Raw genomic sequence first — 57,671 nt, forward strand, 5'->3', positions numbered from 1 at the left:
GTTTTTTCATTGACCACAGTAAGCAGCGTATTTAGGATCGCAGGACCGGCTTTCCAGATTTCATCAAGAAATACAACTTGTGCTGTTGGCAAATACCCCTCAGTTAGCCTTACATAGCGACCATTATCTTTTAATTCTTGGATACTTAGCGGACCAAATACTTCCTCTGGCGTAGAGAAACGCGTCATCAAATATTCAAAGTAACTACTGTTATCAAAAGCCTGAATTAAACGCTTAGCGATAAGACTTTTTGCAATACCCGGAGGACCGAGTAGAAATACGCTTTCACCCGCTAAAGCAGCCAGTAAACAAAGCTTAATCGTATCTTCTCGTTCATAGACTCCATCAGAGAGTGCCTGTGCGAGTTTATTAATTCTTTCAGAGAGTAGCGCCTTATCAGCATGTGAGGAAATAGAAGGGGTCATGCGTTACTCCGAAAATCTTTAGACAGTTGAGTGTGTAAATATATTTCATACATTTATGGGTGCCTCATTACAAGGTCGTTACATTATTGTTTTACATTGGTATAGGAAGGTAATGTTCGTCTTCTTTGTGTCATCATAAATTCCAAGTCAAAAGCGGACTTTAAAAAATTATAACTAAACCCATCGCTATACCTAAATTTTCTTTTGTTTTCGACATCATAGACGTTAAGGTGGTGCATGTCTTCCGTAATCCTGACAAATTAACAAGGAATGTGGCCAAACTGCATGAGTAAAATTATCCATCAATGGAAAAGCATTTCTCTTATCGAAGAGAGCGTAACGTTACCGACAAACATCACCGTAAAACATACCAAAATACAACACCCAGGCGCTGCTGTTATTCTTCCCATCACTTCGTCGGGAAATATAATCCTCATTAACCAGTTTCGACCTTCTCTTAAAAAATGGCTTTTAGAGTTACCCGCGGGCACAATAGAAGTTGGCGAGACACCGCTTCAATGTGCTGAGAGAGAACTTGAAGAAGAGACCGGTTACAGTGCAGCGTCTTTTCATAGTTTAGGGCAAGTTACGCCTTTAGCCGGCTTCTGTGATGAAATTCAGCATCTGTTCATCGCTCGAAATCTAAGCCTCACTACCCGCTTTGAATGCGATGAAGATGAAGTCATAGAAGTGATCGAACTGAGCTTAGAAGCGCTGCACGACAAAATACGACACGATCAAATCACCGATACCAAAACTATCGCTTGTTTAAGCAAAGCCCAACTGCGTGGCTATCTATAGAACTCTAGGAGAGAAACATGGACTTTCGTTCTGATACCGTAACTAAACCATCACAAGCTATGCGCGATGCAATGGCCAATGCTGAAGTCGGTGATGATGTTTATGGCGATGACCCAACCGTCAACGAACTTGAACACTGGATTGCCAATGAAACAGGTTTTGAAGCGGCAATGTTTACCTCTTCAGGCACACAAGCAAACCTACTTGGTTTGATGGCGCACTGTGAGCGTGGCGACGAATACCTTTGTGGGCAACAAGCGCACAACTACAAGTACGAAGCCGGTGGCGCTGCAGTACTGGGGTCGATTCAACCTCAACCCATTGAGAATAACCCAGACGGCACGCTGGATTTTAAAAAGCTTGCTGCTGCAATTAAGCCAGATGACAGTCACTTCGCTCGCACTAAACTGCTGAGCCTAGAAAACACCATCAATGGTAAAGTGTTGCCAATGTCTTACCTAGCGCAAGCGCGAGAATTCGTGAACCAACACGGCTTGCAAATGCACCTTGATGGCGCACGTGTCTTTAACGCAGCTGTAGCATTAGATGTTCACATCAAAGAGATTGCACAACACTTTGACTCAATGACCATTTGCTTATCAAAGGGCTTAGGCGCACCAATTGGTTCGCTACTTCTTGGCAACAAAGAGTACATCGCCAAAGCGCGTCGCTTGCGCAAAATGGTCGGGGGCGGCATGCGCCAAGCCGGCATTCTTGCGGCGGCTGGTAAGATGGCATTAACAGAGAATGTCGCTCAACTGAAAACAGACCATGCAAATGCCAAAGCGTTAGCGATTGGCTTAAGCAAGTTAGAGGGATTTTCTGTAAATCCTGATTTCATTCAAACAAACATTGTGTTTGCTAAGTTAGACGAGTCGGTGGATATTAACCGCATCGCACGGGAGTTAGCGGAACAAGGCATTACGATGTCACCAAGCAACCCTGTTCGCTTTGTGACCCACCGTGATATCAGTTCAGAAGACATAGCGACTTTCCTAACAACATTGGAAAAAATGCTTTATACCAATCACAGTAAGTAAGTGTTCAGAAATAGCGCAAGAAAAAAGCTTGAGAACAAGGCCGCTCTTTTCGACAAGCAGCTTCGATAAGTCGTTATTCTACAATCAAACATTCTAACGACGTTCTCGAGGCTTTTAACAAGCTAAGATGACCCGCGATTGACTACGATTGGTATTAAACCCTACTCAATGTTAATCGAGAACAGATATGACTTGAGCTTCCCCTTTGGGGAAGCTTTTTTATTTCATTTTCACTCGAGTAAAACGAAGTCACAAAACTGCCTTTTTTGTCCCCGACCACAAACCTAGCGACGAATAATGCTTATCCCCCTTTCAGGTCAGCAAACATCATCAAGTCGCCTATACTTCAAGCAAATTCTCTCAACTGATTGAAGGTCAGGATAGATATGCCTTTACACATATCATCCAACCCTTACAATGTGCAGCAAATATATTTATCAAGGTTTATCTCTATGTCTATTCAATGGTTTCCGGGTCACATGCATAAAGCCCGTAAAGAAATCGAAGAAGTTATCCCACAGGTTGATGTGATCATCGAAGTTCTGGACGCGCGTATCCCGTTCAGTAGTGAAAACCCAATGATCTCTTCGCTGCGTGGCGATAAGCCTTGTGTAAAAGTGTTAAACAAGCGTGATCTTGCCGACCCTGAGCTGACTCAACGTTGGATTGAGCACTTCGAGAAAGAGCAAGGTGTTAAGGCAATTGCGATTACCACGAGCGTTAAAGAAGAAGTCAACCACGTCATGGAACTGGTACGTAAATTAGCACCGCACCGAGAACAGATGGGTAAGAACATTCGTACGATGATCATGGGCATCCCAAACGTGGGTAAATCGACCATCATCAACTGTTTGGCAGGACGAACAATTGCGGTTACCGGCAACCAACCAGCGGTAACTCGTCGTCAACAACGTATCAACCTGCAAAACGGCGTGATCCTTTCAGATACGCCTGGAATCCTTTGGCCTAAAGTAGAAAACCCACACAGTGGTTTCCGCCTAGCCGCAACAGGTGCCGTGAAAGATACAGCAATGGAATACGATGAAGTGGCATTTTACACTGTCGAATACTTAGCTAAGCAGTACCCTCACCTTTTGCAAGAACGTTACCAAATTGAAGAACTGCCAGAGTCAGACATCGAGTTGATGGAAGCGATTGGTCGTAAGCGCGGCGCACTTCGTGCCGGTGGTCATATCGACATTCATAAATGCTCTGAAATCCTACTTCACGAACTGCGTAACGGGACTTTAGGTAAGGTAACTCTAGAGCTACCAGAAATGATCACACAGGAACTGATCGAAGTGGAAGAAGCGGCTGCGCTGAAAGCCGAACAACAGATCAAGAAGAAAGAAGAGCGCCGTAAGCGTTACTTGAAAAATAAACGTTAGTCACATTGGCTTCCAGTCATCTTCACGTTTTATTTCTGTAGAACGTGAAGGTTGCCCCTGAACGTTTGTTGATCTAGCTAACATACTGACAAATATATGGAAATCAACATTTACACTTAGCAACATTGTGACATACTACGCAAATTGTAGTGTAATAATTTTGGTTAGATTTTCTATGCTCTCTTATTCTCGGCTAAATAATCAGAGATTTAAAACCTATTTCAACAATGAAGTTTATTTGCCATACGTAAATTTCATCTACATGCCGATCTCAATATTCTTTGCTTTCATTATCACTGACTACATTCACTTTGGCACGCAGTGTCTTACACCAATGATTCTTCGATTTGTGCTTTGTTTGAGCATGATAATTGTTGCCAAATATTGCATCAAAAACAACCCTAGAATTTTTGAGCGCATCGAGAGCGTATTCCTTGTCGTTATCTCATTTTTCCTAGTTTATGTGGGTCGACTCGCTATCGAGTTGGACAATTTCCAATACCAAGGCGGTATCATTATCGTCATGATTTATATCGGTACATTTTCAAGGATGTCAGCCAAGTACGGCATTATAGCGCTATCCTTGGCATTTTCTGCATACCTCATCGGCCTTGCTCCCCTGATATATGACACTGCGCCTCAACATGAGATAGAGATGATATCGATTTATCTTTCTGCTTATGTATTAATCTCAGCTGCCTGTATAAGACGTGACTTGGAAACGCATAAACGTTTCGCACAATCAGAACAACTGCGCAAACAAGCAACCCAACTTCGCAAGCAATCCAAAATGTTTAAGGCGCTATCTTACCAAGACGCGCTAACGGGCTGCTACAACCGTTTATATCTTCATCAAGTGATTGAACCCAACATTAATCATGAGTTATCGATTACATCGATTATGATTGATATCGATCATTTCAAATCGATCAATGATACCTTCGGTCACCAAATGGGTGATATGGTGATCAAAGAACTGGCTAAAGAAATTCAAAAAAAATTACCTCACAATAGTCACTGCTTTCGATATGGTGGGGAAGAGTTCCTTGTGATAATTCAAGGAGAAACAGAGGCGTCAATCAAATCGTTAGTTCACACCCTTTTAGAGTCCCCATCTCGCCTGAGTTTAGAAGTAACGATTTCAATCGGTGTGAAACATACATTGCAAGCTCTTGGTTCTGTAGAGCAACTAATCGACGATGCTGATCAAGCACTCTATATTTCGAAGAAAAGCGGTCGAAATAAGATCACATGGCATGATTAGGCGCTCAACGTTTTAGGCCACCTAATCTATGACTGGAACAATCGCAACCATCATTAAAACGCCCCAAGCAATTTAATGCTCGGGGCTTTTATCTTTGTTCTTCTACTTTAAAGTGATTTAAGTGTATGAAGTGGCATTCAGAAAGAGACCACTATGAGTACACGACGCTCGCTGTCTTCTGTTCAAGCTCAATGGGAGAACGCCAAGAAATCACTTTCTCGTTCACTTGACTACCACATGGAGCATTCCAAACTTGCTCTAGCTCTTCTTTACCACCAATCGCCTTATAAAACGCGATCGCTTGGTGGTTCTCAGACATCACCTCTAGGTAAAGACCTGAATCAGAATAGTATTTCTGTAACCACTTAGATAACTCAGCCAATAAACGCTTACCCACGCCTCGACCACGATAATTGCTGTCGACATGCAACGCATCAATGAACGTTCCACGCTCAAAATTGTGATTACCAAACGCACAGACAAAACCAACCAGTAAACCGCCTTCCTCAAGCAATAAAACATGTTGATTAAAAGGAGAGTTAATCAAACGCGTCTGCCAAATAACAGATCTGTCCTCCAAAACCTCATTTTCTAAGTAATCATCCGCAAGAATGCCACGGTAATATAGCTTCCAGCTATCCGCATGCAATTGGGCAATCCGCTCATAATCTTTATATTCAGCTACCTTAATTTCCATTTATTAGCCCTTACTACTTCCATTTATGACTTGCTACTACATTTCACACTACCTTTATACAATACTTAAGCAAAACATACTAATACACGTTTACACTTTCAATATTGACTTACACGTGTACGCTGATAATCTAGCGTACAGATGTAAGCTCAAATGGAAATTTGCTAATGAATAGTGCCGACAAACCCACAACAAAAAAGCCGCCATTAATCTGGCTGAATATTTTTGTATTCTCTTTTAGTATGCTGCTTGCTGTTGTTGCAGCTCCTTTTTATGGCTACTTTTTTGGCTATGGCATGGAGCACTGGGTATGGCTAGCTATCTGCTTTACGTTCTGTAACCTTTCAATCACGACAGGCTATCATCGCTTATGGTCACATAAAGCGTTTGAAGCGCATTCAAGCCTCAGATTCCTATTTGCATTAGGTGGCGCATTTGCCCTGCAGAACAGCGCGCTTCACTGGTCTTCTGATCACCGTGTCCACCACAAGCATGTCGATAACAACGACAAAGACCCATACTCTGCAAAACGTGGCTTTTGGTACTCTCATATTGGCTGGATGATTCGTAACTACAGAACATCAATGTATGAAAATTATGAAAATTGTCGTGACCTTAAAAAGGATAAGATCGTGATGTGGCAACATAAGCACTACGTTCTGCTGGCATTGCTGATGAATTTTGGAGTGCCAATCGCATTAGGTGTCATTTACGGTGATGTGCTTGGTATGTTGTTGATCGTTGGTGCAGTTCGTTTGGTACTTAACCACCACACAACATTCTTCATTAACTCTCTTGCTCACATCTGGGGTAGCCAACCTTTTACCGACAAAAACACGGCCCGTGATAACGGTGTGCTAGCGGTACTCACTTTTGGCGAAGGCTATCACAACTTCCACCACATCTTTGAAAACGACTACCGTAACGGCATCTACTGGTGGCAATACGATCCAACAAAGTGGTTGATCAAAAGTGCTTCATTGATGGGACTGGCAAGTAAGCTTAAGACAACCCCTCAAGCTCGTATCGAGAAAGCCGAAGCGTCAATGTTACTTAAACGTACCCAGCAAAAAATCATGCATCGAGCCGACAAACAACAAATCGCAGAGAAGCTTCAACAAGAGTTTGATGCTCTAGTATCAAACATGAACGAGTATTACGAAGTTAAAAAGCAGCTACTTGAAAGCAAGCGCGAAGACGTTGTGAAGAAGTACGAACACTCAGTACTTAAGGTTCGTTATCAACAAATCAAGATGAATTTTGAACTACAGAAGAAGAATTGGGCGATGACAGTAGAACAATACGCTTAAGGTAAAACAATACGCTAACACACCAATAACAACACAGTTTGATTCTTATTCAGAGGCCCTCATATTGCTATGAGGGCTTTTTAATAAGCGTAACTGATTGTTAGCTACTTTATGCTTTCTAGTGTGGATTATGGATGTCAAGAACCATAGTTATTGGATTTCAGAACTCTTTCTTCAATCTGAATTTATACTTATATTACTTCAAGTTATCGAGTTTAAATCGAAGGAATTGAAAATGAGCAAACTAACTATTATTGCAACGATCGTCTCTAAAAAAGACAAAACTGAATTGGTTAAATCTGAGATGATTAAATTGATCGATAAAACCCGTGCTGAAGACGGCTGTATTAACTACGATCTACATCAAGATAACAGTAACCCAGCTCACTTCGTTTTTCATGAGAACTGGGAGTCTGAAACTCATCTAGAGAAACACTTAGCGAGCCAACACATCGCTGAGTACATGGCTGCTACTGAAGGTTGTATTGAAACCTTTATGCTTAACAAAATGACGCACATTGCTTAACCAGTCACTCATTACTGATTCAATAAAAAACCCTGCTCTTAACGCAGGGTTTGTCTTTTCTACGGGCCTATACTTGCTCATTCTAATCATGAAAAAACCCGCCAGAGTAGCGGGTATGGTCAATAATCATGACTGTCAAAGACAGGTAGGTAACAACCATCAATCCAATATTGAGTGCCACTTTACAATGGCACTCTGACATTTCTTTTGCTGATCGCTAGCACGGGGGCACTAGTTAAAAGCACGAGCCAAAATGCCATTCCCTTGATATTGGTAAACATTTGAATGACTACTTACAAAGACTGATTCTCCGGGCTTAAGAGAAACTGACCGTCCTTCTGAAGTGACGGTCGCCTCGCCTTCCACACAGAACAAGATCTCCGCGCTACGTAAATACTGTGACTTGCTCTCATCAGTCGCAGATAAGATATCAAAGCCAAAGTCATCCACCGGAATCGGATAGCTCATCTTGCCCTCTTTCAATACAGGCTTAAGACGAATATCTTCTGGCTTAATCGGCTCAAAGATCGTGTTGTCGATAAGCTCAGGAACGTCTATGTATTTAGGGGTGAGACCGGCACGCAGCACATTGTCTGAGTTTGCCATGATCTCCAAGCCTGTGCCTTGAACATAAGCATGGGGGGTTTCTGCGAATAGGAACATCGCTTCACCCGGCGCCAGTTCAACTGTGTTGAGCATCAATGGAGCAAACAAACCAATATCACCCGGATAGTACTGTTTGAATTCGATGCTGTATTGCAGAGCTTCACGCCCCATGGCCGTTTTGGCTGATCGCGTATGTGCGGCATAAAGCTCATTAAGCGCAGACGCTTTACGGTCACCTTCAAGTGACATAATTGCGCTAAAGAAAGACTTCAGAGAATCACTATCAGCATTGGCTTTAAGCATATTAAGCTCAATCGCTAACGAAGGGATATCTGCTTCCTCGAATAAGGCAATAATATCGTCGATTGGACGAAAACCATTCATCGCTTTGTAGAAGGTCAACGCATAAACCAACTCAGGCTTGTGGTTTGGATCTTTGTAGTTACGATGAGACGCATTCAAAGGGATACCAAGCGCATTCTCTCGCTCAAAACCTAGTTCAGATTTACGCTTGTTCGGGTGAACCTGAATCGACAACGGTGTTTCAGCGGCCAACACCTTAAATAGGAAAGGTAATTCACCGAAACGTGCCGCCGTGTACTCGCCTAAGACTTCGGTTTTGTTTTCATTAATCATATGTGAAAGCGGTTCGCCATTTTCTGCACTCTTTGAACAACCATTTGGGTGAGCCCCCATCCAAATTTCAGCTTGTGGCTCATTGTTTGGATTTTCGATACCAAATAGCTCATTCATCGCCACTTGACTGCCCCAAACATAGGAAACTTGGTTACCTGTTGCCCTATTCCCAGATCTCACTTATCAAGTGATGCAGACATCAAAGTACGACTTTATTGAGAACACTAAAGGCATGGTGATTGATAGAAGTGAGCAAGAGCTGGTGCCGATTCTGCCCCCAGAAGACGTTGCTAAACAGTTAGGTATTGACCCAGCTCAGCCTATCATTGAAAAACGTACTCGCGGTTACCTCGCCAATAACACGGTATTTGAATACAGCCGCAACTACTTCACATCTAACGACTACCGATTTACTTTAGTCGCTAGACGCCAAAGATAAAACTCTATCCATTATTGCTGTGACGAACACAGAGGACACACGTTCTCTGTGCAAACCCTCTTTTTTTAACCTATTCCCTCGTCAAGACAAATAACACCAACGCACCTCACCAGCCATTGAATCAACGAAATCTTTCACAAGGCCACTAAATTCGTAACTCTGTACGCAATTGAATAAATTTTAGTCGCGTGCAAGTAATGTTCATGATTTGCTGAACACTATTGTGTGGCAACAGCAGATTCACTTCGTAAGGTCTTGAATAAGTTCGATAGCATTAAGTAAAAATGCCTCTTTAAAGGTAGGAAATAACCCTTTCCCTGCAATTACTGGTAATAAACCAGAAAAACATCAATTTGTTTAGGCAAAATTTCTTATACAAGTCAACTATCCCTTCATGCTGAGAACGACATTTTGAGAAACGATATAGTTTTATATTAACATCTAAACAACAGTAGTTACTCATGCTGTAAAAACATAATTAACATCGAAAAAAATGTTTGTTTTAGATCACATCAACCTCAACTATACCTCGTGCCACAATGCAGTTTTCTGTACATTCATCGTCATATTCTGAAACAGTTTCTTGTATTTTTTTAAACTTTGTGGAGATTTCTATGTTAGAGCTCTTGATCGGATTGGTGATTACCATCGCTGTTGGCTACTTTATCGTAAAGGGCTATAAAGCAGCCGGTGTATTACTGACCGCAGGCATTACCCTACTTCTTATAACTGGCCTTATTGGTCATACCGTTTTACCTGCTAAAGTCGCTTCAACAGGTAACATGGTGACTGACGCATTAGAGTTCGTTAAGTACATGCTTCAGTACCGTGGAGGCGGCCTAGGCATGCAAATCATGCTTCTGTGTGGTTTTGCTTCTTATATGACGCACATTGGTGCGAACAACGTGGTAGTAAAACAGTTCTCTAAACCACTTGCTGCTATCAAATCTCCTTATGTACTTCTTGTCGCTGCCTACATCGTTGCGTGTCTAATGTCTCTAGCAGTAAGTTCTGCAACTGGCCTTGGTGTGCTACTAATGGCAACACTATTCCCAATGATGACGGCAATGGGTATTTCTCGCCCAGCGGCAGTTGCAGTTTGTGCGTCACCGGCAGCAATCATTCTTTCACCAACCTCTGGTGATGTGGTTATCGCAGCAGAGAAATCAGGAATGTCTCTTGATGTGTTCGCCGTTCAAACGGTACTGCCTGTTTCTATCTGTGCAATCATCGTAATGGCAGCTGCGGCTTTCTTCTGGAACAAGTATCTGGACAAGAAAGAGAACACGCCAATGGAAAGAATTGACGTATCTGAAATCGAAGCGGATGCACCAGCGTTTTACGCGGCTCTTCCTTTCTTACCAATCATCGGTGTATTCCTATTTAACGGTCGTACCATTCCTGGCATAAGCCTAGACATCTACACTATCGTGGTAGGCTCTATCTTCTTGGGTGCCGTAATTCACTACGTGGTGAACAAGTTTGATGGTAAAAAGTCGCTTGAAGACCTTGATTCTTGTTATGCAGGTATGGCGGATGCATTTAAAGGCGTTGTAATGCTATTGGTTGCAGCGGGCGTATTCGCACAAGGTCTAATGTCAATTGGTGCTATCGACAACCTTCTTCACCTGGCAGACAATGCCGGTGCAGGCGGCATTGCACTAATGCTGATTCTAACGGGTCTAACGGTTGCGGCTGCAATTGCAACAGGTTCTGGTAATGCGCCATTCTACGCATTCGTAGAGCTTGCTCCATCACTGGCTGCGAAAATGGGCTTAAACCCTGCGTTTCTTATCATCCCTATGCTACAAGCGTCGAACCTAGGCCGTACCATTTCACCGGTATCAGGCGTAATTGTGGCAACTTCTGGTATGGCTAAAATCAGCCCATTTGAAGTGGTAAAACGCACGTCAGTACCGGTTGTCTGTGGTCTTATTACGGTTATCTTTGGTACGCTAGTATTGGTTCCAATGGCGGCGTAAGCCTCTGGTTCCAAAGAACAAACGAGCATCAATACCGATATAAAATGCTTAAACAAAAAGGCGCTGAACTTAATAAGTTCAGCGCCTTTTTAGTGTTATTAGAAGGCAAAGCGTTGGAGATAAAGAGACGACAAAATTAAATCAGTTCTGTTTAAAATAGCGTTATCTTAAAAGAATATTACCCTACTTCATTTCCCCATAACGCTCTAAGTACAGGACTGTCGCAGCTGTACGAGAAGGGACTTGCAGCTTTTTAAGTAAGCTTTTCATATGTACCTTGACTGTCGATTCAGAAATAAACAGATGGTCGGCGATTTGCTTGTTACGGTAACCTTTTGCGACTTCTTGAAGGATCTGCATTTCGCGGTCTGTTAGTTGGTCGAAAATATCATTGCGGCTGTCAGTATCATTTAAATAACGAGCAACCACACTGCTGTAAGCTTTATCACCGCTATGTGCTTGCTTCAGTAACTCGATAAGTTCATCAGGTTCACTGTCTTTCAACAAGTAGCCATCAGCACCCGCTTTTACAATCGCTTCGATGTCTGCCGGGCTATCTGAAACCGTTAGAATAACGATGTTAGCGCTTGAACCATCAGTACGAAGTGCCTTCAGTGTATCCAGGCCAGACATGCCTTTCATATTAAGATCCAAAAGGATCAAATCAGGTTCTTCCTCGTGAGCCAAAGCAACAGCCTCAGTGCCATTGCGTGCTTCTGCAATCACTTCGAATTCATCTTCAAAGCTCAGTAATTGGCTTATACCTCTGCGCATCAATGGATGATCGTCAACCAACATTACTTTACAAATCGTCAAATTTCGCTCCCTTCAAACTTTTATATTTCAATGTGACGGTACAACCTTCACCTTGAGCGGCTTCAATCGTTAAGTCACCGTTCAACCTTACTGCACGCTCCTGCATAATACTCATTCCATAATGATCAATCTTTGAACTATTGGAATCAAAACCAGTACCATCATCTTTAATTACGATGCATACATCGCCAGACTCATCAATACAGCGTACATCTATCAACTGTGCATTGGCATGTTTTATTGCGTTGACTGTCGCTTCACGAATCAATTGAAGCAAGTGAACCTGACTGTGCGCATCAAGCTCAATCGATGACAGATTATTGGTCAGGTTAATTTTCGCTTCTGTCCTTTCGCTAAACTCCTCAAGCATCGCACTCAAAGCTTCACCAAAGTCGCCCTCTTTTATCGATAACCTAAACGTGGTCAGTAGCTCCCTCAATTGAGTATAGGCATCGTTTAAGCCTTTACTAAGTTCGGAAGCAATTTGCTCAGACTGCTCTCTATGCTGGTGTTCTGGTAGCTTGCTAATAACACGCTTCAATAGCGTGACTTGGATTTTCAAATAAGACAACGACTGAGCTAAGGAATCGTGGAGTTCACGTGCGATCGTCGCTCTTTCTTCCATAATAATCAGTTGTTCGGCATTTTTTTGCGCTCGATTGTAGTGTATAGCTCGTGACAACAGTTGAATAAAACTCTCAATAAGAGCCTTGGTCGAGTGACTCTGATCATAGGAGCAATAGAGGTATCCGAGTATGAGATCATTATCACCTAACTTCATTTCAAACTTTTCATAGCGATGATTCGCATCATACCCCTCATCCATAATCAATGAGCGATCTGAATTGTCTACAACCTCTAGCCGGATGGACTCGATTCCCTCAAGGCTAAGTAAATGACGTAAGATAGATCGAAAGTTATCTGGGGCAATGCGAGTTACCGTTAGCTCTTGAGATGAGTAATAGAGTGCCTGTAATGATTGGTTCGCATTCTGCAGTTCCGCGGTCTTGCTATTGACAGCCTCTTCAAGATTTCGATAAAGGACCCCCAAATCTTTAGCCATCGAGTTAAACATTTTCGTCAAAATACCTAACTCGTTACTGTTGCTCACCTCTAACTGAACACCAAAGTCACGATTCTTGATTCGTTGACTTGCTCCCACTAAGGCATGCAAAGGTTTAACCACTTGTTTACGTACAAAATGAACAACAAAAAGAGATATGAGGAGAATTCCACCTAAGCCAATACCACCAGCCCACGCCAACTTTATTAACTTATCTTCAGAAAACTTTTGTAATTTAAAGACGAAATGATCGATTTCGGTAACGAATTTTTCAACCAAAACAAGATAGTGCTTTCTGTCTTGACTGCTCAAAACTTGCTTCAATTCGTGCCAACGACCGATGATCAGATAATAGTCCTGAATTATGTCAGAAGGTACATTCCAACTGACCAACTTGGTCATTGATGGGGAGTAAAGAGACCTTTCGAACTCTTGAATATGAGAGTTGAAATCTATTGATTCTATCTGAATATCATGGGCTAAACGGTAGCTCTGCATACGCATTGAACCCGCCACGTTTACAACCTCAGCATCCTTCAAGCTCGAAGCCAGTGTAAAAACGGCAAAGCCTGTTGTCGCAACTGACAACAGCAATATAAAGAGCAACGATTTTGCTATTGTGCTCGTCACAGATGAAACCGGTCTTATAAGCAAAATAGTCTTCCTAGTGATAAATAAATAGCCAACTAATTTATATATTGTCACATATCAATATTCATAGCTCCATTCAATATGTGACCAGACACTCCATAATTTCTTGATCTAAGACAACGTACACCTTCAATTACCCCTTAGGAGGTATTTATACAATCATTTCAAAAACTACACTATTTATGAGAGCAAATGACAAAATATGAATAGAATCGCAACCTATAATTACAACATTTATTTAACATGCGGAATTTTGAGTGGTAGACCTAACAAAGCGACGCCTTTTTTCTAAACAGAAAGTTGATTCGAGCCAAATACGTTTGCCTTGGATAAACAACTCGAACAGCTTTACCGATGACTGTACTCGTTGCGGTAAATGTATTACGAGCTGTGAAAACGCGATTATTGTGGTTGGCGATGGTGGGTTCCCTACTGTCGATTTTTCTATTGATGAATGCACCTTCTGTTATCAATGTGCTGACGTTTGTCCTGAACCTATTTTTAAGCCAAAGCAAGAAGTCCCTTGGCAAGCAAAAGCGCAAATATCTGATAAGTGTTTAGCGCAACAAAATGTTGAATGCCGAAGTTGTGGCGACATGTGTGAACCGATGGCCATTCAATTTCAATTGAGAGTTGGCAGTGTTGCCTTACCTGAGGTCACGTTAGATGCGTGTAACGGCTGTGGCGCCTGTGTCGCGGTTTGTCCTACCGCCTCTATTCATGTGAGTTGTACATAAAACGAAAATTACGAGAGCCATTTATGTCGCGAAATGAAGTGCATATATCAAGTTTAGTTGTACACGTGAGCCCAGAGCACCTAACCGAGATTAAAGCTGAAATAGAGAAATTTGATAACGCTGAAATCTATGGAGACAGTCCTGAAGGCAAAATTATCGTGGTCTTAGAGACCGAGAATCAAGGTTTTGTAACAGAGACCATTGAAGCAATAAATAATATTAAGAACGTTTTAGGGACAGCTTTGGTTTATCACCAAATCGAAACGGAACCCCATGAAACGGACTTAGCCATTGAAAACAACAATTCTCAAGTTGAGGGTGAAGTATGAAAATGACAAGACGTGCGTTTGTGAAAGCAAACGCAGCAGCATCAGCGGCTGCCGTTGCAGGTGTCACATTACCGGCAAGCGCAACCAACCTGATTGCAAGCTCTGATCAAACAAAAATCACGTGGGATAAAGCGCCTTGTCGTTTTTGTGGTACTGGCTGTTCGGTACTTGTTGGCACTCAAAACGGCAAAGTGGTTGCCACTCAAGGCGACCCTGAAGCGCCGGTAAACAAAGGTCTTAACTGTATAAAAGGCTACTTCCTTTCAAAAATCATGTACGGCAAAGATCGTCTTGAGACCCCGCTTCTGCGCATGAAAGATGGCGAATTCCACAAGGACGGTGATTTCGCACCAGTTTCTTGGGACAAAGCGTTCGACGTAATGGCGGAGAAATGGAAAGCTGCGCTGAAGAAAAATGGGCCAACGGGTGTGGGGATGTTCGGTTCAGGTCAGTGGACGGTAATGGAAGGATATGCTGCGGTTAAGATGATGAAAGCCGGTTTCCGTTCAAACAACATCGATCCAAACGCTCGTCACTGTATGGCTTCTGCGGTAGGCGCATTCATGCGTACTTTCGGTATCGATGAGCCAATGGGTTGTTACGATGACTTTGAACACGCAGACGCATTCGTACTGTGGGGTTCAAACATGGCAGAAATGCACCCCGTTCTTTGGACTCGTATTACAGACCGTCGTCTAAGCCACCCACACGTTCAAGTAAACGTACTGTCTACTTATTACCACCGTTCTTTTGAGCTTGCTGACACGGGTTACATTTTCGAACCTCAATCTGATCTCGCGATTGCAAACTTCATTGCTAACTACATCATTCAAAACGATGCGGTTAACTGGGACTTCGTTAACAAGCACACGAACTTCAAACAAGCGACCACAGACATTGGTTACGGGCTTCGTGACGATGATCCACTGCAAAAAGCCGCAGCGAACCCTAACTCAGGCAAAATGACTGATATTAGCTTCGAAGACTACAAAGCATCTGTGGCGGAATACACAGTAGAAAAAGCCTCTGAAATATCAGGAGTCTCTCAAGATGACCTGATTAAGCTCGCTAAGCAATATGCCGATCCAAACATCAAAGTGATGTCACTTTGGACCATGGGTATGAATCAACATACTCGTGGCGTTTGGATGAATAGCCTTGTGTACAACATCCACCTGCTAACGGGCAAGATTTCAACGCCAGGTAACAGCCCATTCTCACTCACTGGCCAACCATCAGCGTGTGGTACGGCCCGTGAAGTTGGTACCTTCTCCCACCGTCTACCGGCAGATATGGTGGTTGCTAACCCTAAACACCGTAAGATTGCGGAAGGTATCTGGAAGCTTCCAGAAGGCACTATCCCACCTAAGCCAGGGGCTCATGCTGTTGCTCAAGACCGTATGCTAAAAGACGGTAAGATCAACGCTTACTGGGTAATGTGTAATAACAACATGCAAGCGGGTCCAAACATCAATACTGAGCGTCTACCTGGTTACCGTAACCCGGATAACTTCATTGTATGTTCTGACCCATACCCAACAGCAACTGCTCAAGCGGCTGACCTTGTTCTTCCTACAGCGATGTGGATCGAAAAAGAAGGGGCTTACGGTAATGCAGAGCGTCGTACACAAGCCTGGTACCAACAAGTTAAGACTGTAGGTGAAGCGAAGTCTGATCTATGGCAAATCATGGAGTTCTCAAAACGCTTCACTGTTGAAGAAGTTTGGGGCGAAGAACTTTTAGCAAAAGCACCTGAGCATCGTGGCAAAACCATGTATGACGTACTTTACAAAAACGGTAACGTTGATGCATTCCCATTATCTGAAGCCCAAGAGCTTAACGACGATGCACAAGCTCAAGGCTTCTATGTCCAAAAAGGTCTATTCGAAGAATATGCGTCCTTTGGTCGTGGCCACGGTCACGATTTAGCCCCATACGATCGTTACCACCAAGTACGCGGTCTACGTTGGCCTGTTGTTGACGGTAAAGAAACGCTTTGGCGCTTTAAAGAAGGTTCAGATCCATACGCTAAAAAAGGCTCAGACTGGGACTTCTACGGTAAACCAGATGGTAAAGCACTGATCATTAATGCTCCTTACGAAGCGCCACCCGAAGTACCAAGTGATGAATACGATATGTGGCTATGTACCGGGCGTGTTCTTGAGCACTGGCACACAGGAACAATGACTCGTCGCGTACCAGAACTTTACAAAGCCGTCCCGGATGCACTGTGTTATATCCATCCAGCCGACGCTAAAGCTCGAGGCCTTCGCCGTGGTGATGAAGTTCTTATCGAAAACAAACGCGGCGAAGTTCGCGTTCGCGTTGAAACTCGTGGCCGTAACCGCCCACCACAAGGGTTAGTGTTCGTACCATTCTTTGATGCAAGAATTCTGATCAATAAGTTGATCTTGGATGCTACGGATCCTCTGTCTAAGCAGACGGATTTCAAGAAGTGTCCAGTTAAGATCACTAAGGTCGCTTAGAGCAATATGTTCTAACCCCTTAGCTCGTAGATCTAACTTATTTAATATTGCGACTACTTTTTTCGTCACTTTTTTAAAAAGTAGTCCACTCAAAGAATTTGCCTTTAGGCGGAGAAATTAACCATGAAAAAACTGATTATTGCCCTACTATCAGCTGGTCTTTTATTAGCGAGTGCCGCTCAAGCAGAGCTGGACAATCCAGGCGGCATTGGTGGTCTAGAATCTCTGCGTGGTGCAAGTGAACTGGAAGCAACGCGCGCAGCCGATAGCTTCAAAAAGTTCCCTCGTGACCAAGTACTTGATAGTGACTACGTCTACCAGCCCCCTTTGATACCTCATACGATTCGTAACTATGAAGTCTCTCTTAACGCTAACAAGTGTCTTTCTTGCCACAGCTGGAAAAACGCAAAAGAAATGGGGGCGACCAAAGTGAGCGTAACTCACTACATGAACCGTGAAGATGCGGTACTTGCAGACGTCTCACCTCGTCGTTACTTCTGTCTACAGTGTCACGTACCTCAAGCTAATGCTAAACCATTAGTAGAGAATGAATTCAAACCTGTAGATTCACTGCGTTAATCGTAGCCAGAAGGTAAGAGAGGCTATATATGATAAAATTACTTAAAGCGTTTTGGAAAAGACTCGCGACACCCAGTAAAGCCGCGGTAGGGGTGGTGCTTTTCTTAGGATTCGCAGGCGGCCTTTTGTTCTGGGGGGCATTTAACACCGGTATGCAAGCAACCAACACAGAAGAGTTCTGTTCTGGCTGTCACGCGCCTATTGTTGCCGAAATCCAAGAAACCATTCACTACTCTAACCGCTCTGGTGTCCGTGCTATCTGTTCAGATTGCCATGTACCTCACGAGTGGACAGACAAAATTGTTCGTAAGGTTCAGGCATCTAAAGAGTTATACGCCCACTATATTGCGAAAACCATCAATACTGAAGAGAAGTTCAAAGCACGTCGTGCTCACCTTGCTGAACGAGAGTGGAAACGTATGAAAGATAATGATTCACTTGAGTGTCGAAACTGTCACCAGTTCGATTACATGGACTTCTCAGAACAGAGCCCTCGTAGTGCGAAACAGCACTCGACTGCGCTAGCTTCTGGTGACAAAACGTGCGTCGATTGTCACAAAGGTATCGCACATAAACTACCAGACATGCACGGTGTTGAAGGCTGGGAATAAGGAGCGATTGAATGAGTACTTTAGAAAGCATTATTTGGCACATCTTAGGTTACAGTGCGATGCCCGTAATCATTTTGGGTGGTTTCATCGGTGTTGCTGCCGTGTCCCTTTGGATATTATCTTTCGGTAAAGACAAAGAAATCAAATAGACATTCACAACTAAATGAGCCGAAACCTATTCTCTTGATACTAGAAAGCCACTTCAATCTCCAGTGGCTTTTTATTTCAGGAAGTGATGGTCTATTTGAGCAACCAAAACCATTCTTTAAACAAGAAATGGATCATTGTTGATACCAGATTCATGGCCTTACTCAGTAAAGGTTTTACCCGTGTTTACATCGAGATAAATTTTATTTTCCAGCGATAACCCATCGCAATAAATAAAATATACATCACGGTTACGGTATTTCAGCGATTTTACCCACCCTCCTAACTCGTCAAAATCACTGGGGGCGCAATCACCTTCAGAGATCAGCTTAGCCACCGTATTTCGAAACATCTCTCGATGAGCCTTCAAGTCGTCGGATTTAACCAAGTACGAATCCAAGATCTCTTTATTTTCTTTTTCCGTGATAACCACTTCGTTGCTAGACAAGCCCGACATCGAAACCCATTTAGCCGTTTGCGGTTCCCCCTCGCGTAAGACGATGTAATCTGAAATACGAACCCAATTCCCTTTTGTCTCAAGCACTGTCACCTTTTTACCTTTATAAAGGTAATCGGTTATCAGACCATCTTTTTTCGGCTCATTTAGCACTTTAAGTTTTCGGTCTGCCACGTAAAAGTCCTTGGGCTCTTGCTCTGCCTCTGGTTTAAGAGTCATGACAGGGTCCAGTTTAGATTCAGATTTTATTGCGGTTTCTGCAACCGGCGCTTTGTTTTTTTCTGGTGATATTGGGTCTTTTTTCATTACTAAGAAGTAATATGCAGCTCCACCACCGCCCCCCAATATTAACAACGCAAGTAACGCGATCAGCGCTTTTTTCATCAAATCTACCAACTTTCTGTTTTAGGTATTTGTCCAGTGTACATCAACTCATGCAGCCACTCATCTATACTCTCTACAACGAGCACTGTAAATGGAGGGAAATCATGCGAGTTTGGGCAACCGTTACAATGATAAGTCTCTCTTTAAATGCCACCGTCACACACGCAAGCCAATGCAACCATGACAACTGGCAAACACTTTTAGAGCGTCAACTCTCTACTGAAAAGCACTACAATCAATACACTCTGGAATTCAATCAAGCTTTGTTTCGTTATCAATCACAAACACTCCTCTCCACACATTTCACAGAAAAGCAGATCATTAAACTTTGGGACAAATACAAAGATAGATTTAACGTACAGCTCAATAATCATATGAATACCGCTTATCTTACTGCTGAAGTACTGTTAAAACGAGCGGATGCTGTCTCTGCTAAACAGGAAGACGCTCAATCTCTAAAGCGTGCGTGGCAATCCCTCGCTAAGCATTGTGAAGTATCAAGATTATTCCTCCAATATCAAAGTGCTTTGTTACACGTCCAAGGATCACAATCCCTAGTGAAAGATATCAACACACTCAGCGAAAAATTTCGTCAACTTTCATTAAGATACCGTAACGAAGCCACGATACTCGATGGCGTGCGTCAAGAAAAGCAACCAACTCAAGACGTATTGAACTAAAGCATCATCGACACCTCGGTATCTAGCTGACTATGTTCATCGCTAAACATTCCGATCAACCACCAATTAACGTTCTATCAATAATTTGTAAAAATATTGTTTCAATTACCAACAATCTCGCTCAGTTCCCGACCAACACCAACACTCAAGTGAGAGGCTTATCACAAAATAGATTTACAAAAGCCAGAAAATTGTTATCATGATTTTTCATATAACTTAATAACAAGAAACATTTTGGCTAGGTAATATGCAAAAAACTATGGCTTTCAACTGCTTGAGCAACACGGAAGGAACTGCAGAGGTAAGAGGTAAACTTTTATCTGTCGCGAAACACATGGAAGAATTCGGTTCCGTAAGTGAGCTCGAATTATGTAGGATTTTTGGAGAGACCATTTGGAATGATGGTGTGGATTATCATTCACATGCTTTTTCATTCAGAATTAATGCACAGACTGGAGATTGTTCAATCTCTCACTTTAAATATCACTAAATTTTTTGCCTATTATCTACGGAGTGTGCCTAACGGAGCGCTCCGTTATGGTTGAGGTATCGCTTAACTCCCTTCATCGACGAACACTAAGGCGATTTATGACTTCGGTAAGGAATCGCGATAGGTTAAGCCGACGTACCACCTTCTCAATATGATTTTATGGCTTAGACTGCTCAGACTGTCCTATTGCTGTAGGTCTGTCTAAAATCTGCTTTTGATAAGTTCGCTTCTCCATTAAACTGTCCAACCTTTTTGCCCATCCAAGAGAACACCATGCAACGCGACTACACATTAACTTGCTTAACCACTATGCCTCGTGAAGAACTCGAAGAATTTAGTTTAAGAATGATCCATCGTCTTGTTCCTGAGGAAGCCATGACGGAACTATTTACGTTCGAGCAAGAAGAAGTGGCCAGTGAAGAGCGTATGCAATCAGCCAAATTCGATGCGATGTTACGCATGACGGCGATCGCATTGAGTGAAGTTAATCTTGCGTTTAGTGAGTCGGAAAACTCTCAACAAAATATCGAACGAATGACTCGCTTATTGCTTTGGCACTTCTATGCAATATCGTTCAACCTCGAGCAAGCCATTAGCCTTAAAGTTCACTGTAATAAAGTCGAGAAAATTTTGTTGCAAGCACCAACAGAAGCATTTGGCTGGGTAAAAGAGCTGACAGAGTTGCTTCATTTTTATGCCAAGATAAATGACAATAACGGATTGAGTGAAAGTAACCAATCCAAATAATTTTACTCTCTAAATGAGCAAGGAAAGCGAGACAAGACACCTATCCCTACACTCTCTCTGTTGTTCTGTCGCTTCGTTATATCGACGTTAAGAGAGGTATGTTCAATCGCCTAACTTTGCCACGTAAAAAGGCCTGATCCATATAGCGATCAGGCCTCTATTGTGCCGTTGTCAGTCAAGCAAGACAACCGAATTAAGTCTGTGATGTAAACCAACAGCACAGCATAAATTTAGAACATGTAATTTGCGTCAATAAGCTCACTGACTTCAACGCTAGACACTTCTGGGCGAGCTTCAAGCCATTGTGCAACTTGCAGTTGTTCTGCTTCTGTTACTGAACGGTAGCGCTCAATTGAGCATAAGAAACCTTCAAACAACTCAAGGCCGCCACCACCAAAGCACAGACCGATGCTGTCGATGAAATCAATGAACTCGTCAATGAACACATCGTATTGGTCAAAATCAGCAATCGAAGTTTTGCAGCTTAGTTCAAAACCCAGAATCGCGAATTCACCTAGGTATAATTTTTTGCGTAGGCGGCGATTTTTGTTGTCGATTTTATCTAATTTCATAACTGTCTCTCTTTTCGTTTGATAAAGCATTTATACACAGTTCTACCCTAATCCCCAAGAGTTTTGTACTGCACGAGAGTGTTAAGGGCAAATTCGTGCTACAGAAACAAAACCTTAATCAAATCTATAAAAATCTGTCACTTAACTGCTTCACGATTAGTCACACATTGACCCAACTTATTAACTCATTAGTTAATAACCGAGTTGGTCATGAATAACGAATAATAAAGTCAGCCAATAGGAAGCAGTCAAGATGAGCAAGGAAACATTTGATAGCACTCGTTTTAACAAGAGTAACAACAAGCCATTCGAAGAAGTTCTAGATGCGAACCTTTCAAGAAGAAATGTTCTCAAAGGCGGTTTAGGCATCAGTGCAATGACCGCATTTGGTGCTTTTGGTTTAGCAGGCCACAGCACAGCGCACGCGGCGATAGCATCATCTAGCGCACCGCAAAAAAGCACTGCTACGCTTGCATTCGAATCGGTTAAAGGCTCATTGACAGACAGTGTCGTTGTGCCAAAAGGCTATACAGCACAAGTATTGGTTCCTTGGGGTACTCCACTTAACAAACAAGGAAAGGCGTGGTTAGAAGACGGCACCAACAACGCACAAGATCAAGCTAACTCATTGGGCATGCACCACGACGGCATGCACTTCTTCCCGCTTAATGGCAACAGCAACGATGGTTTGTTGGTGATTAACCACGAATACATCGACCAAAAAGCACTGCACGCTAATGGTCCGACATACGATGAAGGTAACCGCCCTAGCCTTGATGAAGTACGTAAAGAGATCAACGCGCACGGCGTCAGTGTGGTTCGTGTGAAATTGGAAGGCAACCAATGGGTGATGATCGATAACGATCCTCTGAACCGCCGCTACACGGGCGCGACCGTAATGGATCTGTCTGGTCCTGTTGCTCACAGTGAATTTACCAAAACCAAATTCTCACAAGACGGCAGCCAAGCTCGTGGTACGTTGAACAACTGTGGTAATGGCTACACGCCATGGGGCACTTACCTAACGTGTGAAGAAAACTGGCCTGGTTATTTCGTTAACAAAGGCGAGACAACGCCAGCGCAACAACGTATTGGTATCGCTACAGACAAAACACGTTACGGTTGGGATACGCTTTCAGGTAACAAACAAGAACGCTTAGACGAGTTTGCACGTTTTGACGTAACACCAACAGGCGAGTCAGCAATGGACGATTACCGTAACGAAGCACACGGTCACGGCTACATTGTTGAAATCGACCCATACACAGCAAACTCTCGCGCTAAAAAACGTTCTGCACTGGGTTGTTTCCGTCACGAAGGCTGTACGTTTGGTAAGTTGACCGAAGGCGAGCCGATTGTATTCTACTCTGGTCACGATTCTCGCTTTGAATACCTGTACAAATTCGTTTCTGAGGAGAAATGGGACCCACGTGACGCAGAGCCAAGCAATCGTCTAAGTGCCGGTGACAACTGTATGTGGCTAAGTTCAACGATGACGGTTCAGGTACTTGGCTACCACTAACGTTGGGCAGTAAGACGACAAACGGCGGCAAGCTAGGTGATTCATTTGATTCTCAAGCAGCGCTTATCATCAATACAGCAGGCGCTGCCGACCTTGTTGGTGCAACGCCAATGGATCGCCCTGAATGGTGCTCTGTTGACCCAATGACAGGTACGGCTTACCTAACGCTGACGAATAACAACAAGCGTAAAGAAGCGAACTCTGCGAACCCTCGCGTAGACAACAAGTTCGGTCATGTTATCCGTTGGGATGAAGGCAAGACGGCAGGCGAGTTCGATTGGGATATCTTCGTATTTGGCTCACCAGCAGTGGAAAACACGTCTATTAACCGTTCTGGTCTAACAGACATGAACCAATTCGCGAGCCCTGACGGCTTAGCGTTTGATGCTCGTGGCATTTTGTGGATTCAGACAGATAACGGCGCAGACGAAGTCACTGGCTACACCAATGACCAAATGCTCGCAGTGGTTCCATCTCAGCTAACGGATGACAACGGCAACAGCGCGGTGATTGATGCAAACAACCAAGCACAGCTTAAACGCTTCCTTGTGGGTCCAAACGGTTGTGAAGTAACTGGCTTTACTATTAGCTCAGATTTCAAGTCACTGTTTGTGAACATTCAACACCCTGCAAATTGGCCATCGTCTGAAGATGCAACGGCTCAGACTCAGGGCAACGTTCGTCCAAGAGCATCTACGGTTGTGATTCGTCGTGAAGACGGCGGTGAAATCGCGGTTTAATACGCAAATCTAGCTAAGCTCAGCAATCTTACTGTTATCTCGTTTCCGTTCGCTAGCTAAGTAAAATCAAAAAGAGCGATAAAGCCAAATGCCCTATCGCTCTTTTTATATTCTATGCATTCTTCGGTTTAAGTAAGAATCCGAATTTTCAAAACTCACCATAATCCTAAGTAGTCATCATCCCAAGTACGCGTCATCCTCGAGAAGGAGGAACGACTGAATCGGGGATCTCTAACCGTTATCGCTGATCGCAATACCGTTAATCACAGTTAACTCACGAACAACCACACACCAACGCCCATCATCAATGTACCAGCAATGCGGTTCATCAACTTGACGTTATCGGCTTTACCTAACATGTGTTTAAGGCTCTTACCACCCGTTGCATACAAGGTCATGCAGACAAATTCTGAAACCAGAATAATAGAAACGAGAATGAACAACTGCGGTGCTAAGTCTTTATTACTGTTAATGAAAGGAGGCAGTAACGAAATCATGAATGCCCACCCTTTCGGATTGGCGATTGCAGTGACGAAGCCTTGAACTACAAGATCCCAGTCGTTATTGATTTGAACCGCTTGATTGTCGGTACTGATTGCTAGCTTGCCTCTTGAGCGCCACATCTGAACGCCTAAGTAAAATAAGTATCCAGCACCAATAAATTTAAAGCCCGTAAATAACCACGGGTAATTAAGCATTATTGACGCGATCCCCAATACCGCGGCAACGGAAACCACTGCCACACCCGCAACTTCACCCACCATCATCCACAACGTACGCTTGTAGCCAATGCTCATTCCTAGCGTCAAAGCCAAGGTCATACACATACCGGGCGTGATTGACACAAAGAAAAACGTGGGAATAAAAGCCCAAAGTAGTGTGCTATCCATATTATTACCTTATCGACTTATTTTTATTTACTGGTTCTTACTTTTATTTGATGCTTCTTATTATTACGCGGGCTCGAAATGAAGCGAGGTGAAACAAAGTAGTGATGACAATAAACAACATTGCGATCAATACAAACAAAAAGAGCCACATAACAGTGGCTCTTTTCAATCACCAACCGTAATTACTTACGACGGTTTTTAATTCGCTTCATCATAGTCAAACGACGTTCAGCGCTTGCTTGATCTTGTGGCTCTTCGTTCGCGTTATTCTTACGGCCCTGACGGTTTTTGTAAGCCGATTTGGTGTTCAGCTTCTCGATGTAAGCATCACGTTTCTTCGGTTCATAACCCGGTTGTTCAACACGACGAATACGTTGTTGAATCAGTTTTTCAACTTGAACAACAGTCAGCTCTTCTTCGCGGTTAACGAAAGAGATTGCGTGACCTTGTTTACCTGCGCGACCTGTACGACCAATACGGTGAACATAATCTTCCGCTAGGAAAGGCATGTCGTAGTTAATTACGTGCGGTAAGTCTTCGATATCAAGGCCACGAGCCGCAACGTCGGTTGCCACCATCACACGTGCTCTACCTTCTTTGAAATCATCCAACGCACGACGACGAGCGCTTTGCGCTTTATCACCGTGACAAAGTACCGCTTTAATGCCGTCAAGCTTAAGCTCTTTAACTACATTATTCGCTGTTTCTTTGTAGTTCACGAACACAAGAACCTGACGCCAGTTTTTTCGGCCGATAAGCTCAGAAAGCAGTTCAGTTTTACGTTCTTGATCCACAGGGTAAACCACGTGACCAACAGTCGCAGCCGTTGAGTTTTCGCGCTCAACACTAATACGTTTTGGTTTACGTAGAATATCAACAGACAGTTGGTTTAACTGAGTCGAAGTCGTTGCCGAGAACATCATGATTTGCGGTGATGTTTCTACATCCAACATGATCTTACGAACGGCATTGATAAAGCCCATATCAAGGATACGGTCAGCTTCATCGAATACTAGAAATTCTAGGTTGGCGATAGACACGTTACCCGCTTCTAAGTGCTCCTCTAAACGGCCAGGTGTTGCAACCAAAATATCGACACCCAGTTCTAGTTGACGAACTTGTGAAGACATTTTATTACCACCGTAAACCGCAGCAACGCTCAGTTCTGTGTATTTAACGTAGTCTTTGATATTTTGAGCGATCTGCGCAGCAAGCTCACGAGTTGGAGCAAGAATAAGGCCGCGAGCCGTCCCTCTCGACGCTTTTTTACCGCTGTTCAAAAGGTGTTGGATAACAGGCAATGAAAATGCCGCTGTTTTACCCGTACCGGTTTGAGCAGTAGCAAAAATATCATGGCCTTTACGAGCCATTGGAATCGCTTTTTGTTGAATTGGAGTGAGTTTTTCATAACCACACTCAGTCAACGCTTTGACTAATTCAGGAGCAAAACCTTGAGAGGAAAATGACATTGTTACGGGTTCCTTAAGCAGACAGCCTACATTCTTATTTCAGCCGAGCACTATAAAGTAATTAGAGTGATTTATCTCACATTTATCGTGATATGACGCAAACTTTCTCATTTAATCTAGTGTTTACCCCGCCTTAAACGAAGTAAACACCGAGATCCTTGGTTCAAACTGCCAAAACAGGGCTATTTGATGCCACACAGCTTGAGTAGAATCTGTTCGAGATCGCCCCACGGCATGAGCTGAGAGTCGATCACTTCCAGTCGAGATTCAAAACCATCAAGCGTAATTTCGTTCACAGACACCACTTGATTGGCCACATTGAATGCGTAGCAACCTTGGTCGGTGTTCACTACCGCTTTTACACGTTCAGCGGTTAGATCCGACAACATAGAGAATAGCGCATCGAAGTCGAACTTATGCTCTGCGCCAAACAACCAACCACAACTAAAATAGCCCTGTCCTTTATTCTCTTTACGGATGAAAGCTTCACCGGGAGGAAGTTGGAATTGAGGCTCTTGTTCAGCGTGATAGTGGTGGTGCGCTTCAATATGAGAGGAAGCACTGCCGTATACTCTTTCAATGTCCAACACTTCCAATGGCACTTCACCGTCATGGATTAGCTTGTGAAAGACTTTTGCTGGCGTTTGATCCGTCACCCAATCATTAAACACATCGATATCTTCAGAATGAACGAGATCGACCTTGGTTCCAATGATCACATCAGCACTGTCTAATTGATCATTAAAATTCTGATTCGAGGTGTACTTTTCATTGGATAGATTTCGTGGGTCAACCAAACCAAGCGTCGCTTTTAAATCAACATAAGGTGTGTACTGATCTGAAGTCAGTGTCGCAATCACTTGTTTAGGGTGACCAAGTCCTGTCGGCTCAATCAATAAACGGTCTGGTTTTTGACGAAGTAACGCATTAATACCCACCGACATAGGAACACCCGCAGTACAGCACATGCATCCACCTGGCACTTCTTTAATCAAAGCGCCTTGATCTGTCATCAATGCACCGTCAATGCCGATTTCCCCGAACTCATTAACCAGAACAGCCCAGTTTTCATTCTCAGGTTTATTTTTTAGCAGGTTCAAGATGGCTGTCGTTTTACCAACACCCAAGAAACCCGTAATGATGTTTGTAGGAACTTTTTTAGTCATATCAGTTCTCCTTTTTAAGGGAGTATATACTCAATCACCCAAAAGTTGACCCCAATCGATTGTTTACACTGAGATTCGTTAATAGAGGTTGGAGCGATAATAATCAGAAGAGATAAGCAGAATGCGGAAATAGGATGCTCCAGACGAACTAAAGGCGTACTTACTCAGTACGCCTCACCCTCGTTACTCAATCGTGAGTTCGCGAATCAGGAAGTCTTATATATCGACCTGAACATTTAACGAGGAACTAAAACTTTGTTTCTGAATCCATCCAAATTGTGTGTAAAACCTCACTTCTCCTTGCGGTTCGTTATGTTGCTTTACGATTTAACTATGGTTCATCTTGGGTGAAATTCAAGTAACCACCAAATAATTGAACAATTTTGTGACAGCGATTCCACTCTTGCTTATAAATGGAATTCAACTTTGCATCTTTACTGCTATAGGATTTGTATATGATGCGTATAATTTACTGCAACATCAAAGCATCAATTCAGGAAACTTACCTTAATGACAAAAAGAGAGAAAATTAAGCAGTCCCTTTTAGCAAAAGTGCCAAGGGGCGCTATCAACCAATTTCTCTCTAGAGACAAAGCCTCCATCTCGGTTCTTTTTCTAGCTTGTATCGTTGGTGTACTTGCCGGTCTTGTCGGTAGTTACTTTGAAATCGCAGTTCATTTTATTTCAGAAACTCGAACCGATTGGCTAAAAGATGAGATCACTAATTTTGTACCACTTTGGTTCGCGGCTTTTGTGATCAGCGCAATCTTAGCTTTTATTGGTTACTTTCTCGTTCACCGATTCGCTCCAGAAGCGTCAGGTTCAGGGATTCCCGAAATTGAGGGGGCGATGGATAACATGCGTCCAGTTCGATGGTGGCGAGTACTTCCTATTAAGTTCTTTGGTGGATTAGGCGCATTAGGCTCCGGTATGGTACTTGGTCGTGAAGGCCCTACCGTACAAATGGGCGGCAACATTGGACGGATGGTGACGGATATTTTCCGTTTAAAAGACGACGATAGCCGACACACATTATTGGCCTCAGGCGCGGCCGGCGGGCTCGCAGCGGCTTTTAACGCACCGTTAGCCGGTATCCTGTTTGTGGTTGAAGAAATGAGACCCCAGTTTCGCTATTCTCTTATCTCGATTAAAGCCGTCATCATCTCTGCCATTTCTGCTAATATTGTTTTCCGTTACATCAATGGTCAATCTGCGGTTATCACCATGCCGCAATACCACCCACCCGAACTGAGCGCGCTATGGCTGTTTTTGCTTCTTGGCGTATTGTTTGGGGTCTTTGGCGTCATTTTCAATAAGCTGATCACGCTTGCTCAAGATATGTTTGTTGCTATCCATAAAAATGACACAAAACGCTATCTGCTCACGGGGACTTTGCTTGGTGGTAGTTTTGGTATATTACTCCTTTACGTTCCCGAGTTGACCGGTGGTGGTATCGGTATTATTCCGGACATCACCAATGGTGGGTACAGTGCAAATATTTTATTAGTCTTATTCTTAGGACGTGTGATTACCACATTGCTCTGTTTTGGCTCTGGCGCTCCTGGCGGTATCTTTGCCCCGATGCTCGCACTTGGCACGCTGTTCGGTTATGCATTTGGCTTAACTTTCACCGCCCTATTCCCAGAACTCAATATGGCCCCAGGGATGTTTGCGATTGCCGGTATGGGCGCCTTATTTGCGGCTACCGTTCGAGCTCCTATTACAGGCATCTTATTAGTGATCGAAATGACCAATAATTACTATCTAATTCTGCCACTGATCATCACTTGCTTGGGTGCAGTAATCGTTGCTCAGCTGCTTGGTGGTCAACCTATTTACAGTCAACTGCTCAACCGTACTCTAAAGAATGAAAAACTGAGACAACAAGATCTTCCACAGTAAAACAAAGTTCACGAGTGACGCTCAGATAGATAGCTAAAGATCGATATCGGAAAAACATGAGGCCAACAGAGCCGGGGTTAATGTCCCGATTCCGAACCAAAATCAAAAAAGCAAATCTTAAACTTGTTATTATCCGGGCCAAATATGTTTAAGTGCCCAATGACATTGAAATCCAATCAGTGGCACATCTGAACGTTGTGATCAAAATATACGTTCTAAAATTAGCCAAGTTGGAGCAAGTCGTTGAACTGGAAAAGATTGACTCAAGTAAAAAATGTACCGCCATCGCAGGCATCTTTAGCACTTGGAGTGATTGGACTAGGACAAGCTTGGGCTTTATATATACCCGACATTGGTGAAGTCATTCGTCCCTACCTTGCGGTATTAGGTGCGCTGTTATTACTCCCCGTTTTGCTTCGCTACCTCACTAGTTTTAGTACTTTCTTGAATGATATCCGCCATCCAATCAGTGGTAGCTTAATGGCACCAATGAGCATGGCGCTTCTTATTCTGTGCGATTATCTCGCAGAAATATCCCCAGTTATTGCCTATCCCATTTGGTTTTGTGCACTATTACTGCACTTTACAATGATGGTGCTATTTTTCAGCTTTCAGATCATCAATTTCAAAATGTCTAACATCGTGCCTAGTTGGTTTCTGTATCCGGTAGGCTTAATCAGCAGTTCATTAGCGGCGACACAGTTTGGGCATACGGTCTTTTCCGAAACGCTGGCATCCACCTGTATTGCGATCTATTTTTTCATGTTACCCGTTGTATTGTACCGGCTTGTTTTTGAAGGAAAACTTCCAAGAAGAGCCAGACCAACATTGGCTATAATGGCAGCACCTGTCAACCTGTCACTGGCGGTATATTTAGTTAACTTTGACGAACCAGACCCAATTCTTACTGGCGCTTTAGCGGGCATCGCTATTACGATGACCCTACTCATTTACTTGTGTTATATCCGATTAATGCGTCTTAAATTCCAGCCCTCCATAGCAGCGGTCACATTCCCGTCCGTAATCAGCGCCGTAGCCATGCATCGCTTGACCACATTTTTCGGTACCGACTATCCACAATGGTATTGGCTACATGAGTTTGGTTTCTTGGAACTAACCATCGCAACCGTATTAGTCACTTGGGTCGCTGGCGGCTACGTGAGAATGTATTGGCCCGAATTTTTTGATTCTGATTACCGGTCCCAAAAGATCAAGCGTTCTTGAATCGAACTCAAAAAGTCACTTTTATCATCGTCCCAAAAAAGACCTCATAAAAAGAGGTCTTTTTAGTTCGTAGTTACTTCGTAGAGTCAGCCACTGATTTAAAAGTGAGCGTGAGGGCCAAAGACTTCGTAATGCACGCGTGAACGATCCACTTTAAGTGCCTCTAACTGATCCACTATATTTTTCATGAAACCAATAGGACCACAAATATAAAAATCACTCTCTTGAAAACCATCAATATCGGAAATAGAAGCTAGATCCATTTGACCTTCATATACGTTTTCGCTTGCAGACTCGTTTTTGTTCATGTACCAGGTTTTTGCTTCCCAGCCTTTGTCAGAAACAATATCTTTAACGCGAGTCGTGAAAGAGTGCTGCTCTGCATTTTCACATGCGTGAAGATATAGAACCGATTCATTTTTCTGCTCGTTGTTCAAGAATTCAAGCATAGATTGCATTGGTGTTAAACCAACACCCGCAGAAATCAGCGTCACTGGTTTACTGCGTTCTTGATACCTAAAGTCACCTGCAGGTGCGTACAGGCTAACTTCATCGCCGATAACCGCCATATCGTGCATGTAGTTAGACACTACACCTTGCACATCTTGACCTTGGCCTTCACGCTTCACTGAAATACGGTAATTTTTTCCATTAGGTTTATCTGACAGTGAGTATTGACGAATTTCGTTGTACTGCGCACCTTCAGGTTTCACTTCAATACCGATGTATTGGCCTGGAGTGTAATCCAAAACGTCACCGCCATCTTTTGGCTCTAGGATAAAGCTAGTAACCAGTGCTGACTCTTCAACCTTGTTTACGATAACAAACGAACGCGCAGCTTCCCAACCACCGACAGCTTGCTTTCGTTGTAGGTAAAGTTCAGCTTCACGGTCGATGAATACTTGGGCTAAGAATAAGTAAGCTTCTGTCCACGCTTCTTCCACTTCTGGAGTAAACGCGTCAGCAGCTAGTTCACGTAATGTCTCAATCAGGTGAAGACCAACAATTTGGTAATGCTCAGGTTGAATATTAAAACTTGTGTGCTTGTGTGCAATTCGTTCGACGGCTGAAGTTAGCGCCGCTAGATTTTCAATGTTCTTTGCATAAGCTGCGATAGCTTCAAACAGTGCCACACCTTGGCGACCTGTTCTTTGATGAGTCATGTTGAAGATATCTTTTAACTCAGGGTTATGTATAAACATACGTTGATAGAAGTGTTGGGTTAGAGCCGGGCCTGCATTTTCTAAAAGAGGAATCGTCGATTTGATGATGTTGATATGTAGATTGTTTAGCATTGATTTACTCCGGACACTGAGCCTTTTGACCATTAATGTCAATTTGACTCGTTTATTTAAAGGTGACTTTATAGCAATTTTTTGTCAATGTGCTCTATGGCGACATTTTTGTTATAAAAAATGACGTGGATTAATGCCTTCGTATTCGTTGATTATGACCAACAATCGTTTAGGTATTCAGTCATATAGACAACACGCGACTAAAGGTAATGCACAAACAGTGCCAACACGTGATAGCTTGCTGTAAATGACTACCCTTCCCAATATTTATTTAAAAACTTGTCAAAAAGACCTTTTATTTGTGTCATAAAGACTCTAGCATGTTTAAAAACACAAACAGTATGAAGCTTTTATGCAAGATATTTCAGCATCAACTCTCATGGAAATGACGATTGGCCTTGCGAGTGGCGTGAATGATCAAGACCGTTTCAATCGCTTACTCGACGCGATTCGTAAGACAATCACATGTGATTGTGTCGCACTTTTGAGCCTTCAAGGCGATACGCTTGTACCTATCGCAATGCAAGGCCTCAGTCGAGATACATTCGGCCGTCGCTTTATCATTTCAGAACACCCTCGCTTTACTGAGATATGCGCCTCTCGCTCTCCTGTTCGATTCGATTCTGATAGCTCACTACCCGACCCTTTTGACGGTTTATTAATAGATCATGACGGCGACTTACCCATGCATGCCTGTATGGGTTTGCCTCTATTATTTGCCGATAAGCTGCTTGGTATTCTAACGCTTGATAGCTTAACACCGAATGTGTTCTCCAATATTCCAGCACGTAACCTAGAAGTACTCGCAGCAATTGCAGCTTCCAGTATGCAAATGGCTTTAACCTTTTCACAGTTGGAGCATCAAGCAAAACAGTCGAAACAACTGCTGGAAGAGTTAAATGTTGAAGCATGGGAGCGCGATGGTGGCGAACTTATCGGTAAAAGTGATGCGATGGTCGCGCTAAAGAATGACATCGCGATTGTCGCCCCTTCCGAGTTTAATATCCTGATTCATGGCGATACAGGTGTCGGTAAAGAACTCGTTGCTCGCACCTTGCATCATCAATCGCAACGTAAACGTAATCCGCTTGTCTATGTTAACTGCGCGGCGATTCCTGAAAATTTGGTGGAGAGTGAACTGTTTGGTCATGTTCGCGGGGCGTTTACCGGAGCGGATAAAAATCGACTGGGCAAGTTTGCCTTAGCAGACGGTGGCACACTATTCCTCGATGAAATTGGCGAACTGCCGTTAGCTGCGCAAAGTAAGCTACTTCGTGCACTACAAAATAACGAAATTCAACCGGTGGGCCAAGACAACATCAAGACCATTAATGTTCGCGTATTAGCGGCAACCAACCGAGATCTCAAAAAAGAAGTCGAAAACGGTCGATTTAGAGCCGATTTATACCACCGACTCACTGTCTACCCTATCGCAGTGCCTGCCTTGAAAGATCGAGGTGACGACATCAGTTTACTAGCAGGCTTCTTTCTAGAACAAGCTCGTCGTAAGCTTGGCATCAACCAAGTTAAGTTTCGTTCCGATGTTCTTATTTTCCTAAATCGTTATAGTTGGCCAGGTAACGTGCGAGAACTTGAACATGTGATCAGTCGTTCAGCACTTAAGGCGCTGGCTCGAAGCAACAACAAGAACCTAGTTACGATAAACAAAGAAGATTGTGGTCCACTCGACCAAGATCAGCCTATTGCGACGACACAGGTGAAGAACACCCCGTTATCGACACCAACGGTCGACCTTTCTGCAGGGCTACGTGGTGCAACGGACGATTTTCAGCGTAGCATCATTACTGGGGTGCTGGAAGATGCCAACTTTAACTGGGCACAAGCAGGGCGAGTTCTGAAAACAGACCGAGCGAACCTGACTCGATTGTCTAAGCGTTTAGGGCTAAATGTGGCTAAGTCTCACACGATCGAACGGACAAAATAGAGATTAACGGTTTGTTGCGAGCATCTGACAAAACTTGTGTATATAATGCTGCAAATTGTAACGCTAATTTTAAATATGTAGAGAGAGTTATGAAGTTTATCCGTTGGTTCTTAGGCCGTGTCATCTTGTTATTGAATTTTGTTTTCAGCCCGAGTGGTGTAAAACGCTCTCAAGAAGCGCAAAATCAAGTGAATGAGCAAGCAAAAAACCTCGCATTATACCAATTCGAAGCATGCCCATTTTGTGTGAAAGTGCGCCGCGCGATGAAACGTCAATCGGTTCAATTTGAGCTTCGCGATGCAAAAAATAACCAACAGCATCGTTCAGAGCTTGAAGCTGGCGGTGGCCGTGTGAAAGTGCCTTGCCTACGCATTGAGAAAGACGGTAAAACTGAATGGATGTATGAATCTTCTGACATCATTGCTTATTTAGAGAAGCAATTCACATAAACAAAACCAGACATGAAAAATCCCTCTTCAATTGCGGGATTTTTTATGTCTGGTCTCTTTATTTTCCATGTCGGTGAATCTATCAATTACTTTGAATTCCGCGCTACTTCTTAGCTAAAATAAGCATCAACTCAACACGACGGTTACATGCCTTTCCTTGTGCAGATGCATTCGTACAAGCAGGGACATACTCACCAAAACCGCGCGTATAAATCGAACGACTTGAAACAGAGTTTCGCTCTAATCGAGCTTTCACTTCTTTTGCGCGTTGCTCAGAAAGCGATTCATTAATACGTTCACTGCCAGTATTATCTGTGTGGCCTTCAATCACCACATCAATATCTTGACGTTGCGACAAGTAACTGCCCAGAGTATCCAACCATTGATTATAATCAGGTTCTGGGAATGCAGAGCCTGTTTTAAAATTCACATGTTGCTCTAGTTTTACCATGACATGGTTACCCGGCAGAACTTCAAAGTCGATACGGTTCTGTCTTAAAAAGACTTCCAATGGGTCATTTGTTGACACACCACGTCCATAGTTAGTTGTAATTGTGGCGCGTTGTTGAGTGCGGCTTTGAGTTGTGTAGGCATGATCACTCGACACGTATGTCGTTTGAACTACACCCCATTCCGGGTGCTTAAGATCATAATCCGATTGAGGTGCAGTTGCGAGCATGTCATCACCGAACATATTGTTTGGTAATGTTGTTTTACAGCCCGCCAAAGCTATGCTTAACATTATGACTAAATATCTCATTACTTCACCAACCGCTCATGCAGATTAACCTTTCACTAATGTCTGTATCGGCACGTCGAGAAAAACTTTAGACAAAATGAAGGCTCATATCAAAAAACAGCTTTGGATCACGAGTTAGCCATCAACAAAGCTTTCTTCCCTCCTGTTATGCGATCTGTTTGCATTTATTTACTTTATAATTGTTTTCCAATCCATTCTAAATAGTTAGAATCTCCGGAATTATTAATGCTAGAGTAAACATTATGTTTAAACCACTTATTAAACTCATCACAGCACTTTCTGTGGTATTGATTATCGCGGGCTGCAGTGAAACCAACGAGCCACAAAAAGGCGTTCAATACGAAATGCTCCCAACCGCTCTAACTGAGTTCGATCTCGCTCCAGTCACCGAAATCTTCTCTCTTAACTGTGGGCACTGCCGTAAAATGGAAAGTGCCATTCCAGAGATTGAAACTCTAACCGATCAAACTATCGGCAAGATGCACGTTACCTTCAATGAAAGCGCTCAAATCAGTGCAATGATCTACTACACGGCCGTGATGCAACTTGATGCGACACCTGATCACGCTTTCATGGATGACCTCTTTGGTGCCGTTCAAATGGGTGCGGATGCTACTCCAGCACAACGCCAACAAGCACTAGAAACTGCGTTTACATCTCGTGATCTAGTCAGCCCATATCAGCTCAATAAAGAGCAGCAAGTCACTCTTTTTAATTACATTCAGAAAGCTGAAGAGATTTCCGTAAAAGGCCAGATCAATTCAGTACCAACATTTATCGTCAATGGTAAATACCAAGTACTGACAGCCGGTCACCAAGACGTTACCAGCATCGCGAAAACGATTAACTACCTTTTGACTCAACCATAATCACGGCTTTAGCTGATTGATTCACGAACTAAGCATTAACTAAAAATAGGTTTTACTATGTCTAAATTTGTCATTCCAGTCATTGTCCTTCTTTTGGCGGGATTCATGATCTACCGAACTTGGATGAACCATAAGTCTGGTGAGGAAAACCTTGAGCAAGGCCAACAATTCCTACTCAAGAACGGCACTAAAGAAGGTGTGATTACGACTGACAGCGGTCTTCAATATCTGGTTCTTGAAAAAGGTACTGGCACTGAGCACCCAACGAAGAACAGTAAAGTAACGGTTCACTACCATGGTACCTTAATTGATGGCACTGTTTTCGATAGCTCTGTTGAGCGTGGCGAGCCAATCTCATTTACCCTTAAGCAAGTAATCAAAGGCTGGCAAGAAGGGTTAACTTACATGGTTGAAGGCGAGAAAGTTCGTCTGTTTATCCCGAGTCAGTTAGCATACGGCAAAGGCGGTTCAGGCCCTATTCCACCATCATCGACTCTGATTTTTGATGTAGAACTCATCTCTATCCAGTAATCAAAGTGACCGATTTAAGCCCCAGCATACCAGCGATGTCGGGGCTTTTTTATAGCTGTACATTTGAAGACACTTTTATTGCGACAGAATAACGCCTCGAAAAATGATAACTAGACGACTGGTCTAATTTAATTTATAGTCATGCTCATGAACGAAAAAACCAATGACACACGCCTGCATATTTTGAATGTGGGCTATCAGTTAATAGTGAACAGCGGCTTTAATGGTGTTGGGCTATCACAATTGCTTAAAGAAGCGGACGTGCCGAAAGGATCGTTTTACCACTATTTTAAATCTAAAGAGCAATTTGGCGAGGCGTTGATTCAATACTATTTTGAAAACTACATCACTAAGATTGAAGCGATTTTAGTACACGGTGAAGGTAATCATTATCAGCGAATCTTGAACTATTTCTCGCTATGGACCAAGACAGAAAACGGAGCCTGTAACGCCCATAAATGCTTGGTTGTTAAGCTTAGTGCGGAAGTTTCTGATCTTTCTGAACCGATGCGCCAAGCGCTATTAAAAGGTGCTGAGAAAGTGACCAACAGCATCGAACGGTGCATTGTTGGTGGTATTGAAAATGGCTCTATAAAGGTTAAAGACAGCCAAGAAGCCGCTCAAAACCTATATTCTGTGTGGTTAGGCGCAAGTTTATTGAGCAAGCTGAGCCAGAGCTCACATAGCTTACGGTCGGCTTTAAGCCTTACCGAACGAATTTTGAAAGGTGAAAGCCACTAACGCGCTTCGCGTTTTATTGGCTTTAGCTTAAAACAAATAACCCGCCCTCTTATCAATTTGATGACGGCGGGATTTTTAGGCAACAAGACTAGACGACTGGTCTAATTCTAAATATATAAAACATAAATTAAGGATATCCAATGACTCAACAAGACAATCGCCGCATCGTATTGGCTTCTCGCCCAGTTGGCGCACCGACTCAAGACAACTTCCGTTTAGAGACAGTAGCCGCACCAACAATTAAAGACGGCGAGATGTTACTTCGCTCAGTTTATCTTTCTCTAGACCCATACATGCGTGGTCGTATGAGCGATGCCAAATCCTACGCAGATCCCGTTGCGATTGATGAAGTGATGGTTGGCGCAACCGTATGTCAGGTTGAAGAGTCAAACCACGCTGATTACGAAGTTGGCGAATGGGTACTGGCTTATACAGGTTGGCAAGATCTTGGAGTGTCCAACGGTGAAGGTCTAATCAAACTCGGCAAAGAACCAACGCACCCTTCTTACGCGCTTGGCATCATGGGTATGCCTGGTTTTACGGCTTACATGGGCTTGCTTGATATCGGCCAACCTAAACAAGGTGACACGCTAGTCGTTGCGGCAGCAACAGGGGCCGTAGGTGCAACCGTTGGACAAATCGGCAAACTAAAAGGCTGTCGTGTTATCGGCGTTGCAGGCGGTCAAGAGAAGTGCCAGTACGCGAAAGAGGTTCTTGGCTTTGATGAGTGTATCGACCACAAAGCTGACGACTTCGCAGAGCAACTGGCTAAAGCGTGTGACAACGGCATCGACGTTTACTTTGAAAACGTTGGTGGCAAGGTATTCGATGCCGTCATGCCTCTGCTTAACACCGGTGCTCGTATTCCTGTGTGTGGCCTTATCTCTCAATACAATGCGACGTCACTGCCTGAAGGCCCAGATCGTATGTCTAGCCTGATGGGTATGCTGTTGGTTAAACGAATTAAGATGCAAGGCTTCATCATCTTTGATGACTACGCACACCGTTACAACGAGTTTGCGGTTCAAATGACAGAATGGTTATCTCAAGGCAAGATGCACTATCGTGAGCACCTGGTTGAAGGTTTAGAGAATGCGCCACAAGCATTCATGGGCCTATTGGAAGGTCAGAACTTCGGTAAGCTTGTAATCAAAACCAATGAAGCTAAATAAATTCAATAAACTGAACCCGTTAAACTAGGTAGAATCATGATTACTTTGCATCACCTGAATAAGTCGCGCTCAAAGCGTATCATCTGGCTATTGGAAGAGCTTGGGGTAGATTACCAAGTCAAACCATACCAACGAGACAGTGTCACTTTTCTTGCACCACCAGAACTCAAATCCATTCACCCATTGGGTAAGTCTCCTGTCATTGAAGACGATGGCGTCGTGATCACTGAATCTGGTGCTATCACGGAATACCTCATCGACCAATACGGTCAGGGTAAGTTCGCACCTACACGTGGCACCGCAGACTACGTGGAATATTCGCAATGGCTTCACTTCGCTGAAAGCTCAGGTATTTTGCCAATGTTGCTTAAGATCTTTGTGATGAAAGACGGCTGTGAAACTAACTTCCTAGGCGGTTATGCAGACGATGAAAACCAAAAGATCTTAACTTACGTGAATAATGCACTTGAAGGTAAAACCTACTTGGTTGCAGACACACTAACGGGTGCAGATTTTATGATGTCGTTCATCGTAGAAATCGCTGCTAACTTTGGTGCAACCGCGCTTTACCCGAACATTGCTAAATACGGTGAGCTTTTAACGAGCCTCCCTGCTTATCAAAAAGCAGAGCAAGTAGAGCTAGAACACTCGAACTGATCGAGTTTCACTCAAACACGTGCTTCCATAGCATGAACATAACAATCTAAATGAAGCCAAAGCCGATTTATCTTCTGCTTTGGCTTCTCATTTGTCTTCATTTCGACAACAATACCGAACTCTAACTGAACAGCCATAGAGTTTGATCTTAATGCCAGAAAACCTCGCTCAATACACACCTTTGTACCTAGCAAACACGAATGTCGATTTAGCGCTACCGACTCGCTTTACGTTCCCGTATTACTATACGCCGCACCCTGTGTGTGAATTCGCTATGCTGCAGCTTCAGCAATCACTTGTCGACTGTGGTGTGAATGAAAACTCGCAAGGTAATCTCTACGCTGTGCTGCTTGTTCAGAATCCGATCACGCAAGAGTTAGGCTACCTTTCTGCGTTTTCTGGCTTGCAGTTAGATCCGGCTTTGGTCTCTCAGTTAAACAACATTCACTTTGTTCCACCAGCCTTCGATTCAACACAGTTTAAATCTCAGAACTGTGCGAACCTTGCTCGCCAGTTGCAACTCGCGGACGACATTGAAAAGCTACAACAGTCGCACAACCTAGACGCATTATTGGCCGAGCTTGAAGGGTTAAAAATCGAATCAGCACAAGCCATCGAAGCCTTTCAGTTAGCTATGTCCGCGAACAAAGCTCAGCGTAACGAACTCAGAGAACAAGCCAATCAAGAAAAAGCATTAGGGAATCTAGAGTCAGCGGCGAATTTGCTCAAACAACTGGGCAATCAAAGTAGCCAAGAGAAACGCGACCTAAAAGCACTTCGTATTGAGTGGAAACAGAAGATCGTAGAGCGCCAATCACACGTTGATTTGATTGAAAGCGAACTGAAAAACCGTAAGCAAGATCACCAAGCCATTTCAGAGCAGTTGGAAACTCAACGTCTCTCTCACTATCGCTTTATGGATCAAGCCAAGCAATCTAAGAATTTACTCGAGTTGCTCGATGGCAAAGACGCACTTGAAGGCTCTGGTGACTGCTGCCTACCTAAGTTGCTTAACTTTGCGTTTGAACACGGGTTCAAGCCGTTAGCTTTGTCTGAATTTTGGTGGGGATTACCGCCTACAGATATCATTCGACAACACGCAAACCTGTACCCGGTTTGTCAGAGTAAAAGCTTTGAGATCCTCGAACACCAGCTAAGTGGCATAGAGCTAGAAGATAACCCGCTTATCGTAAACCCCGCGGTTGGTAAATCTTTTGATATTGTTTATGAAGACGATGAAATCGTAGTCGTCAATAAGCCTGAAGAGTTCTTGTCGGTTCCTGGTAAGTTTATCGAAGACTCGGTTTATACACGCATTAAAGCGCGTTACCCGGATGCGACTGGCCCTTTGATTATTCATAGATTGGATATGTCGACGTCAGGCTTGTTGATCTTGGCGCTCACGGCGGAGTCAAACAAGCACATTCAGAAGCAGTTCATTGATAGAACCGTAGAGAAGCGCTACACCGCTTTGTTAGATGGTGAGATAACGGGTGAATCTGGCGATATCAGCCTTCCTTTGCGCGGCGACATCACAGACAGACCAAGACAACTGGTTTGCCACCAACACGGCCGAAATGCAGAAACTCATTGGCATGCGGTGAGCACTCATAATGGCAAAACCAAGGTTCACTTGTACCCTAAAACCGGGCGAACCCACCAGCTACGAGTACACTGCGCTCATCCATTAGGGCTTGGTGTGCCGATTCGTGGTGACGACTTATACGGATACAAACGCGAGCGCTTACACCTGCACGCTGGCTACCTAAAGTTGATTCACCCGACAACCGGTGAATGGATGGAATTTGAAGTGCCTTCTGAGTTTTAGGTTTTTATTTTCGCGCTAAAACTCTTATCTCGTGAAACACATCAGGGTTCGACATCTGCTTAAGATATACGACCCTGACATTTGATTTTCTAATATGCTTATCACCAGTCGGTCGTATACTTTTTGTTACTCACGTCAACGATACAGACACCTAGCCCATGACATCCTTACGCTGATCAACGCATTCAAAAGAGGCCATTTCGAACTCACGACAGATCCACGGCCGGTTTTCGTAGATAGTACACATCAGTGTTTCTCTATCAACCGCCGAACACCAACCATCGTCTAACCTCAGCATGGTTTCACCACCCCATTCATCGTAAGCGATGTGCTCTTCAGGTACGCCCGTATCTGTGATGATCATAACCTCTAAGCGACAACAGCATGCCTGACAATTGGCACAGGTTACTTCCGGTTCGGTTACGTTCTTTATCTCTATCGTCATAAGTGACTACACTGCTAAATTTTGCGTATAGTAATCGAAACCGCTCGCTACGGCTAATAAAGATAGTGCGGCATGGTGTTTTCATTGATGTAGAAATAACAATGGGCACTGTGATTCAGTCACAACACCCATAATATTTCGACTTTTCATTGCGGCTTATCGCCACCCTACCTATTTAGAATAGGCTCGCGAAGAACAGCTTAACGTAGTCCATTAAACGTTTGAACAAACCGCCCTGTTCAACCGCTTCCAGCGCGATCAAAGGCTGAGTTTGAACATCTTCACCATCAACGGTGTAATGAACCACACCTAGAGTTTGACCTTCTGCAATTGGCGCTTTCAGTTCAGAGTTAAGCTCGATAGATGCAGTCAGCTTTTTACTGTCTGACTTAGGCAGTGTAATAAACATATCTTCGGCAACACCCACCTTCAACGTGTCTTGCTCACCAAACCATACCTTCTCTTCAGCCACTTGATCGCCGCCTTTGTGCGGGTTTAGTGTATCGAAGAAACGGAAACCATAGCTCAACAGCTGTTTGCTGTCTGACTCACGGCTCTTAACACTCGATGCGCCCATCACAACCGCGATAAGTCTCATCTCACCTTGTGTCGCTGAACTCGCCAAACTGTAGCCAGCACCAGAGGTGTAGCCCGTTTTCATGCCATCAACCGTTAAGCTTCTATCACGCAACAAGCCATTACGGTTGTGCTGTGTGATGCCGTTGTAACTAAAAGAACGTTCGCTGTATAAGCCATACACATCCGGTAAATCACGAATAATGGCACGGCCGATTAGAGCGATATCATAAGGAGTAGAATACAAATCGTCAGCATCTAAACCATGTGCATTGGCGAAATGGGTATTTTCCAGTTTTAAAGACCTTGCCCAAGAATTCATTAAATCGACAAAAGCATCTTGTGAACCCGCGACATGCTCCGCTATCGCAACACTGGCATCATTGCCCGACTGAACAATCAAGCCACGATAAAGATCCATCATTGCGACATTAGTGTTCACTTCAATAAACATTTTTGAAGAGTCTGGGAAGTTCTTAGCCCACGCATTCTCACTGATTCTAACGTTATCATTCGCCGAAATGTTGCCTCGCTTCATCTCTTGCCCTGCCACATAACTGGTCATGAGCTTGGTCAAGCTAGCTGGATTCAATTTAGTGTGGGCATTGTGTTCGACTAAAATATCCCCTGAATTAAAATCGATTAAGACGTAGCCTTTTGCGCCTAAGCTAGGGGGATTTGGGATAATAGAAGGTGAAGCGACAGCGACATGACTAACCATCGCAGCGTTAGTTACAATGAATATACTGATTAGCGAAAGAGAGTATTTGGAGAACAATTTCATTGAGTCAAACCATAAGTTAACGTTTTGACCAGTATAAACAAACGCCAGCAAAAGAAGCGCGAACTTAACGTTGCTTTACGTAAATCTACCTTTCGTTACAAATAAAAAAACACAATCTATCCATTGACTATACTTGAAGTACATAGCATTGGCCGAGTGAATGTATTTTACGTAAATAGCTGCGTTACAATCAGGTATCCGGATAGCATATCACAAAGCGAAAACTCAACATTTTTATTATTTTTGTTGCATATTTGAATCGTTTTGTCATTCACAGTGCTTTTACACGTACCCATATTTTTATTCGTTTACGCTCCAACATAAATAGTAATTATGTTAATAGAAAGGTCATTAAACGTTTGCGTAATCGCTAACCTTCACTTCTACCCGTTTTGGGGGTTTAATCACAAAAACAGGCTTGGTATAGTTTTTCCGTCAAACATAACCAGACCATTCGAGGCACGGAGCTTCCTCAATCATCTCATGAAGAGAAGAATTGGTACCGACAAAGTATCGGCAAATTTAAGAGGGTCAAACAATGGAATTCAATATGGTTGAAATTTTAGGTTACGCTGCGTCTATTATGGTCGCTATTTCATTAACGATGAAAGACATTGTTCGTCTACGTGTCCTTAACTTTATTGGCTGTGCTCTATTCACAGCATACGGCATCATGATTGACGCATGGCCAGTTGCCGCCACCAACGGCTTTATCGCTTGTGTCAACATCTACTTCCTTGCAAAAATGCAAAAGGAAAAAAAAACGCAAGCGATGAAAACAGCGAAAGCTTAAACTAGCGACTCGCGGTTCAAATCATTCTGAAAAAGCCCAAACGGTTCCTCTCGTTCTAATCAAGAACAGAAGCACAGTTTGGGCTTTTTTCTACCTAATCTTTGGTATCAACCGACTGTCATCGCTTTTAAAGAGGGTTCTACGCTCCATCGATGAGTGATATAAAAACGCCGAACTGGGTTCAGTTCGGCGTTGTCATTATGCGTTTACGCTAATTTAGAAAATGACCACTAAATTACTGAGAAACAGGACTTTAAGACATTGACACTTATTGTCTTGTATTTCAGCGCTTAATGATATTCAACGTAAACGCCTCGACATAACAGTGAAACGACTGGTTATGAACATACTTTCGTCCAGCTACCATCGCTACCCGGTTCAGAACTTGTCCACCAGTTTGCTTGGTAAACACTCCCATTATGAACCACTTGGTCGCCTGTGTTTGCATGGCTTGGGTTACCCGCCCAATCTTTCTGAGGTAAGTCTGGGTAAACCGCTAAACCTGTTGTATCACATGTACCTGGGTTGGTGCCACCATCGCCAGGGTTACCGCCACCTGAACTGATATCACCTAATGGTAGATCTGGTTGCTCGAAGCTAAACGCGTAATCAACACCACCGACATTCACAGCGTAATTAGCCGGACCTGAAATAGGTAAGTAATACACCATATCTAGCTCATACACACCACCAGCAGGAAGTGCTTCCCACGTAGGCAAAGTAAACGCCACTCGGTGCATGGGGCCATCTAATCCACCGATGTTATCCGCACGAGTATGACCGGAAGCAATCACCGTTAAACCACCACCCGATTGATCTTTCGCGTTATCAGGCGCTGACACAGGAATATCGAATTGGAACTCAGTGCCACCCGGAAGAGCTTGCCCTGTGTTGTTGGTGAAGGTGATCTTAGGGTTAATTGGGTAGTTTTGGTCACCGACTTTGAAGCCACCAACCGATACTGCAATATCGAGTGCTTCCGTTGGAATAGCACCCGTCGCTACTTTATTTCCATACGGTGTTGCAGACTTAAACTTATCGTAAATAGCTTTCGTCATGGTGTTACCCATGTGGAACTCACCGTTACCGCTATTACACGCTTGTTCGGTTGTATCGATAGACGTTCGGTTGCCATTCGCATCAAGTACATAACAATTATAGTCCCCTGCGAGTTCCCAGAACATGATGCCGCCGATCTCTTTGTCGATAACGTAGTCTGCTTTCACATCGATAGATTGTTTATCTTCTGTTGAAAGGAACACGCCCTTCTCTGCATTCCACAACCAAGGTGCGACTGCGACGCTGTCGTAGTTTCTCGTGTAAGTGCCCGTTAGAACATCTGAAGGATCATTCACAGGATCAAGCTTGTAAGCTTCAGCATAAGAACCCCAAATACCTTTCTCTAAGTTCTTCGCATGCCACATCGGGTTAGAGCCCGCACCCATTTCGTTGCCTTTCGGATCGGTATCGTGCCACATGTTATCGATACCAACTGCACCATGGCCACAGTTGTTTTTCTCACCTTCACCGGTACCCGCTGAACATTCCGCTTGGTTTGGTAGTGCAGCTCGGCCCCAGAGACCATTTTCGCCACCGGTTACACCTTGCCAGCCACGAGTGTAGTAAGGCACGCCAATGTTGATTCGGCCAGCCGGCATCGAACCACGGAAATAATGATAAGCCCAGTCTGTATTCAGATAACCGATACCGCCATAAGCTGCCGTGTCATAAACATTCCACTGAGCCAATTCTGAGTCTTTACCCGTATCGAACAAAGCTGCATTATGCCCTACATGGTCATTCCAAGCTCCGTGAAGGTCATAAGACATGATGTTTACGTAATCGAGATACTGAGTCACATCGAATGTTTCCATACCGCGCAACAGGTAACCAGAAGAAGGTGCCGCGATCGTTAACATGTAGTGATTGCCATCTTGTGCGGACGCCACATCGAGTTTTTCGCGGAGCACTTTCATCAACACTTGGTAAGAAGCCCATAGGTATTGACGACGGGGCTCCATGAACTCTTTATCGTATGGATTACCTGCGCCCGCCATTGAGGTTGGGTATTCGTAATCGATATCTAAACCATCAAACTGGTACTTACGCAGCATTTCAACCGCGGAAGTTGCAAATGTTTCGATACCTTGATGGTTAATAGAACCGTCAGCGTTAGTCGTCATTGTGTAGAAACCACCATCAGCAACTCGACTACCGTCAGTGGCAAAGTGCCCCCCAGTTTCCGCCCAACCACCGATTGAGATTAGCGTTTTCACATCGTGTTTCTTCTTCGCTGTGGCTAATGCACCAAAGTGACCTTTGAAGCCTAATGCAGGATCAATTTCCACGCCCGGCCACTCTTTGCCAACCGCTGCATTGTTTGGATCGTTCACATCACCTACGTTTACTTTGCCATCAGAGCCAATACTTACAAAAGCGTAATTAATATGTGTGAGTTGCTCCCAAGGAATGTCATTGACTAAGTAAGCCGCTTGTGGGTCATCCCCAGCTCGCCAACTTGTGAAATAACCAATAACACGACGCGGGTGATCCGCACCCATTTTTTCACGGCCTTCACCATCGTAAATCGTACAGTAAGGAACATCGATACCTTGAGTTTGATACAAGCCATCAGGGCGACATGTGCTCACTGTTGAAGTGCCGTTTACAGTCAAAGAGGCCAATGCCGAATCTGTGATCGAACCTTGGTTGTCTGTCGCTTTCGCATAAACAGGCAATGTCCCCGCTTGAGTGGTTGTGTAATCTAACGTGTAAGGGCTCGTTGCTGCGGTACCGACAAGAGCGCCAGCCACATAGAAATCAACCTTATCCACGGTGCCATCGCTGTCTGCGGCTGTTGCAGTAAGCGTTACCACACCGCCAACATCGACCGAAGCTGCGGAAAGCGCAACCGAAACGGTCGGTGCCTCATTTCCAGGTCTAACGGAATCAACAGAAATAGAAACGGTACTTGCAACACTCGTTGCACCTTGATTGTCCATTGCTACAACCGAAACCTGATGGTTACCCGGCGTTGCACCCCAAACTGCTTCGAAAGGTGCCGCTGTGACTACCGCGACTGATGCACCATCAACGAAGAACTCAACCGAAACCACAGCGCCGTCAACGTCTAGCGCGGTAGCACTCAGTACCACATTATCACCTTCAATAATCGCATCAGATGCAGTTGGCGCCGTTAATGACGTTGTTGGGGCTTCATTTGGCGTACCGCCACCTCCGTCACTGCTGCACACATCGACTTTCTTCCATTGTGCGTAATCGCCTTCAAATTGGCTTGGGTTATTATTTTGATTCCAGTAATTTGCAGTGTAAGCACTGCCGTCATGTGAAACCTGATCTCCCCCCGTGTATACCGCAGCAGCGTCCCACACTTCTAACGTTGAACAATCCACAGCAGCATAACTGTTGAATGCCATCAAACATGACGCGCTGAGTGTACTGAGTGTAAAAACCGACTTGGCCACTCTTCCTTGGTTTAATTGCATATTAACGATCCCTTAAGTTCTTGTTTCAATATATTTAATTTAAGCGGTACTCTCCTTACCGCTTAAATATCTTCACAAAAGAACTGTAGATAACAGCCACCATTAAGCACATAAAATATTCCACATTTACAGAATGGCTCGCATTAATTTGCTGATGCCATGCAATAGGTCGACACTTATTTTGCACCAATAACTAATATTCCTTTATTTCGGAGAAGCAAAAAAATACGCCCTTAATAATCAGATATGTCATTTGAAGCCGAGAAATAATTCGCATTAAAACAGGTCAAAAAGTCATGATTTAAAGACAATTTTGAATTCTTTTCGGAATTCGCCCATTTTTGATGACAAATGTGTTAATATCGGCGGCTTTTTTGACGAACCTCACATTTCTATGCAAGTGTGGGAGAAATACATAGGCTTGAAAAAGCCAAATATAGCGAAGAAATAATGTCCAACTTGACGCAAGTCGCCAACGAAAACATCAACGCAGAATCTACTTCTATCGATTTCACCAAAGCCCAATCACTGGGTGAAAAGCTGGAACTCGGAAACCCAGTCTTTTGGCTTAGTGGCAGTTTTTTAACCCTCTTTGTCATCCTCGCTTTCACTAACACTTCCGTGTTGTCCGAACTTGTTAACATCGGTTTTAGTTACTCAACTAAGTGGTTCGGTGCTTTCTGGCAAGTCCTACTGCTACTCAACTTCATTATCGGCTTAGTGCTTGCACTCGGTCGTACAGGTCACGTTCGTTTAGGAACGCTTGCCCTACCTGAAATGACCACGTTTAAATGGATGTCGATCGTCCTATGTACACTCCTCGCCGGTGGTGGGGTCTTTTGGGCCGCGGCAGAACCGATTGCTCACTTTGTTTCAGCTCCGCCACTGTATGGCAACGCGGATCCTCACGCGATGGCGTTCAATGCCTTATCACAATCTTTCATGCACTGGGGTTTCCTTGCATGGGCAATCTTGGGTGGTTTGTCATCGATCGTGTTAATGCACTTGCATTACGACAAAGGCCTTCCTCTTAAGCCTCGCACTCTGCTTTACCCACTGCTTGGCGACAAGGCAATCAACAGCTCAATTGGTCACGTTGTTGATGCTTGTAGTATCGTCGCTGTCGCGGCGGGGACTATTGGTCCAATCGGCTTCCTTGGCCTACAAATCAGTTATGCGCTAAGTGAATTGTTTGGTATTTCAGACAGCTTTGCGACTCAAAGTGTGGTTATTATCTTTGCTATCGCAATGTACACACTGTCTGCTTTAAGCGGCGTGAACAAAGGTATCCAACTGATCAGTCGTTACAACATCATCTTGTCGGTGTGCCTAATCGGCTACATCCTGCTGGTCGGCCCAACGAGTTTCATCATCGATGGCTATCTGCAAGGTATCGGTGAAATGGTGGATAACTTCATCCCAATGGCGCTTTACCGCGAAGATACGGAATGGCTAGGCGGTTGGACGGTATTCTTCTGGGGATGGTTCTTAGGCTATGGGCCTATGATGGCAATCTTCATTGCTCGTATCTCACGTGGTCGTACTATTCGCCAGATGATTGTTTCTATCAGCATCATTGCCCCACTTGTGACATGCTTTTGGTTCAGTATTGTTGGCGGTAGTGGTTTAGCGTTTGAATTAGAAAACCCAGGTGTGATTTCTAGTGCGTTCGAAGGCTTCAACCTTCCAGCGGTTCTGCTCGCCATTACCGCTCAACTGCCATTCCCGACTTTGATTGCGATTCTGTTCCTTATCTTGACGACCACGTTCATCGTGACAACCGGTGACTCAATGACCTACACCATCAGTGTAGTAATGACCGGTACGACAGAGCCGAACGCTGCGGTGCGTACCTTCTGGGGTATCATTATGGGTGTGGTCGCGATCGCACTTATCTCAATGGGTTCTGGCGGCATCTCCGCTCTACAGTCGTTCATTGTGATCACCGCCGTTCCTGTTTCGTTCATCTTGCTGCCATGTTTATGGCACGCTCCGAAGATAGCGAACCAGATGGCAAGAGATCAAGGCATTGCTTAATACCTAAATCGATTCAGTTTCGCATAGCGTATTAAACGACAAAGCCACTCAAGGCATAACCTGAGTGGCTTTGTTTTGTCTGTTCGCTGTCTAATTGATTAGGGCTTGCTTCGATAAGCACCTTCCCTATACGCTATTGTATCTATAAGTATTTCAACTTATTGAAACTTATCAACCTCGGCAACCATGACTGAAGTTGAAGTAAAGCACAAGCACATGAATTACGCACGTTGAATTCACTACTTCAAAACCAGCCTATATACATCATTATTCACACCACCAACATTCACCAACTTTCCCGGTTCCATATAAAGCGAAGTGTCTAATTGTCGAGTAGAACGTGGATCTTTCTTTTCTCGAGTCACGCGCATATCAACTAAATAACCAGAATCTTGTTTTCGTATTGAACCCGAAAAAGTGACACTTTCAACCCTATCCGCGAGCACTGAATTGAATGTGTTATCTTCTAATACGCCCGCGGAGATCGATGTATCATCATAAAAAAGCGTAATGGTTGCCGTGTCAGGAGCCAGCTCTTGATTGGACGAACAACCCACCAAGGTAAGGCACAAAATTAAAACAATTCGAAATGACATAAACTGGTTTTCTTTCTTACGTTAAGCGTCTGATTGGATATTAAAACACTTCGACTCAATAAACACCATGTGTCGGGTAGAAGCTTGATTTTAGTATTTGGAGTGAGCGGTGTGGCGGGGCTTAATGGTGGTGTTACATCTTGGAATGAGGTTGGCTAGTCAGATAATCGAACCTAGCGCCTTGTTTAGGGGCTAGGTCCGAAATTTAAACGCTATTGTCGAAAAAGGTTCCGCTTGGTTTAAGCAACAACGTCTTGTGGAGGCGTACCTTCACAGTTAGAAACAACAGCATCAATTTGTACTAAAGCATTCATTGGGATCTCTGAAACCCCTACTACCGTTCTTGCCGGTAACTCAGCATTAAAGAATGTAGTGTAGATTTCGTTTACCGCATCAATATCTGAAATATCCTTAAGTTGAATATTAATTTTCACCGTATCGTCCATGCTATGGTCAACACTTTCAATTATCGACTTAATATTTCTCAAACACTGTTCAGCTTGTTCTTTTACCCCACCAGAAACTAATTCATTTGTTTTCGGGTCTACAGGCAATTGGCCTGAAATATGATTATAGTGAGAGAAAGCGACGGTGTGCGAATAAGGCATGAATGGTGCTGCAGCAGTATTATTGGTTTCAATAACCAATAAGCGAGTGTCTTCTGGTAATTGCGGCGGTGTACCGTCGCCATGTGAAACGGATGTATCAATTTGAATTAAAGCGCCCATTGGTAGTTCAGCCGCGTTAACAACAGTACGTGCTGGAACATAACTTGGGAAGAACTTAGTACACACTTCATTTACCTTTTCAGCATCTTCGATGTTTTTGAGGTAAATAGTGGTTTTAACCACATCATTCATGACATGACCGATGCTCTCTAGAATAGCTTTAATGTTTGCTAAGCATTGTGCTGTTTGCGCTTCGATACCACCATTAACCAACTCACCGGTGGTTACATCTATAGGTAACTGAGCTGAAAGATTGTTGTAGTGAGAAAAGGCTGCGGTCTGTGTGGACACATCACTTTGAGGCGCATTATCCGTATTTCTTGATACCTTAACTAGCGCGCAAGGTGCTTGTGGTTTAGTGCCTTCGCCGTTTGAAATAAGCGCATCCATTTGTACTAAAGCGTCACTGTTCGGTAGCGCAGCCACACCCACCACTGTGCGTGTAGGAAGGCTGTTGTGGAAGAAGCTTTTGTAAACTTCATCAATAGCATCGATATCAGACATATTCTTAACGAAAACATTAATCTTCACGACATCATCCATTACATGGTCGATGCTTTCAACAATCGCTTTAATATTATTTAAGCATTGTGTTGCTTGGTCTTTAATATCACCAGTTACTATTTCACCTGTTTTTGGATTAACAGGTAATTGAGCAGAAAAGTTATTATAATGAGAAAAAGCGACCGTTTGTGTAGATACAGAATTAATTGGTGCATTTTCAGTATTTCTTGAAACTTTAATGATATCGCTACTCATCGGTATTATCCTTTTTATAAAATAGGCATACGTATTTATATTTAATAATCGTATTGGAAAGAATGATTAAAGTAGCGCCATATTAATTTAATTATTTTAAGCTAAACGTGACCCCCATCAGACTATTACTTGACTATGAATCTATAATTTAACGAATAATTAGTCACAACACGACTAATTATCCGCCGCAATGGCGTTGACCAAGCTCTGTATTCATTTTATTTTTTAAACATTCAACATTCGTGAATACAATCTCAGATAGAACGAGGCACACTTTCCGTAATTTAGATAATATTTGATAAGTTGTTCACACTAAAAACCCCTTACTCGCTCAGTTATTGGCCTTACGTCCTTATAGGCGTGCATAAACTCTTAGGCTAGTTAACTAATTATTTTAAAGGGCTTCTGCTAGATAAATACATTAATAATATATACGACAATCAAATACCAATAAACTGAGAATACCGACAATTAGATACATTTATCCATATAATTTAACAAGCATATGAAGCATGAGTGCATCGAACATAATCTCCCCCCCTAGAGCGCTATACCGCTCTAGGGGGGGTATTGAAGTGTCGTTTAAATTCGCGGCTGAATTGGGATGGACTGGAGTAGCCAACTCGGCGTGCAGCGTCGCTGATGCGAAGCCCCTCTAACTGAATCAGTTCTTTAGCTTTGTTGAGCCTGACCTTCTTTAAGTATTGAAGTGGCGATTCAAAAGTGACGTTACGAAAAGCATTGTGGAAAGCAGACACGCTCATGTTAGCTTCATCGGCAAGCGATTGAACGGTAATGGTTTGGTCATACTCTTGATGCACTTTAGACAGTGCTTTGGCAACACGGGCGTAATGGCCGTCATGATGAGCTAAATCAAACAATACGCGCCCTTCTGAACCTGTTAGTGCACGGTAGACAATCTCATTAACCATCGCATCACCCAATATGTTGGCTTCGATGCCGCAATGCAGCGTTTTGACCAATCGAGTAAAGCTGTCCAGCATTGACTCTTCCATTGGTGTCGACTCCAAACCACTCGCTCTTAGCTTATGTTTGTTGCAGTAGCTCTCTAGAAAACCTTGGTCTTCGAGCTTTTTAACTAAGCTATGTAAGCGCTGAGAATCAATGCTAATCGATAAACCAAGCAAGGGCTCACCATTAACAGGCAAGGCTTCACACTCTAGCGGCATTGGCACACCGACGACAAGGTAGTCACCTGCGGCGTAAGTGACTGGCCTTTCTCCAATATAGATGTTCTTTTTACCTTGCCCAAGCATGATGATGCCAGACTGATAAGTAAACGGTTGGCGTTGGTTGCCAACACTGCTCCGATAAAACCAAACACCTTCGATGTCAGTTTCTCTGATCCCTTCGAGATCATCCCAGCCTTTGTGTTCAACATAAGACTGTAATAACTGAGCAAGTGTTTTCATAAGTGGCGACTCTCCATTTCAAGCGCTAACAGTAAGTAGACTAGACCAAAGAAAGAATATCAATTTTGTAGAAATAGGCAATTAATTTAGAGAAATCAACCTTCAACACCCTAGTATTCTGTACTAATATGCAAATATGAAAATCGAGCAATACATTAAAATAAAAATCTAGCTTTACACAAGGAACCTACAATGCAATTTACTTATGTTAACCCTACAGTCATCCACTTCGGCCAACGCCAAATCGAGGCTATCAGCCAAGCGGTTGATACTTCAAAGAAAGTACTCGTCATCTACGGGGGCGGCTCTATCAAGAGCAACGGTGTTTACGACCAAGTAGTCGAATCTTTAAAAGATCACGCTTGGATTGAGTTTTCTGGTGTTGAGGCAAACCCAACCAAAGAGACGCTAGACAAAGCAGTCGCGCTGGTTAAAGAAGAAAACGTAGAGTTCATTATCGCGGTTGGCGGTGGTTCTGTCATCGACGGTTCTAAGTACGTTGCAGCAGCAGCTAAGTACGACGGTGACGGTTGGGATATCTTAGCGGGCAAACACCAAGTGACAGAAGCGACCCCCATTGGGGCAGTACTGACACTTCCTGCAACGGGGTCTGAATCGAACATGGGTGCCGTAATCACTCGTAAAGCGACTCAAGAGAAACTGGCATTCATGAACCCTGCGGTACAGCCTAAGTTTGCAGTTATGGATCCAGATGTAATGAAGTCTCTACCAGAGCGCCAACTGATTAACGGTTTAGTTGATGCATGGGTTCACGTATGTGAGCAATACATCACAATGCCAACAAACGCGATGGTTCAAGACGGTTATGCAGAAACACTGCTTAAGAACCTCCTTGTTCTGGGTAAGCAATTCGACGAACGTGATCACGATGCGTGGCGTGCAAACCTAATGTGGACAGCAAACCAAGCGCTTAACGGCCTGATTGGCACGGGTGTCCCTCAAGATTGGGCAACACACATGATTGGGCACGAGTTCACAGCACTATGGCACGTAGACCACGCACGCTCACTTGCAATTGTTCAACCGTCACTCCTTCGCAACCAAATCGAAGCGAAACGCAGCAAGCTCGAGCAAATGGGTCGCAACGTATTTGGCTTAGAAACCGGTGCTGATTTAGCCGAGCGCACCATCGCGGCAATCGAAGCCTTCTACCACAGCCTAGACGTGGCGACGATGTTCGATGGCTACGAAACAAACAAAGCAACAGCGATTGATAATGTTGTCGCTCAACTTGAATCACACGGCTACCTACAACTTGGCGAGAACCAAGCAATCACGCCTGAGAAAACACGTGAGATTCTAGAGTCGGCAATCCACTAAGCGGTAAAATAGAGAGAAAGCAAAGAGAGCGGTTATACAAAGAGTTTTTTTACCTCTTACTGAACCCATTACCTATTTCTTTCGTGCAAATAAAGCAGCGTTCATTGTGGTCGCTGCTTTTTAATTTGCCCTACAAGATGCTATTAAACTCTCATAAGTCCCTAATTTTATGTGCAATCATGTTTCTATATTGTTAAGGTAAACTCGTCTCTTTACAAGGTATGAACAACGATTTGGATAATCTCAAGGAAATGGTTAGGTTTAAGTCACTTAACAAGTGGTATGGTGATTTCCATGCCCTAAAAGATATCGATTTAAATATTGAACAAGGAGAGATAGTGGTGATTTGCGGACCATCAGGTTCGGGTAAATCAACCTTGATCCGTTGTATCAATCAGCTAGAAGCTTTCGAGAGCGGCGAACTTTACGTACTAGAACAAGTGCTGCCGAGTAAGTTCAACACACCGGGCCAAGTCGGAATGGTATTTCAGCACTTTCATTTATTCCCCCATCTTACTGTGCTTGAGAACCTAACCCTGTCTCCGATACGTACACTGAAAAAAAGCAAACAAGAAGCCGAGAAGATAGCAATGCACTATCTCGAGCGTGTGCACATTGCAGAACAAGCCAACAAATACCCCGTACAACTTTCTGGTGGCCAGCAGCAACGCGTGGCTATCGCCCGCTCCCTGTGTATGAAGCCAGAATTACTCTTGTTCGACGAACCAACTTCAGCGCTTGATCCGGAGATGATCAACGAAGTGCTCGATGTGATGGTTGAACTGGCGAGTGAAGGTATCACCATGGTATGCGTAACCCACGAAATGGGCTTTGCGAAACAAGTAGCCGATCGCGTTATCTTCATGGATGAAGGACAAATTGTCGAATCCAATACCCCGCAAGCACTCTTTGAAAACCCTCAACATGAACGAACTCAAGCGTTCCTAAATCAGATACTGACTTATTGATGTTGATTCGAATTATTAAACCCGCCCTTTCCGCTTTAGTACAAATTATTGTACTCGTGGCAGCGGTTGTTTGGATTCTCGATTCTGGCGCACAAACCATGGGATACAGCTGGCAATGGGAGCGTGTGCCTGATTACATCGCCTTTTATGAAGATGGCGAATGGTGGCCGGCAGAACTGATGCAAGGGCTACTGGTTACCATCAATATATCTTTAATTTCTTTAGTCGCCACACTATGCATTGGCTTAGCCACGGCCCTGTTACGGAACTCTAATTCCGTGGTTGGTCGAACCCTTGCCAGCAGTTATGTTGAGTTGATTCGTAATACGCCATTATTAGTACAAATTTATCTGCTCTATTTTGTGTTTGGCCCCGTCTTAGGGCTGGATCGCTTTAGCACCGCTGTTCTAGCCTTGGCACTTTTCCAAGGGGCTTACACCGCCGAAATCTTCCGGGCTGGTTTAAATGGTATTGCGAGAGGACAATTTGAAGCTGCTCAATCTTTAGGCTTATCAAAGATCTATACTTATTGGGATGTAATTCTTCCTCAGGTGATACAACGTACGTTGCCGCCTTTGACAAATGAAGTGATATCACTCATCAAAAACTCTTCGATTGTGAGTGTCATGGCCATTTTCGACCTAACAACCGAAGCCAGAAACATTGTTTCTGAAACCGCGATGCCATTTGAAATTTGGTTCTCTGTGGCAATCATTTATCTTGCACTTACACTTTCACTTTCTGCCGTTGCTGCTTGGCTTGAGCATAAGCTTGGCGCTAACTGGCGAACACAATAAGGATTTATCAGCATGAAGCTATTTAAAACCGCAATCACGGCTCTACTCGCGCTTGCCGTCAGTTTGCCCGCACTGGCCTCTGAAACGCCAAACTTAGACAAGATTAACGAACGAGGCTCTCTTCGCGTTGGTATGTCGACTTTTGTGCCTTGGGCGATGCGCAATAAGCAAGGCGATCTCGTTGGCTTTGAAATTGATGTAGCAAAACGCCTAGCCAAAGACTCAGGTTGGAAAGTGGAGTTTGTTCCGACAGCATGGGATGGCATTATCCCTTCCCTACTATCGAACAAGTTTGATGTGATCATCGGCGGTATGTCTATTACTCAAGCTCGAGCTAAAAGCGTCCTGTTTACAGAACCTTACTCTCACTCGGGTGTTCAACTTGCAGCCAATAAAGAGCTCGCGAAAGGCTATACACAGATCTCGGATTTTAATTCTCGCCGAGTAAAAATTGCCGTACGTCGCGGCGCATATACTGTTCAAATGGCTCGTGAAACCTTCCCTAAAGCCAAATTGCTTCAGTTCGATGATGATGCTCAAGCGTTTCAAGAAGTGCTAAACGGTAATGCGCATGCGGTGATTGCGTCGAGCCCTAAACCAGAGCACGAAACGATCAAAAACGCAGATACCCTATTCATTCCATTTAATGAGCGCTTATCAAAAGGTAACGAAGCATTTGCTGTCCGCCTAGGTGAAACAGATAAAACGGAGTTCTTCAACGCGTGGATCAAAGCTCGTACTGAAGACGGTTGGCTAAAAGAGCGCTACGAATACTGGTTCTCTACGCTAGATTGGCAAAATCAGATAGCTCAAGGTCAGTAACCTCAACCTAAGCGCACTTTCAAGGTGACCAGAGTTAGCGGCTCTAGATCTAGGCAGTGTATTGTCTATACTGCCTGTTCATCGACTATTTGAATCACTGTATTTTGATTCACTTTAGATCCCAAAACAGCCTACGAATGATGATTATTTGAACAGGAATAATGTGAGTAGTAATAGCGCACTATCAACGCCCAAACCCAATCTTCGCATGAAGCCTTGGTATCAACGCCTCAATCTATTAGATTACGTGTTATTTGCCATTATTTGTGCATTCTCAGCTTGGCTTTATTATCGTTCTGCGGTCGGCATTCACTACCAGTGGCGATGGGAAGATGCGTTCACGCTGATTTTCATTCCACCTTCTCAAGGCAGTATTCCTTATTTCTTCCAAGGCTTAGTCGCAACATTACGTTTGAGCTTGTGGAGCATGGTGTTAGCACTCTCTTTCGGTACACTGTTAGGTGTAGCAAGACACTCTAAAATCGCTTTAATCAAAACACCGGCACTGATTTTTATCCAATTGGTTCGAAATATCCCGCCATTGGTCTTTATCTTTATTTTTTACTTCTTTGTCTCTAACCAACTGATCCCTTTGCTTGGTTTAGAAAGCATTTTACGTGAACACAATGGTGAAATTAACCAACTGCAAGCCTTCCTATTTGGTCCCGCTAACCTATGGGAAAACTTAGCCTCGGGTGTTATCTGTCTTGGCTTGCTCTCTTCGGCTTATATTGCTGAAGTGATTCGTGCTGGCTTAGAAAGTGTTCCTAAAGGGCAATGGGAAGCCGCAGATTCTCTTGGCTTATCGGTATTGTCTAAGTATCGATTTGTGGTCGGCCCACAGGTCTTAACGGCGATTACTCCCCCCTTAGCCGGTCAGGCGATCTCTTTAGTCAAAGACACATCCATTGTGTCACTGATTTCTATTCAAGAGATGACGTTTGTCGGCACAGAAATGGCAAATTCGTCAGGGTTGATCTTCGAGATATGGCTGATTGTTGGCGCGGCTTATTTCGCGTTATGTTTCACCCTTTCGCGTATTTTCAAGGGAATAGAACAGCGA

The 57,671-nt window shown here is 43.7% G+C and carries 51 protein-coding genes and 2 pseudogenes (2 of these 53 only partly in view); 35 read left to right on the top strand and 18 right to left on the bottom strand.

Annotation, left to right across the window (positions count from 1 at the left end):
• Nucleotides 1-425, bottom strand: partial view of an ATPase RavA domain-containing protein gene (locus OCU36_RS19140; RefSeq protein ID WP_261840082.1) — the beginning only. The gene continues 1,231 nt to the left of window position 1, outside the view; only the first 425 of its 1,656 coding nucleotides appear in the window; it begins with the start codon at nt 423-425; its stop codon lies beyond the left edge, outside the window.
• A gap of 285 nt (nt 426-710) precedes the next feature.
• Here OCU36_RS19140 and OCU36_RS19145 point away from each other — a divergent pair, with 285 nt between their 5' ends.
• From OCU36_RS19145 to OCU36_RS19160, 4 genes are all read left to right on the top strand, one after another.
• Nucleotides 711-1,226 carry an NUDIX hydrolase gene (locus tag OCU36_RS19145; protein WP_261840083.1) on the top strand — a complete coding sequence of 172 codons (516 nt, stop codon included), beginning with the start codon at nt 711-713 and terminating at the stop codon, nt 1,224-1,226.
• A 17-nt stretch (nt 1,227-1,243) separates the two neighbouring features.
• Complete coding sequence (ltaE, locus tag OCU36_RS19150) at nt 1,244-2,266, top strand: low-specificity L-threonine aldolase (RefSeq protein WP_261840084.1); 1,023 nt, start codon at nt 1,244-1,246, stop codon at nt 2,264-2,266.
• Between the two features lie 452 nt (nt 2,267-2,718).
• Nucleotides 2,719-3,654 carry a ribosome biogenesis GTPase YlqF gene (gene ylqF, locus OCU36_RS19155; RefSeq protein ID WP_261840085.1) on the top strand — a complete coding sequence of 312 codons (936 nt, stop codon included), beginning with the start codon at nt 2,719-2,721 and terminating at the stop codon, nt 3,652-3,654.
• A 238-nt stretch (nt 3,655-3,892) separates the two neighbouring features.
• Nucleotides 3,893-4,918: a GGDEF domain-containing protein gene (locus OCU36_RS19160; RefSeq protein ID WP_261840086.1), complete on the top strand. Its 1,026-nt coding sequence runs from the start codon at nt 3,893-3,895 to the stop codon at nt 4,916-4,918.
• Between the two features lie 151 nt (nt 4,919-5,069).
• Here the strand turns inward: OCU36_RS19160 and OCU36_RS19165 are convergent, their stop codons facing one another.
• Nucleotides 5,070-5,615, bottom strand: coding sequence for a GNAT family N-acetyltransferase (locus tag OCU36_RS19165; protein ID WP_261840087.1), 546 nt, complete (start codon nt 5,613-5,615; stop codon nt 5,070-5,072).
• Between the two features lie 167 nt (nt 5,616-5,782).
• Between OCU36_RS19165 and OCU36_RS19170 the strand changes: the two genes are divergently transcribed.
• Both OCU36_RS19170 and OCU36_RS19175 read left to right on the top strand, forming a co-directional pair.
• Complete coding sequence (locus OCU36_RS19170) at nt 5,783-6,925, top strand: acyl-CoA desaturase (protein WP_261840088.1); 1,143 nt, start codon at nt 5,783-5,785, stop codon at nt 6,923-6,925.
• 235 nt (nt 6,926-7,160) lie between these two features.
• Nucleotides 7,161-7,451, top strand: coding sequence for a putative quinol monooxygenase (locus OCU36_RS19175; protein ID WP_261840089.1), 291 nt, complete (start codon nt 7,161-7,163; stop codon nt 7,449-7,451).
• 231 nt (nt 7,452-7,682) lie between these two features.
• Here the strand turns inward: OCU36_RS19175 and manA are convergent, their stop codons facing one another.
• Entirely contained in the window at nt 7,683-8,810 is a 1,128-nt protein-coding gene (gene manA, locus OCU36_RS19180) for a mannose-6-phosphate isomerase, class I (RefSeq protein WP_261840752.1), read from the bottom strand.
• Between the two features lie 25 nt (nt 8,811-8,835).
• Between manA and OCU36_RS19185 the strand changes: the two are divergent.
• Together OCU36_RS19185 and dcuC are read left to right on the top strand one after the other, a co-directional pair.
• Nucleotides 8,836-9,132, top strand: a pseudogene (locus OCU36_RS19185) (UTRA domain-containing protein); the annotation flags it as partial.
• Nucleotides 9,133-9,746: 614 nt separating this feature from the next.
• Nucleotides 9,747-11,114, top strand: a complete 1,368-nt coding sequence (gene dcuC / locus OCU36_RS19190; protein WP_261840090.1) for an anaerobic C4-dicarboxylate transporter DcuC — start codon at nt 9,747-9,749, stop codon at nt 11,112-11,114.
• Nucleotides 11,115-11,297: 183 nt separating this feature from the next.
• Here the strand turns inward: dcuC and OCU36_RS19195 are convergent, their stop codons facing one another.
• Together OCU36_RS19195 and narQ are read right to left on the bottom strand one after the other, a co-directional pair.
• Nucleotides 11,298-11,930: a response regulator gene (locus tag OCU36_RS19195; protein WP_261840091.1), complete on the bottom strand. Its 633-nt coding sequence runs from the start codon at nt 11,928-11,930 to the stop codon at nt 11,298-11,300.
• Nucleotides 11,917-13,647 (bottom strand): nitrate/nitrite two-component system sensor histidine kinase NarQ, encoded by a 1,731-nt coding sequence (narQ, locus tag OCU36_RS19200; protein ID WP_261840092.1) that lies wholly within the window; start codon nt 13,645-13,647, stop codon nt 11,917-11,919. Before narQ ends, OCU36_RS19195 begins: the two co-directional genes overlap by 14 nt.
• 254 nt (nt 13,648-13,901) lie before the next feature.
• Between narQ and napF the strand changes: the two genes are divergently transcribed.
• The 6 genes from napF to OCU36_RS19230 all read left to right on the top strand — a co-directional run bounded on the left by napF (nt 13,902) and on the right by OCU36_RS19230 (nt 18,535).
• Nucleotides 13,902-14,381 (top strand): ferredoxin-type protein NapF, encoded by a 480-nt coding sequence (napF, locus tag OCU36_RS19205; RefSeq protein WP_261840093.1) that lies wholly within the window; start codon nt 13,902-13,904, stop codon nt 14,379-14,381.
• A 23-nt stretch (nt 14,382-14,404) separates the two neighbouring features.
• Complete coding sequence (locus OCU36_RS19210) at nt 14,405-14,710, top strand: chaperone NapD (protein ID WP_261840094.1); 306 nt, start codon at nt 14,405-14,407, stop codon at nt 14,708-14,710.
• On the top strand, nt 14,707-17,196 hold the full coding sequence (gene napA / locus OCU36_RS19215; RefSeq protein ID WP_261840095.1) for a periplasmic nitrate reductase subunit alpha: 2,490 nt from the start codon (nt 14,707-14,709) through the stop codon (nt 17,194-17,196). The genes OCU36_RS19210 and napA overlap by 4 nt, the downstream gene beginning before the upstream one ends.
• A gap of 123 nt (nt 17,197-17,319) precedes the next feature.
• Nucleotides 17,320-17,775 (top strand): nitrate reductase cytochrome c-type subunit, encoded by a 456-nt coding sequence (locus tag OCU36_RS19220; RefSeq protein ID WP_261840096.1) that lies wholly within the window; start codon nt 17,320-17,322, stop codon nt 17,773-17,775.
• A 29-nt stretch (nt 17,776-17,804) separates the two neighbouring features.
• The gene (locus OCU36_RS19225; RefSeq protein ID WP_261840097.1) at nt 17,805-18,386 is read left to right on the top strand and encodes a NapC/NirT family cytochrome c; all 582 of its coding nucleotides are present in this window, start codon (nt 17,805-17,807) and stop codon (nt 18,384-18,386) included.
• An 11-nt stretch (nt 18,387-18,397) separates the two neighbouring features.
• A complete protein-coding gene (locus tag OCU36_RS19230) occupies nt 18,398-18,535 on the top strand; it encodes a TIGR02808 family protein (RefSeq protein WP_261840098.1) in 138 nt (45 codons plus the stop codon).
• A 158-nt stretch (nt 18,536-18,693) separates the two neighbouring features.
• Here OCU36_RS19230 and OCU36_RS19235 read toward each other — a convergent pair whose 3' ends face one another.
• Nucleotides 18,694-19,374 (bottom strand): SH3 domain-containing protein, encoded by a 681-nt coding sequence (locus OCU36_RS19235; RefSeq protein WP_261840099.1) that lies wholly within the window; start codon nt 19,372-19,374, stop codon nt 18,694-18,696.
• A 104-nt stretch (nt 19,375-19,478) separates the two neighbouring features.
• Here OCU36_RS19235 and OCU36_RS19240 point away from each other — a divergent pair, with 104 nt between their 5' ends.
• The 3 genes from OCU36_RS19240 (at nt 19,479) to OCU36_RS19250 (ending at nt 21,291) form a co-directional block, all read left to right on the top strand.
• Entirely contained in the window at nt 19,479-20,054 is a 576-nt protein-coding gene (locus OCU36_RS19240) for a hypothetical protein (protein ID WP_390206906.1), read from the top strand.
• A gap of 247 nt (nt 20,055-20,301) precedes the next feature.
• Complete coding sequence (locus OCU36_RS19245) at nt 20,302-20,544, top strand: hypothetical protein (RefSeq protein WP_261840100.1); 243 nt, start codon at nt 20,302-20,304, stop codon at nt 20,542-20,544.
• Between the two features lie 273 nt (nt 20,545-20,817).
• Complete coding sequence (locus OCU36_RS19250) at nt 20,818-21,291, top strand: exoribonuclease R (protein ID WP_261840101.1); 474 nt, start codon at nt 20,818-20,820, stop codon at nt 21,289-21,291.
• Between the two features lie 230 nt (nt 21,292-21,521).
• On the opposite strand, the gene OCU36_RS19255 is transcribed toward OCU36_RS19250, so the two are convergent.
• Nucleotides 21,522-21,863 (bottom strand): YggL 50S ribosome-binding family protein, encoded by a 342-nt coding sequence (locus tag OCU36_RS19255; RefSeq protein ID WP_261840102.1) that lies wholly within the window; start codon nt 21,861-21,863, stop codon nt 21,522-21,524.
• 253 nt (nt 21,864-22,116) lie between these two features.
• On the opposite strand from OCU36_RS19255, the pseudogene OCU36_RS19260 reads away from it, so the two are divergent.
• Nucleotides 22,117-24,125: pseudogene (locus OCU36_RS19260) on the top strand (PhoX family protein).
• A 269-nt stretch (nt 24,126-24,394) separates the two neighbouring features.
• Here the strand turns inward: OCU36_RS19260 and OCU36_RS19265 are convergent.
• The 3 genes from OCU36_RS19265 to OCU36_RS19275 form a co-directional block, all read right to left on the bottom strand.
• Nucleotides 24,395-25,015, bottom strand: a complete 621-nt coding sequence (locus OCU36_RS19265; RefSeq protein ID WP_261840103.1) for a LysE family translocator — start codon at nt 25,013-25,015, stop codon at nt 24,395-24,397.
• A gap of 182 nt (nt 25,016-25,197) precedes the next feature.
• Nucleotides 25,198-26,484 carry a DEAD/DEAH box helicase gene (locus tag OCU36_RS19270; RefSeq protein WP_261840104.1) on the bottom strand — a complete coding sequence of 429 codons (1,287 nt, stop codon included), beginning with the start codon at nt 26,482-26,484 and terminating at the stop codon, nt 25,198-25,200.
• 182 nt (nt 26,485-26,666) lie between these two features.
• On the bottom strand, nt 26,667-27,650 hold the full coding sequence (locus OCU36_RS19275; protein WP_261840105.1) for a CobW family GTP-binding protein: 984 nt from the start codon (nt 27,648-27,650) through the stop codon (nt 26,667-26,669).
• Nucleotides 27,651-28,160: 510 nt separating this feature from the next.
• Between OCU36_RS19275 and clcA the strand changes: the two genes are divergently transcribed.
• Together clcA and OCU36_RS19285 are read left to right on the top strand one after the other, a co-directional pair.
• Nucleotides 28,161-29,552: a H(+)/Cl(-) exchange transporter ClcA gene (gene clcA, locus OCU36_RS19280; protein ID WP_261840106.1), complete on the top strand. Its 1,392-nt coding sequence runs from the start codon at nt 28,161-28,163 to the stop codon at nt 29,550-29,552.
• A 243-nt stretch (nt 29,553-29,795) separates the two neighbouring features.
• The gene (locus OCU36_RS19285) at nt 29,796-30,776 is read left to right on the top strand and encodes a TDT family transporter (protein WP_261840107.1); all 981 of its coding nucleotides are present in this window, start codon (nt 29,796-29,798) and stop codon (nt 30,774-30,776) included.
• Between the two features lie 98 nt (nt 30,777-30,874).
• On the opposite strand, the gene hmpA is transcribed toward OCU36_RS19285, so the two are convergent.
• Nucleotides 30,875-32,071 carry an NO-inducible flavohemoprotein gene (gene hmpA / locus OCU36_RS19290; protein ID WP_261840108.1) on the bottom strand — a complete coding sequence of 399 codons (1,197 nt, stop codon included), beginning with the start codon at nt 32,069-32,071 and terminating at the stop codon, nt 30,875-30,877.
• Between the two features lie 352 nt (nt 32,072-32,423).
• On the opposite strand from hmpA, the gene norR reads away from it, so the two are divergent.
• Together norR and OCU36_RS19300 are read left to right on the top strand one after the other, a co-directional pair.
• The gene (norR, locus tag OCU36_RS19295) at nt 32,424-34,016 is read left to right on the top strand and encodes a nitric oxide reductase transcriptional regulator NorR (protein WP_261840109.1); all 1,593 of its coding nucleotides are present in this window, start codon (nt 32,424-32,426) and stop codon (nt 34,014-34,016) included.
• An 89-nt stretch (nt 34,017-34,105) separates the two neighbouring features.
• Nucleotides 34,106-34,465, top strand: a complete 360-nt coding sequence (locus tag OCU36_RS19300; RefSeq protein WP_261840110.1) for a glutaredoxin family protein — start codon at nt 34,106-34,108, stop codon at nt 34,463-34,465.
• Between the two features lie 103 nt (nt 34,466-34,568).
• Here the strand turns inward: OCU36_RS19300 and OCU36_RS19305 are convergent, their stop codons facing one another.
• Entirely contained in the window at nt 34,569-35,207 is a 639-nt protein-coding gene (locus OCU36_RS19305; RefSeq protein ID WP_261840754.1) for an OmpA family protein, read from the bottom strand.
• A gap of 260 nt (nt 35,208-35,467) precedes the next feature.
• On the opposite strand from OCU36_RS19305, the gene OCU36_RS19310 reads away from it, so the two are divergent.
• From OCU36_RS19310 to OCU36_RS19335, 6 genes are all read left to right on the top strand, one after another.
• Nucleotides 35,468-36,094, top strand: a complete 627-nt coding sequence (locus OCU36_RS19310; RefSeq protein ID WP_261840111.1) for a thiol:disulfide interchange protein DsbA/DsbL — start codon at nt 35,468-35,470, stop codon at nt 36,092-36,094.
• 57 nt (nt 36,095-36,151) lie between these two features.
• The gene (locus OCU36_RS19315) at nt 36,152-36,625 is read left to right on the top strand and encodes an FKBP-type peptidyl-prolyl cis-trans isomerase (protein ID WP_261840112.1); all 474 of its coding nucleotides are present in this window, start codon (nt 36,152-36,154) and stop codon (nt 36,623-36,625) included.
• A 147-nt stretch (nt 36,626-36,772) separates the two neighbouring features.
• Nucleotides 36,773-37,366, top strand: coding sequence for a TetR/AcrR family transcriptional regulator (locus OCU36_RS19320; protein ID WP_261840113.1), 594 nt, complete (start codon nt 36,773-36,775; stop codon nt 37,364-37,366).
• Between the two features lie 140 nt (nt 37,367-37,506).
• On the top strand, nt 37,507-38,538 hold the full coding sequence (locus tag OCU36_RS19325) for an NADP-dependent oxidoreductase (protein ID WP_261840114.1): 1,032 nt from the start codon (nt 37,507-37,509) through the stop codon (nt 38,536-38,538).
• 36 nt (nt 38,539-38,574) lie between these two features.
• Nucleotides 38,575-39,195 carry a glutathione S-transferase family protein gene (locus OCU36_RS19330; protein ID WP_261840115.1) on the top strand — a complete coding sequence of 207 codons (621 nt, stop codon included), beginning with the start codon at nt 38,575-38,577 and terminating at the stop codon, nt 39,193-39,195.
• 151 nt (nt 39,196-39,346) lie between these two features.
• The gene (locus OCU36_RS19335; RefSeq protein WP_261840116.1) at nt 39,347-41,023 is read left to right on the top strand and encodes an RluA family pseudouridine synthase; all 1,677 of its coding nucleotides are present in this window, start codon (nt 39,347-39,349) and stop codon (nt 41,021-41,023) included.
• A 151-nt stretch (nt 41,024-41,174) separates the two neighbouring features.
• On the opposite strand, the gene OCU36_RS19340 is transcribed toward OCU36_RS19335, so the two are convergent.
• Together OCU36_RS19340 and OCU36_RS19345 are read right to left on the bottom strand one after the other, a co-directional pair.
• Nucleotides 41,175-41,468 (bottom strand): YkgJ family cysteine cluster protein, encoded by a 294-nt coding sequence (locus tag OCU36_RS19340; RefSeq protein WP_012600484.1) that lies wholly within the window; start codon nt 41,466-41,468, stop codon nt 41,175-41,177.
• Nucleotides 41,469-41,643: 175 nt separating this feature from the next.
• Nucleotides 41,644-42,828, bottom strand: coding sequence for a D-alanyl-D-alanine carboxypeptidase family protein (locus OCU36_RS19345; RefSeq protein WP_261840117.1), 1,185 nt, complete (start codon nt 42,826-42,828; stop codon nt 41,644-41,646).
• 538 nt (nt 42,829-43,366) lie between these two features.
• On the opposite strand from OCU36_RS19345, the gene OCU36_RS19350 reads away from it, so the two are divergent.
• Nucleotides 43,367-43,621, top strand: coding sequence for a YgjV family protein (locus OCU36_RS19350; protein ID WP_261840118.1), 255 nt, complete (start codon nt 43,367-43,369; stop codon nt 43,619-43,621).
• A 338-nt stretch (nt 43,622-43,959) separates the two neighbouring features.
• Here the strand turns inward: OCU36_RS19350 and OCU36_RS19355 are convergent, their stop codons facing one another.
• Entirely contained in the window at nt 43,960-47,127 is a 3,168-nt protein-coding gene (locus OCU36_RS19355; RefSeq protein WP_261840119.1) for a chitinase C-terminal domain-containing protein, read from the bottom strand.
• 450 nt (nt 47,128-47,577) lie between these two features.
• Here OCU36_RS19355 and OCU36_RS19360 point away from each other — a divergent pair, with 450 nt between their 5' ends.
• On the top strand, nt 47,578-49,164 hold the full coding sequence (locus OCU36_RS19360) for a BCCT family transporter (protein WP_261840120.1): 1,587 nt from the start codon (nt 47,578-47,580) through the stop codon (nt 49,162-49,164).
• Between the two features lie 239 nt (nt 49,165-49,403).
• On the opposite strand, the gene OCU36_RS19365 is transcribed toward OCU36_RS19360, so the two are convergent.
• From OCU36_RS19365 to OCU36_RS19375, 3 genes are all read right to left on the bottom strand, one after another.
• Nucleotides 49,404-49,760: a hypothetical protein gene (locus OCU36_RS19365; protein WP_261840121.1), complete on the bottom strand. Its 357-nt coding sequence runs from the start codon at nt 49,758-49,760 to the stop codon at nt 49,404-49,406.
• Between the two features lie 239 nt (nt 49,761-49,999).
• Complete coding sequence (locus tag OCU36_RS19370) at nt 50,000-51,247, bottom strand: RidA family protein (protein WP_261840122.1); 1,248 nt, start codon at nt 51,245-51,247, stop codon at nt 50,000-50,002.
• A 548-nt stretch (nt 51,248-51,795) separates the two neighbouring features.
• The gene (locus OCU36_RS19375) at nt 51,796-52,680 is read right to left on the bottom strand and encodes an AraC family transcriptional regulator (RefSeq protein ID WP_261840123.1); all 885 of its coding nucleotides are present in this window, start codon (nt 52,678-52,680) and stop codon (nt 51,796-51,798) included.
• Between the two features lie 192 nt (nt 52,681-52,872).
• On the opposite strand from OCU36_RS19375, the gene OCU36_RS19380 reads away from it, so the two are divergent.
• The 5 genes from OCU36_RS19380 to OCU36_RS19400 form a co-directional block, all read left to right on the top strand.
• A complete protein-coding gene (locus OCU36_RS19380; protein ID WP_261840124.1) occupies nt 52,873-54,021 on the top strand; it encodes an iron-containing alcohol dehydrogenase in 1,149 nt (382 codons plus the stop codon).
• A gap of 221 nt (nt 54,022-54,242) precedes the next feature.
• Entirely contained in the window at nt 54,243-54,989 is a 747-nt protein-coding gene (locus tag OCU36_RS19385; protein ID WP_315972668.1) for an amino acid ABC transporter ATP-binding protein, read from the top strand.
• Nucleotides 54,989-55,786 carry an amino acid ABC transporter permease gene (locus tag OCU36_RS19390; protein ID WP_261840125.1) on the top strand — a complete coding sequence of 266 codons (798 nt, stop codon included), beginning with the start codon at nt 54,989-54,991 and terminating at the stop codon, nt 55,784-55,786. Before OCU36_RS19385 ends, OCU36_RS19390 begins: the two co-directional genes overlap by 1 nt.
• Nucleotides 55,787-55,798: 12 nt before the next feature.
• Complete coding sequence (locus OCU36_RS19395; RefSeq protein WP_261840126.1) at nt 55,799-56,608, top strand: transporter substrate-binding domain-containing protein; 810 nt, start codon at nt 55,799-55,801, stop codon at nt 56,606-56,608.
• A 163-nt stretch (nt 56,609-56,771) separates the two neighbouring features.
• Nucleotides 56,772-57,671: the 5' portion of an amino acid ABC transporter permease gene (locus OCU36_RS19400; protein ID WP_261840127.1), read on the top strand. The gene runs 24 nt beyond the window's last position; the window shows 900 of its 924 coding nt (coding positions 1-900); its start codon is at nt 56,772-56,774; its stop codon lies beyond the right edge, outside the window.

Origin of the sequence: Vibrio artabrorum (assembly GCF_024347295.1) — a bacterium.
Taxonomy (GTDB): Bacteria; Pseudomonadota; Gammaproteobacteria; order Enterobacterales; family Vibrionaceae; genus Vibrio; species Vibrio artabrorum.

Excerpts from the sequence above, each read along its gene's own strand:
- OCU36_RS19145 (WP_261840083.1), top strand. The coding sequence starts at position 711 with ATGAGTAAAATTATCCATCAATGGAAAAGCATTTCTCTTATCGAAGAG.
- ltaE (WP_261840084.1), top strand. The coding sequence starts at position 1,244 with ATGGACTTTCGTTCTGATACCGTAACTAAACCATCACAAGCTATGCGC.
- ylqF (WP_261840085.1), top strand. The coding sequence starts at position 2,719 with ATGTCTATTCAATGGTTTCCGGGTCACATGCATAAAGCCCGTAAAGAA.
- OCU36_RS19165 (WP_261840087.1), bottom strand. The coding sequence starts at position 5,615 with ATGGAAATTAAGGTAGCTGAATATAAAGATTATGAGCGGATTGCCCAA.
- OCU36_RS19170 (WP_261840088.1), top strand. The coding sequence starts at position 5,783 with ATGAATAGTGCCGACAAACCCACAACAAAAAAGCCGCCATTAATCTGG.
- OCU36_RS19175 (WP_261840089.1), top strand. The coding sequence starts at position 7,161 with ATGAGCAAACTAACTATTATTGCAACGATCGTCTCTAAAAAAGACAAA.
- manA (WP_261840752.1), bottom strand. The coding sequence starts at position 8,810 with ATGAATGAGCTATTTGGTATCGAAAATCCAAACAATGAGCCACAAGCT.
- dcuC (WP_261840090.1), top strand. The coding sequence starts at position 9,747 with ATGTTAGAGCTCTTGATCGGATTGGTGATTACCATCGCTGTTGGCTAC.
- OCU36_RS19210 (WP_261840094.1), top strand. The coding sequence starts at position 14,405 with ATGTCGCGAAATGAAGTGCATATATCAAGTTTAGTTGTACACGTGAGC.
- napA (WP_261840095.1), top strand. The coding sequence starts at position 14,707 with ATGAAAATGACAAGACGTGCGTTTGTGAAAGCAAACGCAGCAGCATCA.
- OCU36_RS19220 (WP_261840096.1), top strand. The coding sequence starts at position 17,320 with ATGAAAAAACTGATTATTGCCCTACTATCAGCTGGTCTTTTATTAGCG.
- OCU36_RS19225 (WP_261840097.1), top strand. The coding sequence starts at position 17,805 with ATGATAAAATTACTTAAAGCGTTTTGGAAAAGACTCGCGACACCCAGT.
- OCU36_RS19230 (WP_261840098.1), top strand. The coding sequence starts at position 18,398 with ATGAGTACTTTAGAAAGCATTATTTGGCACATCTTAGGTTACAGTGCG.
- OCU36_RS19235 (WP_261840099.1), bottom strand. The coding sequence starts at position 19,374 with ATGAAAAAAGCGCTGATCGCGTTACTTGCGTTGTTAATATTGGGGGGC.
- OCU36_RS19240 (WP_390206906.1), top strand. The coding sequence starts at position 19,479 with ATGCGAGTTTGGGCAACCGTTACAATGATAAGTCTCTCTTTAAATGCC.
- OCU36_RS19245 (WP_261840100.1), top strand. The coding sequence starts at position 20,302 with ATGCAAAAAACTATGGCTTTCAACTGCTTGAGCAACACGGAAGGAACT.
- OCU36_RS19250 (WP_261840101.1), top strand. The coding sequence starts at position 20,818 with ATGCAACGCGACTACACATTAACTTGCTTAACCACTATGCCTCGTGAA.
- OCU36_RS19255 (WP_261840102.1), bottom strand. The coding sequence starts at position 21,863 with ATGAAATTAGATAAAATCGACAACAAAAATCGCCGCCTACGCAAAAAA.
- OCU36_RS19265 (WP_261840103.1), bottom strand. The coding sequence starts at position 25,015 with ATGGATAGCACACTACTTTGGGCTTTTATTCCCACGTTTTTCTTTGTG.
- OCU36_RS19270 (WP_261840104.1), bottom strand. The coding sequence starts at position 26,484 with ATGTCATTTTCCTCTCAAGGTTTTGCTCCTGAATTAGTCAAAGCGTTG.
- OCU36_RS19275 (WP_261840105.1), bottom strand. The coding sequence starts at position 27,650 with ATGACTAAAAAAGTTCCTACAAACATCATTACGGGTTTCTTGGGTGTT.
- clcA (WP_261840106.1), top strand. The coding sequence starts at position 28,161 with ATGACAAAAAGAGAGAAAATTAAGCAGTCCCTTTTAGCAAAAGTGCCA.
- hmpA (WP_261840108.1), bottom strand. The coding sequence starts at position 32,071 with ATGCTAAACAATCTACATATCAACATCATCAAATCGACGATTCCTCTT.
- norR (WP_261840109.1), top strand. The coding sequence starts at position 32,424 with ATGCAAGATATTTCAGCATCAACTCTCATGGAAATGACGATTGGCCTT.
- OCU36_RS19300 (WP_261840110.1), top strand. The coding sequence starts at position 34,106 with ATGAAGTTTATCCGTTGGTTCTTAGGCCGTGTCATCTTGTTATTGAAT.
- OCU36_RS19305 (WP_261840754.1), bottom strand. The coding sequence starts at position 35,207 with ATGTTAAGCATAGCTTTGGCGGGCTGTAAAACAACATTACCAAACAAT.
- OCU36_RS19310 (WP_261840111.1), top strand. The coding sequence starts at position 35,468 with ATGTTTAAACCACTTATTAAACTCATCACAGCACTTTCTGTGGTATTG.
- OCU36_RS19315 (WP_261840112.1), top strand. The coding sequence starts at position 36,152 with ATGTCTAAATTTGTCATTCCAGTCATTGTCCTTCTTTTGGCGGGATTC.
- OCU36_RS19320 (WP_261840113.1), top strand. The coding sequence starts at position 36,773 with ATGAACGAAAAAACCAATGACACACGCCTGCATATTTTGAATGTGGGC.
- OCU36_RS19325 (WP_261840114.1), top strand. The coding sequence starts at position 37,507 with ATGACTCAACAAGACAATCGCCGCATCGTATTGGCTTCTCGCCCAGTT.
- OCU36_RS19330 (WP_261840115.1), top strand. The coding sequence starts at position 38,575 with ATGATTACTTTGCATCACCTGAATAAGTCGCGCTCAAAGCGTATCATC.
- OCU36_RS19335 (WP_261840116.1), top strand. The coding sequence starts at position 39,347 with ATGCCAGAAAACCTCGCTCAATACACACCTTTGTACCTAGCAAACACG.
- OCU36_RS19340 (WP_012600484.1), bottom strand. The coding sequence starts at position 41,468 with ATGACGATAGAGATAAAGAACGTAACCGAACCGGAAGTAACCTGTGCC.
- OCU36_RS19345 (WP_261840117.1), bottom strand. The coding sequence starts at position 42,828 with ATGAAATTGTTCTCCAAATACTCTCTTTCGCTAATCAGTATATTCATT.
- OCU36_RS19350 (WP_261840118.1), top strand. The coding sequence starts at position 43,367 with ATGGAATTCAATATGGTTGAAATTTTAGGTTACGCTGCGTCTATTATG.
- OCU36_RS19355 (WP_261840119.1), bottom strand. The coding sequence starts at position 47,127 with ATGCAATTAAACCAAGGAAGAGTGGCCAAGTCGGTTTTTACACTCAGT.
- OCU36_RS19360 (WP_261840120.1), top strand. The coding sequence starts at position 47,578 with ATGTCCAACTTGACGCAAGTCGCCAACGAAAACATCAACGCAGAATCT.
- OCU36_RS19365 (WP_261840121.1), bottom strand. The coding sequence starts at position 49,760 with ATGTCATTTCGAATTGTTTTAATTTTGTGCCTTACCTTGGTGGGTTGT.
- OCU36_RS19370 (WP_261840122.1), bottom strand. The coding sequence starts at position 51,247 with ATGAGTAGCGATATCATTAAAGTTTCAAGAAATACTGAAAATGCACCA.
- OCU36_RS19375 (WP_261840123.1), bottom strand. The coding sequence starts at position 52,680 with ATGAAAACACTTGCTCAGTTATTACAGTCTTATGTTGAACACAAAGGC.
- OCU36_RS19380 (WP_261840124.1), top strand. The coding sequence starts at position 52,873 with ATGCAATTTACTTATGTTAACCCTACAGTCATCCACTTCGGCCAACGC.
- OCU36_RS19385 (WP_315972668.1), top strand. The coding sequence starts at position 54,243 with ATGAACAACGATTTGGATAATCTCAAGGAAATGGTTAGGTTTAAGTCA.
- OCU36_RS19390 (WP_261840125.1), top strand. The coding sequence starts at position 54,989 with ATGTTGATTCGAATTATTAAACCCGCCCTTTCCGCTTTAGTACAAATT.
- OCU36_RS19395 (WP_261840126.1), top strand. The coding sequence starts at position 55,799 with ATGAAGCTATTTAAAACCGCAATCACGGCTCTACTCGCGCTTGCCGTC.